The following is a 57,671-nucleotide window of genomic DNA, read 5'->3' as shown; positions in this document are numbered from 1 at the left end:
AGAAGTAGCTTTCGTAAATTTATCTTGTGATAAAACCTACGATGCTTGGCGAGTTGGTATTGAAAAACACGAAGTTACTGGAGAAAACTATTTAATTAAAGACGGAATGAAAGGGGCATTCGGAAAATCTATTAAATTAGATTGGATTCCTCGTTTTATTGTAGTTGACAAAGATGGCAAAATTGTGCTATTCAGAGCTATTGAGAAGGATTTTGATAAAATTAGAGAAACATTAGAAAAGGCAAAATAAAAAAACAATTGCAATGTCAATATTAAATTTTAATGTCCATTTTAGACATTGATTTTTGATATTGACATTGATTTTTGAACTAAAATTATGAGAAAGAACATTGTAGCGGGTAACTGGAAAATGAACAAAACATTACCACAAGCCATTGAATTAATAAACGAAATCAAAAACAACAAACCAAATAACAATGCTGAAGTTATTTTAGCAACACCGTTTCCATATTTAGTAAAAGCGGTGGAATTAGTTGCTGGTACAGATATTAAAATCGCTGCACAAAATATGCATCAAGCGGAAGGTGGCGCTTTTACAGGTGAAGTTGCCGCGTCTATGTTAACTAGCGTTGGTGTTAATACTGTAATTTTAGGGCATAGCGAAAGAAGAGCGTATTTTCATGAAAATGATGCGTTATTAGCGAATAAAGTTGACACAGCATTGGTTCATGATATGACAGTAATTTTTTGCTTTGGCGAAGAATTAAAAGACAGACAAAATAACAATCATTTTAATGTAGTAGAATACCAATTACGTGATGGTTTGTTCCATATTTCGAAAGAAAACTGGAAGAATATCGTATTGGCTTACGAGCCAGTTTGGGCAATTGGAACAGGTGAAACCGCTTCTCCAGAACAAGCGCAAGAAATGCATTTATTTGTTAGAAACTTAGTAGATAAAGTTTTCGGAAGAGAAATCGCTGAAAACGTTTCTATTTTATATGGCGGAAGTGTGAAACCAGACAACGCAAAAGAGATTTTCTCAAAACCAGATGTTGATGGCGGATTAATTGGTGGTGCAGCTTTAAACGCTACTGATTTCTTCGGAATTATTTCTGGCATTTAATGAAAAAATATTTAGTATTATTAGCTTTAGTTACTATTATTTCTTGCGATTCAGATCACAAGATTCCTGGAATTAAAATAATTTCACCTGAAGAAGGTCAGACTTTTGCTAGTGGAAACAATGTGAACATTAAGGTAAAAATTTCAGATGATGGAGATTCTATTATGAATGAAGAATTATTTGTCATCACACAATCTAATGATACTATTGTAAATATTAAAAATGGTGATTTCTGTTTCGAATATGAATTTGATGAGAACATACAAGTTCAATCAAACACTCAATATAAAATCATAGTTAAAGCCAGAGGTGGACATGGAAATTGGAATAGTAAAACAATCAATATTATTTGTAATTAAATGATTTATTAATGGAATACATCTTAATCCCAATTGTAGCACTACTCGCTTCTGTCCTAACATTTTTTTCAGGTTTCGGATTGGGAACTTTATTATTACCTGCTTTTGCATTATTTTTCCCTGTCGATGTGGCGATTGCCTTAACTGCGATTGTACATTTTTTAAACAATGCGTTTAAATTTGTATTGGTTCGAAAACATATCAATTGGAAAATAGCCTTACAATTTGGACTACCAGCTTTGCTTTTCTCTTTACTAGGAGCATTTCTATTAGATAAGATTACCAATGCAAATATTCTAGACGAATATACTTTAAACAACAAAGTTTTTCAAATTACATTAATGAAAATTATTGTTGCTTTTTTACTGATTTTCTTTGCTTTATTTGAGTTACTTCCGAAACTAAAAAACTTACAATTTCCTGAGAAATATTTACCTATTGGCGGAATTTTAAGTGGTTTTTTTGGTGGACTTTCCGGACATCAAGGTGCGTTACGAAGTGCGTTTTTAACTAAAGTTGGGTTATCTAAAGAAGCATTTATTGCCACTGGCGTAATTATCGCTTGTATGATTGATGTAAGCCGAATGTCGGTGTATTTTACAAATATTTCTAAAGTCAAAGACAGTTTAAATTGGAACTTAATTTGCATCGCAACACTTGCCGCTTTTATTGGCGTGTATTTCGGAAACAAATTGGTCAAAAAAATAACCATAAATACCATTCAGAAAATCGTAGCATTTATGATTATTTTGTTTGCGATGGCTTTAGGATTGGGGATTGTGTAAACCTATTTAACAAGCTTCCAAACTTCATCAAATAGTTTCATCAACTTTAAACCATTATTTGTTTTATCATAATTCAAAGCGTGATAACTATAATTAAATTCGTAATTGGCATTACCAAAATTAATATTGTAAATACATCCATCAAAAACATTGAAATTATTCTTTTCAATGACATCAAAATTTACATTCTCTAATTGATTTACTATATCAAAAAAACTTGATTTTGAAATAATAAAATCATAATTATTATAAGAATTAGATCTTAGATATTCTTCATCAGATAATTCTTTTCCAATATCATCAGTATACTTTGTAGAAACATAACAACTATCATTTTGAAAAGACAAAGTAACTTTTGATAAAATATGAGATTTATCAGCTCTATAAATTGGACCAGTAGTTTTCTCAAAAGAAATAGAACTTATTTTTATTTCTTTATCAATTTTATAGCTATTCTCATTTTGTGAAAAACAAAAAACGGAAAACAAAAGAAAGTAAATTAGTTTTATCATTATAGTAAAACGTGATTTCTATAAATGTATTATAATTTTTGTACATTTTATTTCCCAGCTTTCTCTTTTCTAGAAACATAATTATGTAAAAAATCACCTTTTGGTTTTCCTAAATCGAAAGAACTAAATTTCGTTAACAATCTCGTTTCTTCTCTGGCTTCGTCTTTGTCCCAATTTTCATATTCTATGCGATATATCGCTGAATACATTTCGGCACGTCCAACACCATGAAAACAATGAATAAGCACTGGATAATTCGCAGGATTGTCCATTACTTTAAAAAAAGCTTCTAAATTTTCTGGTTTTGGCACTTGATCTGAACCAATATTAAAATAATTCAACCCTTTAATTTTGGCAGCTGCTTCTTTTTCTGCAACAAGTTCTACAGGAATTTCAGGATTATTGACATCATCACCCGTTCCTGGAAAACGCAAATCGATAATACTTTTAATATTGTGTTCTTTAACAAAGTTAGCAATGTCATCTGGCGGAATTACACCACTTTTATACACTTTTCCTTCAGAAATAACTTTTAAATTATGATTTATTTTATAATCATAAAAATAACTTTTAGCCCATAGAAGTACTCCAATAAGTAAAATTGGAATTAGTATTCTTATTATTTTTTTCATCATTTCGCAGTTAATTTTTTATCAATAATTCTATTAAAATAATCCTGAATAAAAGCTTTACAAGCAATTTCCATATCATTCATTTCTTTGTTTCGTTTCCCAATTAAATTATGTAATTGCTTTTTGTCGTTTTTATCATAAAATCCAACAGCAACTTTTCCATCAAAGGCACAAATATAATTTCCTCGAACAAAGTTATATAAACCCGAGTTATGATTGATCACAAAAGGTTGAATTTGTTGTTTTTTGTCTAATAAACTTCTTCCCCAACTTCTAAAAGGCTTGTCATAACCAATCATATCCATAACTGTTGGAAAAATATCAATATGTTGTGCCAAATCGTTGTTTTCACCTTTCAATTTGTATTTTGGAGAATAAAACAAAATAGGAACTGCTAATCTGTTTGTGACTTTATCAGTATATTCTTCCGAATAATTCACCAAATTACAGTGGTCTGCCGTGATGATAAATATCGTATTTTCAAACCAAGGTTGTTTTTTTGCCGATTCGAAAAACTTTTTAAAAGCATAATCCGTATAACCAACAGGTTGGTGCATCGGATTAGTTCCTTTAGGAATTTTGTTTTTAAATTTTTCTGGAATTACATAAGGTTCGTGCGAAGTAACGGTAAAAATTGTGCTGAAAAATGGTGCTTTCTTTTTACTTATGGTTTGATTCATAAATTGCATAAAAGGTTCATCCCAAATTCCCCAAGAACCATCAAAATCTTTGTCGTTTCCATATTCTGTCATTCCATAATAATGGTCGAAACCTAAAATATTTCCATAGCCTAAAAATCCCATTGATCCATTTGGTGCACCATGAAAAAACGAAGTATCATAGCCTTTACTTTTTAAACAAGAAACTAATGATTCTATTTTTTGTTTCGCATAAGGCGATGAAGTAAACGCTTCTTTAAACGACGGAATTCCAGAAATAATAGACGACATTCCATGAATCGATTTATAACCATTTGCATATGCATTCGTGAAAATTAAACTTTCTGTAGCCAATGAATCCAAAAAAGGTGTATAACTTACATAATCTTTAATATTTGCATTTTTATTGAAAGCTCCAATATATTCTCGACCCATACTTTCGGTAATAATCAGAACAATATTTGGTGTTGACGGACTATTCGATTTGTAAAATTTTATCGGTTGAAAGTTGGAATCAACTATAGCTTGTGGAATATTGAATTCTGGTCTTTTAAATGATTTTATGCCTAAAGTTCTTAGAAAAGTAAAAGGAGAATTCAGAACTAAATCGGCTTGTTGTGCTTTTTTTACATGCTGATTGGCGTCAACTAAATTAATTGGTCGTGTACTTTTTTTGAAATCACCACGAATTCCACCAATACATAATGTTGAAATAATTAAAAACCCAAAAATTGATTTTAGTGTATATTTCACTTTGGAATGCTCCACCAAATTGTGTTTTACTTTAACTTTTTGATATAAAAATACCCATAAAGCAGAAACAGCTATGTATAATAAAAACACATGCCAATAAGTAATCAAAAATCGGAATAACATGCCTCCTTTAGATTCTTCATGTTTTAGAATGTCCCAAGCAGCAAGCGTTAAACGAGAAAAATTATATTTGTAATAAATGAAATCTACAAAATTGAAAGAGAAAAAAAGTAAATTCGAAAAGAAATACAAATAGAATAAAACCTTTTGATATTTGGGTTTGGTGTTGATAAAAAAGGGTAAAACCGATAGTACTATGAACAATCCATTTATATATAAAATTGCTGTAGTATCAAAAGCTAATCCGTGATAGGAAATTTTCAAAAATTCAGAAATGGAATCTACTTCAACAATTTCACTATTGTAAGCATAGAATAAAACTCTTGCTATAAAATAAAAGATATAAGCTAATAAAATTCTGTATAACAGAACCTTATACTCATCTAACCTGAAAATAGATTTCATACTTAAAAAATTAATTCTTGCAAAATTAACAATATTCGAAGTTTTACCGTTAAAATATTTATAAATATCTATTTTTTTTATAAATTGCAGTTTAAAACCAACTCAAATGCAAAATATTACTAGGCTTTTCGATTTCCCTTACTATCAATTAGAACACTACAATTTACCAGATGCATTAGTAACCAAATATGGTAATGAATGGGTGAAAACATCTACTCAAGAATATATAAACAAAGCCAATGCTTTATCAAGAGCTTTACTGAATTTAGGAATTCAAAAAAACGATAAAATTGCTGTTATTTCTTCAAATAACAGAACAGAATGGCATATTTCAGATATTGGAATTTTACAAACTGGTGCGCAAAACGTTCCTATTTATCCAACTATTTCATCTGAAGATTACGAATATATTTTAAACCATTCTGAAGCTAAATATTGTTTCGTTTCAGACCAAGAAGTGTACGATAAATTAAAAGCAGTACATTCAAGAATTCCATTATTAGTAGAAATTTATTCATTTAACGAAATTTCTGGTTGCAAAAAATGGAGCGATCTTTTAGAATCTGGAGCTGATACTTCAAATCAAAAAATAGTTGAAGAACGTAAAAATAATGTTTTACCAACTGATTTAGCTACGATTATTTATACTTCTGGAACAACTGGAAGACCAAAAGGTGTAATGCTTTCTCATAATAACATTGTTTCTGACGTATTGAGTTCTGATAGTAGAATGCCTCTAAGAAAAGGAAGTACTCGTGCGTTGAGTTTTTTACCAATTTGTCATATTTTCGAGAGAATGCTGACTTATGTGTATCAATATGGTGGAATTTCAATCTATTTTGCAGAAAGTATTGAAAAAATATCGGATAATTTAAAAGAAGTTCATCCACACGTAATGTCAGTTGTACCAAGGCTTTTAGAAAAAGTATACGATAAAATTTATGCTAAAGGTTCCGATTTAACTGGAATTAAAAAGAAATTATTCTTTTGGGCATTAGATTTAGGGATGGAATTTAAACCATATAATGAAAATGGTGCTTTTTATAATTTCAAACTAGGAATTGCTAGAAAATTGATTTTCTCAAAATGGCAAGAAGGTTTAGGTGGCGAATTAGAACTTTTAGTTTCAGGAAGTGCTGCTTTACAAACGCGTTTAACAAGAGTATTTACTGCAGCTGGAATTCCAGTAATGGAAGGTTATGGTTTAACAGAAACTTCTCCAGTAATTTCGGTAAATGACATGAGGAACAGAGGTTTCAAAATTGGAACTGTTGGTAAAGTTATCGATAATGTGGAAGTGAAAATTGCTGAAGATGGCGAAATTCTTTGCAAAGGTCCAAACGTAATGATGGGTTACTACAAAGATGAAGCACAAACGGCTGAAGTGATTAAAAATGGTTATTTCCACACTGGAGATATTGGAGAAATTGACTCAGAAGGCTTCTTAAAAATCACGGATCGTAAAAAAGAAATGTTCAAAACTTCAGGTGGAAAATATGTAGCACCACAAATTTTAGAAAATACATTCAAGCAATCTCGTTTTATCGAACAAATTATGGTTATTGGTGATGGTGAAAAAATGCCAGCCGCTTTCATTCAACCAGCTTTTGATTTCGTTAAAGAATGGGCAAGCAGACATAAAGTTAACATAGGAAATTCAAATCAAGAAATTTGTCAAAATCCAGAAGTTATTGCTAGAATTCAAGAAGATATTGACGAAGCAAATAAAAAATTCGGAAATTGGGAACAAGTGAAACGTTTTGAATTAACTCCAGATGTTTGGTCAATTAATGATGGTCATTTAACGCCAACTATGAAATTGAAACGTAAAATTATTAAAGAAAAATACCAATCTCTTTATGATAAAATTTATAGAGAATAAAAACATCTAAAATGAAAAAAATATTCTTCATTTCGTTAATCTTCGCTTTTTTTTCATGTAAAAAGAGCGAAGATTTTTCGTTACAAAACTATCATTCATTCGACAATAAAGAAGCCCAATATTCTGGCGGGATAAAAATGATCCCAATTAAAACGCCAAAAGGAACATTTAACGTTTGGACGAAAAGAATTGGAAACAATCCGAAAATAAAAGTCTTGCTTTTACATGGCGGACCAGGTTTAACTCACGAATTGTACGAATCTTTTGAAGGCTATTTACCAAAAGAAGGTATTGAATTTATTTACTACGACCAATTAGGTTCATATTATTCTGACCAACCGAAAGACAAATCACTTTGGACGAACGAACGTTTTGTGGAAGAAGTAGAACAAGTTCGAATTGCGCTAGGTTTAAACAAAGACAATTTTTACATTTTAGGACAATCTTGGGGCGGCATTTTAGCGATGGATTATGCTTTGAAATACCAGAAAAACCTAAAAGGATTGATTATTTCCAATATGGTTTCGAGCATTCCGTTGTATAATAAATATGCGCAAGAAGTTTTAGGTCCGCAAATGAAAAAAGAAGTGTACGATGAAATTATGCAATTGGAAAAAAATAACGATTTTGCGAATCCACGTTATACCGAATTGCTTTTTGAAAATTATTACACCGAACACATCTTACGTAAACCACAAAAAGAGTGGCCAGAATCGATTACAAGATGTTTTAAACACATTAATTCTGAAGTTTACATTTCGATGCAAGGTTATAGTGAATTTGGAATTACTGGTGATGCTTACATTAAAAATTGGGATGTTTCTAAACGTTTGAAAGAATTAACCGTTCCAACTTTAACCATCGGCTCCAAATACGACACTATGGATCCAGAACATATGAAATGGATGGCAACTCAAGTGCAAAACGGTCGCTTTTTATTTTGTAAAAACGGAAGTCATTTATCTCAATACGACGACCAAGAAACGTATTTCAAAGGTTTAATTCAGTTTTTGAAAGATGTGGATGAAAAGAAATTTAATTAATGTTCCTCGTCTTTTCCTAAAATTTTAGTATCAACTGGAATCGCTGGTTGAAACATTAGCGTTTCATTATAATACAAATTGAACCCTTTTTTGGTACGAAATTCGAAGTTTTTAAATTTGAAATTATCATCTTCGTTTTCTCTTGTAAAAATGATAGATTCTTTAGAATCAGGTAAGAAAACTTCTGCAATTAAACTGTCTTCATCCACAAAAAAGTAAGCATTTTTACTTTTTCCTAAGGTATCTTTTTCAATTGAAGTTAAACGATAACCTTCATCAAAAACACGCACACATTTTTTAGTCATATTAGACCATTTGTAACCTGCTTTTAAATCGCAACCGTTTTCGTTTTTATCGTCGTTCACTTGATTTCCTACAATTGAATCTAACATCTCTTCATCAGAGGTAGGATTTTTAAGAATATAATCGCATGAAAACAACGATAACAATGTTAAAATATATAGAATTTTCTTCATATTTTTAATTAAGAGTTTCTTGATAAATTAACGTTTCAACAGTTTCAAAATCTGTTGGTTTATCTTCATTAATGAAGTATTTTATTAAAACTTCTCCCCAAACTTTACCATCTGAAAAGTTAGCGATAATCCATCGGTGATTTAAAATTTTAATGTTATTTATTAAAAAAGGATTTTCACCAATTTGTTCATAAGAAACATATTTATTTCCTCTTTTATCAGCATTAAAAGCCATTAAATCTTCCTTTACTTTTGTTTTTAAAGCCTTTAAATTGTGTTCAAAATAATATTCTTGAGCATATTCATTATGATCTAAAGAAAATTTATCGTCATCTAATAATTTCACGATAGAATCTTGCGCTTTTTTTAATTCTTTTTTACTAATTGTTGAAACTTCTTCGCTTCTTTTTAAAATATTAGATGAGTTAACCATCTGAAAAATGTTAATTAATACTGAAAATACTAATCCGTAAAGCAATAAATTTTTCTTCATTTTGTAATTATTTAATTTCTATTTCTAAGTTATCGTAAGCTAAAAACACATTCTCTGGCAATTGTTTTTGCACTTCTTCATGTAATCCCAAAATATGACTAATGTGCGTTAAATAGGCTTTTTTTGGCTGCACCAAATTTATAAAATTTATAGCTTCTTCTATGTTAAAATGTGTATTATGTGGTTCAAATCGTAAGGCATTGATAACCAAAACATCAATATGCTTTAATTTTTCTAATTCTGAAGTGTCAATCGTTTTAACATCCGTTAAATATACAAAATCTTTTATTCGGTACCCAAAAACCTGCAAATTCCCATGCATCGCATTAATTGGAATGATTTCTTGATTTTTAATTTGTATATTTTGGTTATTTACCACTTCAAATGGCATTACCGAAGGCGCGCCTGGATATTTATTTTCTTTTTCGAAAATATAATCGAATCGTTTGGCTAAATTAGCTAAAACACGTTGATGACCATAAACTGGAATATCACCTTGTTTAAAATAAAATGGTCTAATGTCATCTAAACCTGCGGTATGATCGGCGTGTTCGTGAGTAAATAGTAAAGCATCAATATGCGAACATTTACTGGTTAGCATTTGCTGACGAAAATCGGGTCCGCAATCAATTACAACAGAAAAATCTTCCTCATGAATCCACACAGAAACACGCAATCGTTTGTCTTTATGATCTTCACTTAAACATACAAAATGACTGCTTCCAATTACTGGAATTCCTTGAGATGTGCCCGTACCTAAAAAGTAAATCTTCATATATGTAAAGCCTATTTATTATTGGTTAAACAGGGTGTCCTTTTCCTTATTTTACAATTATTTTTACAATCTGTTGCTAATTAGCTTTTGAATGCTAATATTTTTATACAAAAATAACAAATTACTCTTGTTAAAACCTATAATTTGTTAACTTTGCAATATATATTATAATTTCCCCAAAAATACATTTGAAAAAATGACGACTGAAATTACATTAAGAGGAGACAAGGCAATTGAACAAATTCCTTCTACTAAGGATAAAGCACTTCGTATTAATTTAAACGAAAATATTTACGGAACCTTTGCTGAAATTGGCGCAGGACAAGAAACTGTTAGACATTTTTTCAGAGCAGGAGCTTCTTCAGGTACTATCGCTAAAGCAATGTCGGCTTACGACAAAGATTTTAGTGATGCTATTTATGGTATTGAAGAAGATGGACGTTATGTTACGGAAAGTAGATTAAGAAAAATGCTAACTCACGAAACGCAACTTATTGAAGATAGATTAGGTCGTGATAAACATCCAAATAAAATGTTTTTTAGTTATGCGAATACAGTAGCCACTATTGACTTTGCAAAACAATTTAAAGGTCATGGTTGGGTTGGAATTAAATTTCAAGTTGAACCAGATGAGGCTTATAATGAAATTTTAATCCACATTCGTTTTAAAGAAAATGATGCGCGTTTACAACAAGAAACTTTAGGTATTTTAGGGGTTAACTTAATTTATGGTGCGTTTTACAAACATAATGATGCGAAGAAATTATTGCGTTATTTATACGACCATTTAGAAAAAGATCAGATTGAAATTGACACTGTGAATTTCTCTGGACCACGTTTTGCTGATGTTGACAACAGATTAATGAGTTTACAATTAGTAAAATATGGCTTTACAGATGCCGTAATGTTCAACCCAGAAGGAAAAAATATTTTACCAGCAGCTGTTTTATACAAAAAGAACATTTTAGCGTTACGTGGAAGTTTCCGTCCAGTAACAAAAGTAAATATGGATATGTATAAGCAATCTTACGAGATGTTTATACAAGAAAATAAAGTCAGTAAAGAAAATACGTTTGTGGTTTTTGAAATTACACTTTCTAACTTAAAAGCAGAAGGTGAAATTGACGAACGAGATTTCTTAGATAGAGCAGAATTGCTATGTTCATTAGGACAAACAGTTATGATTTCTAACTTCCAAGAATATTATAAAGTATTAGAATATTTCTCTTCATTCACCAAATCGAGAACTGGTTTAGCGATGGGTGTGAGTAATTTAGTAGATATCTTCGATGAGAAATATTATCGTCACATGTCGGGTGGTATTTTAGAAGCTTTTGGAAAACTGTTTTACAGAGACTTAAAAGTGTATTTATACCCAATGAAAGATCCTGAAACGGGTGAAATCATTAATTCAGAAAACTTAAAAGTACATCCAAGAATGAAAGAATTGTACAAATTCTTTAAATACAACGGAAAAGTTACTGATATAGAAAACTACGATGAAAAAACATTAGATATTTTCTCTAGAAAAATCTTAAAAATGATTGCAAAAGGCGAACCAGGTTGGGAAGAAATGCTACCTGATGGAACGGCTGAAATTATTAAGAAAGACAAATTATTCGGATATCTAAAAGAAAAAGAATTAGCGAAGTCATAAATTTTTATTATTTTTATAAGATTAATCTTTAAAAATAAAAAGTTTATGAAAATTGCAACCATTATTGTACGAGTACTTTTAGGAGCTATGATGTTATTTGCTTCTATTTCTTATTTTTTTGATTTAGCAGGTGAACAACCTAAGCCGACAGGAGATTTAGCAACTTTGATGGCTGGTTTTATGGCGTCAAAATATATTTTTCCAGTTGCGAAAACTATAGAATTACTAGCAGGTCTAATGTTAGTTAGTGGCAAATTCGTCAAATTAGGAACTATTATTTTATTACCTATTAGTATTAATATTTTTCTAATCCATACGGTTGTTACAGGAACAGATATTCCAATTGCAGCTGCTATTTTACTAGCAAATGTATTTTTAATTTACGCAAATTGGGACAGTTACAAAGAAATTGTAAAACCATAAATATACAAACCAAAAAAATCCTGAGTTCATCAGGATTTTTTTATTTATAACTTCTTCACTACATAAGTGACAATTCCCCAAATGATAAAATCATTTTCTTGGGTGACTTCAATAGGTTCAAACAAAGAATTTTCGGGCAATAACAACAAACTGTTTTCTTGTACTTTTATTCGTTTTACGGTAAATTCTCCATCAATAAAACAAACGGCAATTTTACCATCTTCTGGTTCTATACTTTTATCGATAACTAAAATATCACCATCATCAATTCCAGCGCCAATCATCGAGTTACCATTCGCTTTAGCGTAAAAAGTAGCCGTCTGATTTTTCACCACAATTTGATCGATACTAATTCTGGAACCATCAAAATCGGCAGCTGGAGAAGGAAATCCGGCTTTTATACCACTAGAAATATAAGGCATTTCTAAATTACCATCTACATTTGGAATAAAAAACGATAAGCTATTTTTCTCTAGCATTTTACTTCTAATAATTCTGTTATATCTGTTGTATATTTTTTGGACAAAAAATTCTGTTTCATTTTCCAAGTCCTTTGTAAATCTTGGTTTCCGAGTCGAATTTTTCTTTCACCCGTTTTCATTCTAATATCATCCATCACTTTCATTAATTTTTCATGTTTCGGATTTTCTTCCACAAATAAATTAAATTGCTTTTGATCTTGAGGAATAATCTCTGAAATAATAATTCCAGCTTTTGTATAAGTCTGACCAGCTTCAAAAAGCTTTTCTACCATTTTTACAGCGGTTGTACTTAACGTGATGCTCGATTGTGTGGCGAAAGGAATACTTTCATACTTCGTAAAATTATAACGCTCATTTCCTGCTTTATATTGGTCTTTTCTAAGATAAAGCACAATTGCATTGCAACACGATTTTTGTAATCGTAATTTTTCCGCAGCTACGGATGCAAAAGTTGAAACACGTTCTTTTAACTCATTTAAACTCGTAATGGGTTTTTCGAAAGTTCTCGTTATCGTAATATTTTTTTTAGCTTCAGGTTGATGTTCTAACTCTAATACCGATTGTCCTAATAATTCGGCACGAAGTCGTTTTCCAATCACGCCCATGGTTCGTATTATGAAATCTACATTATGAGGTTTTGTAAAATCGTAAGCCGTAACTATTCCGAAAGCTTTCATTTTTTTTACTAATTGGTACCCAATTCCCCAAACGTCACCAATTTTCGTCCATTTTAAGGCTTTGATTCGTTTTTCATCGGTATCAATAACATAAACTCCGCCTGTTCTGTCTTGGAATTTTTTAGCAATTTTATTCGCGACTTTACTCAATGCTTTCGTTTCAGCAAAACCAATACAAACTGGCAAGCCAACCCATTTTTGTACGCGTTGTTTCATTTGCAAGCCACAAGCTTCAAAATTAGTCGTATTGGTGTTTTTAAAATTAAGAAAAGCTTCGTCGATACTATAATTTTCGATATCTGGCGTAAAATCGGCTAATACGTCCATTACACGCTTGCTTAAATCGCCATACAAAGCATAATTGGAAGAAAAAACAGCAATTTGATGTTCCATAATTTCGTTTCTAATTTTAAATTCAGGTACGCCCATAGCAATTCCGAGCGCTTTTGCTTCATCACTTCTTGAAATCACACAACCATCGTTATTGGATAAAACGACAACTGGTTTTTTCTTGAATTGAGGTTGAAAAACACGCTCACAAGACACATAAAAATTATTACAATCGACCAATGCAAACATATCGTAAAGGTACGATTTTGACACTGAATATAGATTGGAAATTTATTAACAATCGAAACATTTTGAAACAAAAAAAATCCCAAACTCCAGTTAAGGAATTTGGGATTTTATATTTTAAATCTATCTGATTATACGTGTAATGCTCTGTTTCCAGTTGCTGCTAATGCCGCTTCTTTGATGGCTTCAGCAAAAGTTGGATGTGCGTGAGACATTCTTGAAATATCTTCAGCAGATGCTCTAAATTCCATTGCTGTAACAGCTTCTGCAATTAAATCGGCGCAACGTGCACCAATCATGTGAACACCTAAAACTTCGTCAGTTTTCGCATCAGCTAAGATTTTTACAAATCCGTCTGTGTCGCCACCAGCACGAGCTCTTCCTAATGCTTTGAAAGGGAAACTTCCTGCTTTAAATTCAATTCCTTCTGCTTTTAATTGCTCTTCTGTTTTACCAACAGCAGCAACTTCAGGCCAAGTATACACTACACCAGGAATTAAATTGTAATCGATATGCGGTTTTTGTCCAGCTAAAATTTCAGCAACCATAACACCTTCTTCTTCCGCTTTGTGTGCTAACATCGCTCCACGAACCACGTCACCAATAGCATAAATATTTGAAGCTGAAGTTTGTAAATGATCGTTCACTTCAATCTGACCTCTTTCTGTAACTTTAACACCAGCTTTATCAGCATTCAAGGCATCTGTATAAGGACGACGCCCCACAGAAACTAAAGAATAATCACCTTCTAAAGTGATGATTTCTCCTTTAGCGTTTTCAGCTTTAACAGTTACCACATCTCCTGCTCTATCAACCGATTGAACTTTGTGAGACGTGTAAAACTTCATACCTTGTTTTTTCAATACTTTAGTCAATTCTTTAGATAAAGAAGCATCCATTCCTGGAATAATTCTATCCATGAATTCCACTACAGAAACTTGCGCTCCTAAACGTAAATAAACTTGACCTAATTCAATACCGATAACTCCACCACCAATAATTACTAAGTGTTTAGGAACTTCTTTTAATTTTAAAGCTTCCGTTGATGTAATAATTCTGTCTTTATCTAATTTGATAAAAGGTAAAGAAGATGGTTTAGAACCTGTAGCGATAATAATATTTTTAGATTCAATCACTTCTGACGAACCATCATTTTTAGTTATTTTAACTGAAGTAGCACTTTCAAATGAACCTACACCTTCAAAAACTGTAACTTTATTTTTATCCATTAAGTATTTTACTCCACCAGAAGTTTGATCTACAACTGCTTGTTTACGAGCAATCATTTTTTCTAAATTCACTTTTACATCACCTGAAACTTCAATTCCGTGATCTGCAAAATGTTGTAATTCTTCATAATGATGAGAAGAAGCTAATAATGCTTTTGATGGAATACAACCTACGTTAAGGCAAGTTCCACCAAGAGTTGAGTATTTTTCAATAATTGCTGTTTTAAATCCTAATTGTGCGCAACGAATAGCTGCAACATATCCTCCAGGTCCAGAACCAATAATGGTTACATCAAATTGACTCATAAATATTTATTTTTATAAAATGATTGTTGTATTATTTTCGAGTACAAAAGTAAAGTTTTTAAATAAATATGTACTGATATTTATTTAAAAACTTCAATAAATTTAATTGATTACAAAAGAAGTTGAATTTTTAACCTCACCAATCATAAAAGTACTGTGTGTACTACCAATATGTTGCAGTGTTGTTAACTTTGTAACCATGAATTCTCTGTATTCTTCCATGTCTTTTACGCAGATTTTCAGAATATAATCGTAATCACCACTTACGTGAAAACATTCTAAAACTTCGTTTAGTGTAACGACTTCTTTTTCGAATTCAGAAATTAAATCTTTAGAGTGTTTAATTAGTTTGATATGACAAAATACCACAAATCCTTTATCGATTTTAGTTTTGTCCAAAATTGTAGCATACTTGCTTATAATTCCTTCTCGTTCTAGTTTTTTTATCCTTTCATAAACCGCAGTGACAGAAAGATTTAGTTTACCAGAAAGCTCTTTAGTAGTTTTTTTAGAATCAATTTGCATTAATTCTAACAGTTTTTTGTCTGTTGCATCCATTTTAGTTGTGTTGTTGTGTGTGTTGTTAGTGACGCAAATATATCATTTTTTTTTAAATTTTATTTCAAAGCTTAGATTAAAAATCATTAAAATGCGTTTTTTTTAGTTTTTTAATCTAAAAAACAATATATCTATTGAAATATTAATTTTTTATAATCAATTTTGATGAATAAAAAATTAAAACAACACTAACACACAAACATTATGAACAACTTTAATCCAGCAGACAAAATCCAAGATTTACAATATTTTGGTGAATTTGGAGGCGTAAATCCTTCAATTTCTGATTCTTCAACTTACACGTTTCTTTCAGCGAAAACAATGTTTGACACTTTTGAAGGTAACGCAGAAGGATGTTATTTATATTCTCGTCATTCTTCTCCAAGTAATTTATATTTAGACAAAGCTTTGGCAGCAATGGAAGGAACGGAAACTGCAAATGTTTCTGCTTCAGGAATGGGAGCTATTACACCAACTATTTTACAACTTTGTGGACAAGGTGACCACGTAGTTTCTAGTAGAACCATTTATGGTGGAACGTATGCGTTTTTAAAGAATTTTGCTCCAAGATTTGGTGTAGCAACAACTTTTGTTGACATCACAAAACTTGATCTTGTAGAAGCTGCAATAACTCCAAATACTAAAGTTTTATATTGTGAAACAGTTAGTAATCCATTGTTAGAAGTGGCAGATATTGCTTCTTTGGCTAAAATTGCTAAAAAACACAACATTAAATTAGTCGTAGATAACACTTTTTCACCTTTATCGGTTTCTCCAGCAAAATTGGGTGCTGATATCGTAATTCATTCTCTTACAAAGTACATTAACGGAAGTTCTGATACAGTTGGTGGTGTAACTTGTGCGAGTCAAGAATTTATTAACGATTTGAAAAACGTAAATTCTGGTGCAAGTATGTTATTAGGACCAACAATGGACAGTTTACGTTCAGCATCAGTGATGAAAAACCTAAGAACATTACACATTAGAATGAAACAACACAGTCATAATGCAATGTATTTGGCTAATAAATTTGAAGCTGACGGAATCAAAACAGTTTATCCAGGTTTAGCAAGTCATCCAAGTCATGAAGTGTATAAAAACATGATTAATCCAGAATATGGTTTTGGAGGAATGATGACAATTGACGTTGGAAGTTTAGATAAAGCCAATGCTTTAATGGAATTAATGCAAGAAAGAAATTTAGGGTATTTAGCCGTAAGTTTAGGTTTCTACAAAACGTTATTTAGTGCACCTGGAACTTCAACTTCTTCTGAAATTCCTTTAGAAGAACAAGCAGAAATGGGTTTAACAGATGGTTTAATTCGTTTCTCAATTGGTTTAGATAACGATATTGAAAGAACATACCAAAGTATGAATGCTTGTATGAAAGAATTAGGTATCTTACAATTAGAAAATGCATAACATCAAATAGAAATGCATAACAAAAAAATCCGTCTCGATAAATTGGGACGGATTTTTTTTGTAAGTTTGGTAAAAATTTACTTACAATGAAAAAATACATCTTTCTTTTAATTCTTGTAACGTCTTTTTTAAATGGACAAAACATTACGTTTTCGGATGTGAATTTTAAAAATGCTTTAATTAATACAAATTGTGTTGATATTGATAACAACGGAACTGGTGAATCAGATGCAGATACTGACAATGATAATGAAATTCAGTTATCTGAAGCACTTGCAGTAACACGACTTTTGGTTTTTGGACAGAATATTAGTAATTTAAGTGGAATTGAAAACTTTACTAATCTTCAAAAATTAGATTGTACTAATAATAATTTAACCTTTATAAATTTTCAAAACAATAATATTATCACAACTTTATTTTGCGATAATAATCAGATTACCAATTTAGTTTTGAATAACCTACCAAATCTTACCAATTTTAGCTGTTCTTCAAACCTTATACAAAGCTTAGATTTAAGCACAACTGGTTTTGTTCAAGGTAATTTTGGAAATAATCCTAATTTACAATTAATCAATTTAAAAAACAATGTTTTAAATATGTGTATTGTTTTTCCATTTACAGGAAGTGATTATACATGTGTTATGTTTTTAGGTTGCCCAGCATTACAATTGGTTTGTTTAGACGATAATGAAAATATGGGCTATTTTTCAGGACCTCCTCAACAAAATGTACAATTTAGCACGAGTTCAAACTGCACTTTAAGTTCAGAAAGCTTTAGTAATAATCAAGTTACTTTATTTCCAAATCCGGTAAAAAACGAATTGAATTTTTCATTTGAAAAGACAGTTTCTATTAAAGAAATCAATATCTACAACACTTTAGGGCAATTGGTAAAACAATTTAATAAACCTCAAAACTCCATTCATTTATCTGATTTAAATACTGGTTATTATCATATAGAATTTATTTCCGAAGAAGGAAAACTCACCAAAAAATTCATAAAAGAATAATATCAAAATCCGATTTAGAAATGAGTCGGATTTTTTTGTAACAATTTATTAGATTTGCCAACTAATACAAATTAAATAATTTATAAATGAAAAAATATATTTTAAGTTTTCTTTTGGTCGGAAGTATGTCTTTCGCACAAAAATTAACTATTGAAGAAACTGTAACTGGTCCAAGAAAATATGCACCAACTTCATTATTGGCACAACAATGGAGAAAAGATTCTAAATCGATTACGTATTTAAGTGCAGATTTTTCTAATTTATTAGAGAAAAGCGCAGCAACAGGTTGGAAAGAAACTACACTTTCTACAAAAGCAGAATTTGAAGCCGCTTTAAAAGCAAAATTCCCAACAGAAGAATTCACTTTAAGAACATTTCCTTTTGCATTTGAATGGAAAACTTCAAATACTTTTGAAACGGAAGTCGCTTCAAAAACAAATAATTATAAAGTTGTTTACAATGTAACTACAAAACAGATTTCTTCTGCAATTACCTATTCAAACGAAGGTACTCAAGCTAAATTCGCTTCAAATAATAATGTAGCTTGGTTAAAAGATAACAACATCAGAATTACATCAAACAATAAAACTATCGAAGTTACAAACGACGAAAACAAAGCGATTGTAAATGGTTCAGACTATGTACACCGCCAAGAATTTGGTATCGATAGAGGAATGTGGTGGAATGCTTCAGGAATGCAATTAGCGTATTACAGAAAAGATGAAACTATGGTTGGTAATTATCCAATTATCAACTGGAACGAACGCGAAGCTGTAAACAACGACATCAAATATCCAATGGCTGGAATGACAAGTGAGAATGTTACTTTGGTGGTCTATGATGTAGCAACTGGTAAAAAAGTAACAATTCAAACTGGTGAACCAAAAGAACAATATTTAACAATGGTTTCTTGGGAACCAACTGGAAAATATATTTTTATCGGAATCTTAAATAGAGATCAAAATCATTTAAAATTCAATAAATATGATGCTTCAACTGGAGCTTTAGTAAAAACTTTATTTGAAGAAAAAGCAACAACTTGGGTAGAACCGCAACACGCTTTGACTTTCGTTCCAAACAATCCAAATCAATTTATTTATCAAACAGATTTTAATGGTTACAACCAAATGTATTTATACAATACTGATGGAAAATTGATTAAAAACTTAGGTTTTAAAGATGTGGTTGTGACAAATTTATTAGGTTTCGATGCTTCGAATTCTAAAATCAACTACATCGGAACAACTAATAATGGTTTAGACAGACAATTGTTTCAAGTAGATTTAAAATCAGGAAATACTTTTCAATTAACTTCTATTTCTGGAACGCATAATGCTTCTGTTTCTTCAGACGGAACAATGGTTTTAGACCAATATAGCAACGCAACAACGCCAAATGAAATTTCGATTTTAAACATCAAAACGAAAATGGCAAACACCACTTTAGTGAAAGCGGAAAACCCATTCACTGGAAAAATTGATTTACCAAGAATTGAAATGGTAACCTTAACTTCTCCTGATGGTAAAACACCTTTAAATGGAAGATTAATTTATCCTGCTAATTTTGATGCGACTAAAAAATATCCAGTAATGGTTTATGTTTACGGAGGTTCGCACGCACAATTAGTAACTAACAAATGGTTAGGTGGCGCTGGTTATTTCGACATTTATATGGCACAACAAGGTTATGTAGTATTTACTTTAGATAACAGAGGAAGTGAAGCTCGTGGAAAAAAATTCTGTGAAGTAACACATAGAAATTTAGGTGTAAACGAAATGGCAGACCAAATGAAAGGTGTGGAATTCTTAAAATCAAAATCATTCGTAGACGCAAATAAAATCGGAGTTTTCGGATGGAGTTTTGGAGGATTTATGACAACTTCATTAATGACTTCTCAACCTGATACGTTTAAAGTTGGTGTTGCTGGCGGACCAGTAATCGATTGGAAATATTATGAAATCATGTACGGAGAACGTTATATGGACACGCCACAAGACAATCCAGAAGGTTATGCAAAAACATCTTTATTAGACAAAGTAAAAAACTTAAAAGGAAGATTATTAATCATTCACGGAGCGCAAGATCCTGTAGTAGTACAACAACACAGTATGAATTTCATTGAAGCTTCTATTAAAGCTGGAAAACAAGTAGATTATTTCTTATATCCAAACCACGAACACAATGTTGGCGGAAGAGACAGAATTCACATGTATGCAAAAATTGCTGATTATTTTGATGTGCATTTGAAGAAATAATGAGTCAATTCGACAATTAGTCGATTAGTCAATAAAAAAATCCGTCCCGATTATTTCGAGACGGATTTTTTATTTAATAAAATTTCCCATCCACATAATACCAATTATCTTGAAAATTGATAAAAGTTGATTTTTCGTGGTGAATTTGTGGTTTTTTGTCTTCATCTAAATAATAGGCTTTAAATTCTACCGTATTTTCAGAGAAATTTATAATTTCTAATTTTTGCCAAGTGTTCAATTTCGCCCAAGCTAAAATATCTGATTTATTGGTGTATTTTTTCTGAGAAACGTGTGTTGTATTGTACAAATATTCCGCATTTTGCAAACAATAAGCTGTAAACCTAGAACGCATTAGTTTTTCTGCAGTTGGTACTACTACTCCATCATAAATGTATGGAGAACAGCAATGTTCCAAATTTAATTCACTGCCACACGGACAAGGTTTAGTCTTTATCATTTTGAATTTTAAGTAATAAATGTTTCAATAAAACTTGGTATTTTCCCAACTCAATTAAATGCTCATCCAACGTAACGGAATCAATTAAATCTTCCACTTCATCACTCACTTCATGCAAATAAACATTGGCGTTTACCCAATCTTTTTTGGCAATAAAGTCGATAATAGTTTGAACTTTTGGTTTTAAATTTACTATTTGTTCTGTAAACATATCTTTTTTCTAAAATTAGCCTTTCAATAAATTAATACTAACTGTGGCATAATTGGTATTAGGAAACTTTTTAAAATATAAGGGTTCTGGAAACAAACCAACTTCGGCAGCTACTTTATGCAAAACATCAATTTCTACAATATATTGGTCCGAAAATCCATGTGTTGCGTCATAAGCTGTTGCAGCTGTATTTCCTAAATTATTTGCTGTTATTTCTGGCGGAATCGTGTGTAATTCTATAATTAACAATCCAAATTTATGCACATAAGCCGACCATTTTTGTAAATGTTCAAATAAGTTATCTTCAACTTCGTTGTTTTTAATCCAAACGCCTCGGTGTGCAAAAGCGCCGCTTGATGTGCTAATTCTATCTTTAGAAATCGTTTTTGGTGTTTCCCAAATTCGGTTATGATCTAAAAATGTTCGCACATTCAATAAATCTTTCAAATCGATATTATAATTTTCTTCTAAATCGGATGCTAATAATTCTGGATTTCCAATATCACCCCAAATTACTTTTGCCCAAATATCTGCTTTTATCAAATTCGCTCTCGTCACCTTCAATGCGGCTTGATTATAATCGGCTCCGACCAAAAACAATGGATATTCATCCAACATTTTCCCACGAATCGTTTGACGTTCAATCACTTCAAAAATGTGTTGTAAAAACGCTCCATTTCCGCAACCCATATCTAAAATTCCTTTAGGTTGTTCATTTATAGGTTTGTTAAATAATTCGATTATAATTTCATCAATAACTTTGAAATAAGTCGTGTGTGCGCCACCACTTCCCCAAACATTCATTTCTCTATTGACATGAATTTCATCTTCATTTATGCCAGTTTCTCTCAATAATTTCGGATTTCCGAACAATAACGCATCAATATTTTTAAACATTGGTAAATAAGAAACTGTTACACCATAAGCTGAAGCTCGTTTGGCAAACCATAATCCTAATTCTGTAAATTGATAGTTGTCTTTTTTACGAGTAAACCAACCTAAATGCGTAAAGAAATCTAATATAATTTTAAAAACTTCTGGATGTTTATGAAATTCTTCTGGACTAAACGATGTTTCCATAAAATACTTATGAAACATTCCGGTCATTCCTAAACTTACAATAATTGGTCCAACCAAATAGCCCTCAATATGTGCGAGAACTTGCTCTTGAATGGCTCTTTCATCATCATTTTCAGAAAGTTGAATATGACAATTGTTCTTATACCATTCAAACAACATGTTTAAATCTTGATACGATTCGTTCTGAATTTGTACCGAAGTAAACCAATCTTTCTCTTTTAAAACATCTATAACTTCTTCGTAAACTGGCGCTAATGAAAAGAAAAGTACCGATTTTGAATTGGTTGTAACTACAACCGAATTATTGGCATTGTCTAATTTATATTCTAACAAACCTTGAGATGCTAAAACACGCAAAGCAACGTTTAGGTATCCTTCGTTGGCTTTAAATTCTGAAGATAATTTTGATAGAGAAACTTCTTTATTTTCGAGCAGAAATTGTAATATCCCTTTTTGATGAAGCGCATAAACAACTGGCGCAGTCACCAATCCATCTAAATGTTGAAAAATTCTTTGCCTAAAATTTGAAGTTGTCGTCATACAAAAACTGATTTACTCAAATATAGCAAAATTTATTTATGATTTACGATTTTTAATTTGGGAATTGGGATTTGTTACCTAGATGCCTGATCTAATGAATACCTACTAAAATAATAACACGTAAATCCAAAATCTCAAATCGTAAATTAATTATCTTTTTTCAAAGATTGCTTGTATTGCTCTAAAATAGAAGCTTTTTTAGCAGCAGACGTTTGTTTTGTCTTTTGAATTTTCTTCATGTGATTATCCAATTGCTTCTTATGCTTGTCTTTATTTACGGAGTTATTTCTTCCCATCTTTTAATATTTTACGCAAATTTACGAAACTTTCGTTGGTATTACTCAATTCTGTTAGCATTTTACGTCTAATTTCTTCAAAATCATCAAAAACTAAGTATTTTGCCCAAGAATTATTTTGCAAAACTTCTTTAATCTCTTTAATTCTTTTTGCCGTTTCTGAAGCGCTTCTTAAAACTTGATTCGTATAATTTGGATTGTTTTTGTGATTGAAATTCACTTCATTTTTAGATTCATTTATTTCAATATAAAACAATTTTTCAGTTTCGTTATTCGAATAAAAATCGGTCCAACGTGCAAATCCGATAATTTCTGTTTGATTTTTATATTCCGAATTCACGATTAATCGCCAACGACAATTAGCTGCTCTTCCCCAATGATTGGATTTTCTATACACGCCAATTTCTGTGAAATAATATTCGCTACCCGAATTGCTTTTGTAACCCAATTTCAAATCGGACAAAACTGAAGCATCCACTTGTTGAAACAAGCAAAAAGTATGTTTGTGAAAATTGTTCTTATGATAAACATTCATTTTGCAAAGATAATCATCTATTTTGCTTTCGGAGAAGATTTTATTAATCCTAAAAAAATTAATACATTTGCAGCCAATTAAAACCAAAATCTGAATTTTTCAGTATAACAATTACAAAATATAAAAATGAAACAAGTAGTAGTATTATTTTCTGCATTAATTTTAATTTCTTGCAACAAGTACAAGGTTGAAGGAACAACAACTGGTGTAGCTAACGGAACAGATGTATTTTTAGTAACTTCAGATTCAACTGGAACTCCAAAACCAAAAGACACTGTTAAAGTAACAGATGGGAAATTTGAGTTTGAAGGTAAAAGTGACATGCCAGAAATTGCATATATTGCTTTTGACAAAACTCCAAATGGAAATGTTGGATTTGTTTTAGAAAAAGGAACTATTGCTGTTAATTTCGATGTTAAAAATCTTGACAAAAATGCTATTAGTGGAACTAAAAACAATGATTTATACCAATCTTACAATAATGCAAATTTAGATATTCATAAAAAGGTTAAAGCAATTTATGATGCGAATGGTGAGTTCATGAAAAAAAATCCAGAAACTGAAGAGGAAAAAGTAAAAGCTCAAGGTATCATGGCTGAATTTCAAAAAATTCAATTAGAAATGGACAAAAGATCAAAAGATTTTGTTGCTAAAAACCCAAATACTTTTGTTTCTTTATTATTAGTTGAAAATTTGTTTTACAATTACAAAATGGATGCTTCAAAAGTAAAAGTCTTTTATGACGGATTAGATTCTGACTTAAAAGAAACTTTAAGCGGAAAAAGTGTAAAGAAATTTTTAGACACTCAATTACCAATTGAAAACGCAAAGAATAAAAAAAAAAAGTAGATAACACTACCAAAGCGGCTGATTTTTCTGCTAAAACACCAGAAGGAAAAATAGTTTCTTTAAAAGAATCACTAGGAAAAGTTACAATTATTGATTTTTGGGCATCTTGGTGTGGACCATGTAGACAAGAAAATCCAAATGTAGTAGCGTTATATAACGAATTACATAATAAAGGTTTAAACATCATTGGTGTTTCTTTAGATGATGATGCTACAAAATGGAAAGCTGCCATTGCAAAAGATAAATTAACTTGGACTCAAGTTTCTAATTTAAAAGGTTGGAAAGATCCAATTGCAGCAACATATCAAGTAGAAGAAATTCCTTCTACGTTTATATTAGATGCACAAGGAAATATTGTAGCAAGAAACCTTAGAGGTGAAGAATTAAAAGCTAAAGTAAAAGAATTATTAGGTGTAAAATAACACATCAAACCATAAAAATCAATCCCATTTTGTATATTATTACAAAATGGGATTTTTTTATACTTTTAGTTTTCAGAAAGTTATAAAATAATTTAAATATTCCTTTAAAATAAGTTTGCAACTATAAAAAACAATTATATATTTGCAATCGAATTATGGCCACGGGGAGATACTCAAGCGGCCAACGAGGGCAGACTGTAAATCTGCTGTGAAAACTTCGCAGGTTCGAATCCTGCTCTCCCCACAAAAAAACCACTTCAATTGAAGTGGTTTTTTTTTATTAAAATAAAACTTCGTAGGTTATCCCGAAACTTCGGGACTGCTCTCCCCACAAAATATTACAAAAAGAAAAAGCTCCCAAGTTTACTTGAGAGCTTTTTTGTTTTATATCTAAGAGAGTTTTACTCCAAACTAAAACTAACATTAACCGTACAAATGATTTCAATTTCACCAAGCGCTAAAGTTTCTCTTGGTGCAGCAGCAGCTTCATCAGAAGCCCAAGCCCCTTTAGCCATAAGCATTGGTTGTGGATAGTGTGTATAAGAATTTTCAGAAATCAAGATGGCTTTACCCACTTTTTGTCCAGGTAAAACAGAAACATAATCATCTGCTTTTTTCTTAGCGTTTAAAATGGCTTTCTTTCTAGCTTCCGTTTCGTAAGTTTCCATTTTAGAAGACTTAAACTCTACTCCGTTAATTACATTTATTCCTGTTTCCATAACGTCCATCATAAACGCATCGTACTTAGAAATATCTTTTAAAGTAACCGAAATCGTTTGATTCGCTTGGTATGAATATTTCTTTTTTTCGTAATCGTAATTTTTATATAAACTCATTTGAGCCGTTTGATAATCTGAAGTTGGAATATTAAACTTTTTGATATACTTAATTACTTTTTCAATAGTTACATCATTAAGCGTTTTGACTTCTTTAGCATCTTTTCCATTGTTTTGCACTCCTAATTGAATCACAGCAATGTCTGGCGTTACTTTAATTTTTCCTTCACCAGAAATAGAGATTTGTGGCACTAATTTGTGTTGTTCTTGACTCATAACATTCATTGTTGTAATTAATGTTAGTAATAAAATTAACTTTTTCATATTGATTTATTTATTTTTAATTTCTTATTCAAATAGTATGCCATTATATCTTTTTCATTTTGACTAAATAGGTCAAAACTGCAATTGGAACTAATAAAATTCCTATAAATATCAATCGAGTTTCAAATAAACTTGGTCGAATCAACAAAGTAAAAACCAATCCTCCAATTGCACCACCTAAATGTGCCGTATGACCAATATTATCATATTTTCCTTTCATTCCGTAAATAGAATAAGCCAAATATAAAAACGCAAAAATATAGCCTGGAATAGGCAAAGCACCAAACAGCAAAATCGAATTTTGTGGATACAATAAAATCGCACAATAAATGATTCCCATAACAGCTCCAGAAGCTCCAATTGCCGAATAATAAGGTTCTTCTTTATGAATATAATAGGTTAACAAACTTCCAATTGCCATACTTCCGAAGTAAATTACTAGAAAATTCGTAGTGCTAAATTCCTGTGTTAAAAAAGTTGCAAAACTCCAAAAACTAAACATATTAAAAGCGAAATGAAACCAATCCGCATGCAAAAAACCTGAAGTTATCATACGATATTGTTCTCCTGCTTTAATGCTTGAAATATTAAACTTAAACTTGTCGAAAAATTCTAAATTGGATAAACCTGTAAAAGTAACTATAGCAGTAATTGCTACGATAATTGTTGTAATAGAATACATATAAAAAATTTAATAAATATAAAGGTAAGATAATTATTGAAATTCGTATGAAAAATCTCATCTGTTAACCAAAATTTAAATTGTTTTCAGAAGAAATAACAAAACATTATATTTGCAAAAAAAGATTCATGCAATTAGTACTATATATATTGATTTATCCTATAATTTGGTTCATTTCAATACTTCCATTTCCCGTTTTATATCTTTTATCAGATGTTGTCTATTTTTTAGTTTATAGAGTCATTAAATACAGAAAAAGAGTAGTTAGAGCAAATATTGCTTTAGCACTTCCTCATTTATCTGAAAAAGAAAGAAATATAATTGAGAAAAAATTCTATTCTCATATGTGCGATATGTTTCTAGAAATGGCTAAAACACTCTCTATTTCTCGTAAAGAAATTGAAAAAAGATACGTTTTCAAAAACATGGAAGTCTATTACGAATTAGAAAAAAAAGAGAAAAGTATTGCTTTATTATGTGCTCATTACGCCAGTTATGAATGGGCAGTTTCAATGAATTTCCACATTAACTATATTGGTTATGGTGTTTATAAAAAATTAGCCAATCCGTATTTTGACAAATTAGTACGAAAAATTCGTTCTAAATTCCAAAGTCAGCTAATTGATAGTAAAGAAACGATTCCAACCATGGCTAAAAACTTCAGAAGTAAAACATTTAGTATCTATGGTTTAGTGAGTGATCAATCGCCAAAATTAAGCGCTACACATCATTGGCAAAAATTTATGGGAGTTGAAGTTCCTGTTCATACTGGAGGTGAAATGCTAGCTAAAAAATACGACATGAATGTGATTTTCTTAAAAACGAAGAAAATTAAACGTGGGTATTATGAAGCTAGTTTTGAAGTGCTTTGTGATGGAAATGCAAAAGATATCCCGAATTATGAAATCACTGATAATTTCTTAAAATTAGTTGAACAACAAATTTATGAAGCTCCCGAATTTTACTTGTGGACGCATAAACGTTGGAAACACAAGAGATAAAAATCATGAAATTACTAAATAAGATCGTTCTTTATACTTTAATTGCTCTATGTATATTAATGATTATGGGACTTCTAAATTTCGGTCACGGTTTAGGTAATATTTTATATTTCCCTCCAATTATCTTATTTACAATAACTCATATTCTTTTAACCAGAAGACTAATCAAAAGAAACAATAACACCTATTGGTTTCTATTAATCTTTATATTTGGCCTTATTTGTATGTTAATTATCTACAAGGCGACTTATGGAAGAGGCGGAGAGTTTTCTTGGAACGGAGATATTTTCTTTATTAAATAACTTTAATCTTTTACCATTTCAACTTCTGGTAAAAAATAAGGCACAAAAAAAATTCGTTATTGACTATTTCAAGTTAATAACGAATTTTTATTTTTATTAAAGAATGCCGAAATTATAAAAACCAACCTTTCACCATTTCTACTTCTGGCTTAGTATCGTCTTTATGATTGAAATCATTTTTAGCAGGATTGTACACATAATCTTCTTGCCAAGTGGTAAAGTTCTCCGCTAAATCAATAATCGCATCACAAACCAATTGAATTTCTTCTGAAGTCGTTGTTGGATGAATCGACATACGAATCCAACCTGGTTTATTTGTTAAATCACCTTCGTTAATACTACAAGTAATAGAATTAGAAGTTTCTTGATTTACATTTAACAAATAATGCCCATAAGTTCCAGCGCAACTGCAACCACCACGAACTTGAATTCCGAATTTATCATTCAATAATTTCACTCCTAAATTAAAGTGTAAATCAGTAATATAAAACGAAATTACGCCTAACCTATTGGTATGTTGTTCCGCTAAAATATTGATATTTTCAATTGGTGATAATCTTTCAAAAATATAATCTACCAATTCGTGTTCTCTTTCTAAAATGTTTTTCACACCCATTTTCTCTTTCAACTGAACAGAAAGTGCTGCTTTAATAACTTGTAAGAAACCTGGCGTTCCACCATCTTCTCTATCTTCAATATTGTCGATATATTGGTGTTCACCCCAAGGATTTGTCCAACTTACGGTTCCACCACCTGGGCAATCTGGAACATTATTTTTATATAATTCTTTATTAAAAACCATCACACCACAAGTTCCAGGTCCACCTAAAAATTTGTGTGGAGAAAAGAAAATCGCATCTAAATACGCGTCTTTATCTTCTGGATGCATATCAATTTCTACATATGGGCCAGAACAAGCGAAATCTACAAAACATACTCCATTATTTTGGTGCATAATTTTGGCAACTTCATGATATGGTGTTCTAATTCCAGTTACGTTTGAACAAGAAGTAATAGAAGCAATTTTAAAACTTCTATCTTTATATTGATTGACTAAATCTGTGAATTTATCTAAGCAAAATAAACCTTCGTCATTTGCTGGAATCACCACAACATCTGCAATTGTTTCCAACCAAGACGTTTGATTAGAATGATGTTCCATGTGCGAAATAAAAACGATTGGCTTAATTTCTTTTGGAATCGTTGTGTATTCTTTTAAATTTTCGGCAATACGTAATCCTAAAATACGTTGCAATTTATTCACCACGCCAGTCATACCCGTTCCGTCAGTAATTAAAACGTCGTTATCATTAGCATTTACGTGATTTTTTATAATATGACGCGCTTCGTGATACGCCATTGTCATTGCTGTTCCAGTAATAGAAGTTTCAGTATGTGTATTAGCAACAAAAGGCCCAAAAGAATTCATTAGTTTTTCTTCAATTGGACGATATAATCTTCCACTTGCTGTCCAATCGGTATAAACAATATTTTTTTCTCCAAAAGGCGAGACAAAAGATTGATTAATTCCAATAATATTTTCTCTAAACTGTTGAAAATAAGTTTCTAATTTAGTTTTAGCTAGTGTTGTTGCGTTCATTACTTGATATTTTACCTCCAAAATTACGTCTTTTTTTATTCAGTTAAAAAAAAACCGTTAAAATTCTAATAAATAATAGATACACAATAGGTTATCTAAATTTCATTTTAATATATTTGTCAAAATCCCATTGTTAAAAAAATTATAATTAAAATGATTCCTTTTCAAATCAAAGCTACATGTGCTTTATTTAGTGTTAATTCCGAGACTATTTATTACTTTTTACTCTATTTTTTCATTCCTTTAATTGTTCTATTTGTTGTTCTAATTATCTTCTCATTATTATATTCTAGATATTCTGGAGATAAAAATGACGATATTAAAGAAAATATTGAAAATGAGATCAATTCATTTTTAACGGAACTTATTTTTTCTGATTACAAGCCTAAGGAAATTAAAAATAAGATTAATGAATTTAAATTGAAACACCCATTAAATAATAATTTAAGAAAGTATATTTTAGATAAAATTATACATATTAAAGAAAATTTAAACGAAACCAACGAACATACAATTTTATTGATTTACAAGTATTTCGGTTTTGATGAGATTTCAAATAAATTAATTCGCAACAGAAAATGGTCTTCTAAATCGGAAGCCTTTCATCATTATCAAAATATTGGATATAAGATTAAAACGGGTCATCTAAAACAGTTTTTAGATAGTAAAAATACCGCTTTACGTTCCAATGCCATCATTGCACTAATTTCCTTATCGGATAAAAAATTTGATGTTTTAGACAACTACAAATACAACATTTCAAAATCTGATGAAGTTAAAATTTTAGATATTATCTATCGAAAAAAATCAAACATTCCGAAAAACATTAGCAATTGGTTAAACAGTAAAAACGACTCCATTGTAATCATTGCCATTAAACTAATTGTTAGATTTAGACAACAAGAAAACCTTTCATTAGCGCAAATTTCAATCTTATTAAAATCGGAAAATCCAACTGTTAGAAAAGAAGTTATTCTAGCTATTAGAGAGCTAGTTATGTTTGAAGCAAATGAGATTATCATGGCTCATTTCAAAGTCGAAACCAACTTAAGGAATAAAATTTCTGTTATAAAAACATTGAATATCATCGGTACAACGGAAAATATTAACATTTTGTCGGTATTGTTAAAACAAGAAGAAAATTTAGAATTAGATTTGAAACTGGAAATTGTAAACTTCATAAATAAAATGGATGCTTCTTTTTTCAATAATTTCAAATTCAGCAAAGAAGAAAAGAATACAGAATTACAAAAAATGATTGCTCATTCAAACTGCCCCTATTTAAATTGATCACTTTAGAACGCATAATTAACAGCTCCGAATTTTTCTTCGGCTGCTATTCCATATTTTATATTTTAGTGTATATCATATTGGCCATTTCATCATTTTATGAAATAAAAAAGTACTATATCAACAAGTATTTTCTTCATAAAGATGTGATTATCAAATCAAATAATGCACTTGGAGTTTCAATAGTTGCACCTGCATTTAATGAAGGTTTGACTATTATTTCGAATGTAAAATCCCTACTTTCTCAAGAATATCCAAAGTTTGAAGTTGTTATTATTAATGATGGCAGCACAGATGATACGCTTGAAAAACTAATTTCCGAATTTGATCTTGTAAAAGTCGACTTTTTTTACATTGAAAAAATCAAAACTGAACCCGTAAAAGGACATTATCGTTCTACAAATCCTATTTACAATAAACTTTTAGTTGTTGACAAAGTAAACGGAAAAAGTAAAGCTGATGCCTCAAATGCAGGAATCAATTCTACAAAATATTCGCTGTTTATTTGTACCGATGTAGATTGTATTTTAAGAAGAGATACAATCGCCATGTTAGTGAAACCATTTCTGGAAAGTGATAAAAAAGTGATTGCTGCTGGTGCGGCATTACGAATTTCAAATTCTTGTACTTTTAAAGAAGGAATGCTTTATGAATCGCATTATCCAAATAATTTTTTCGCAAGATTTCAAGAACTTGAATACATTCGTTCTTTTATTTTTGGAAGAATGGCTTGGAGTAAATTAAACGGTTTACTTTTAGTTTCAGGTGGTTTGGGAATTTTTGATAAAGACACGGTTAATGCAGTTGGCGGATATTGGAATAAATCTTTAGGTGAAGATTTAGAATTAATCACTCGAATGCGAATGTACATGCATGAACAGAAAAAAGACTTCGAAATAAAATACATTCCAGAATCTTTATGTTGGACACAAGTTCCCGATGATAAAAAAGTATTTATACGTCAACGTGTTCGCTGGGCAAGAGGTTTAATTCAAACACTAGTTTTACATAGAAAATTATTCTTTAATCCGAAATACAAAAAAACAGGATTAATTGTTTTTCCATATTATGTTTTTTGCGAATTAATTGTACCTGTTTTAGAAGCAATTGGACTTGTCGTTTTGCTGTTAAATATTTACTTCTTTGGCATAAATATTCCTTTCTTACTTGCAGTTAGTTTCGCCGTATATAGTTTCTATGTTTTAATTACGCTAAGTTCTATCTTTTTAGATCAAATGATTCACAAACAATATTCCAATTTAAAAGAAGTGATCCAACTAATTTTAATGGTATTTATTGAACCAATAATCTATCATCCTTTAAATGTTTATGCTTCATTAAAAGGATACACACACTTCTTATTACAAAAAGAAAAAAAATGGGGAGAAATGTCACGTAAAGGATTTAAAACCGCTAACTAATGAGTATGAAACTTAAATTTTTATTATTTTTTGTAGGCGTTTGCAACTCTGTTTTTGCTCAAAAAATCAACACAGATAGTTTATTGGTAGTGACAAACAATATTATAAAATCTGATACAAAAGAGTATTTTAAAGCTAAAAAAATAGCACATCAATGTTTAAAAGTAGCGCCAGATTATTTAGATTTTCATATGGCTTTAGGAAGAATTCATAAAAATGAACAAAACATTGACAGTGCTAAATATTACTTTCAACACGTTATTGATGCCAATCCAAAATACAAAGAAGCATTTGTGTTTTTGAGTAAGACTGAATTAGATGGGAAGAATAACGAAGCAGCTTTAGCAACTATCAACAAAGGAATTGCGATTTATCCTGAAGAAAAAGAGTTTTACTTAGTAAAACTTCAAATTATAAATAGCGAAGAAAATCCTAAAAAAAGTTTGGAATATTTGGAGTTTTTAACTGCGAAATATCCAGAAAATGTAATGTTTACTAACCAACTTCGAGAAGTAAAAAGTAACATGAAATCAAATAGAATTGGTGCGAATTATAGTTATACTTCATTCAGTCGAGACAACTACGGGCCGTGGCATTTGAGCAGTGTAAATTACATGAAACAATTCAACAAAGCTTCAATTGGCGGAAGAATTAGTTATATCGATAGAAGAATCAACGGCGCTAGTGCTAATTTCGGTTATTTTTATGAAATAGAATCGTATTTTAAAACTACGAAAAAAAGCTATTCATTTGCAAATATAGGCTTTAGCGAAGGAAAAGTGTTTCCAGAATTCCGATTTTTATACTCTTATTATTTAACGCTAGGAAAAGGGTTTGAAACAGAAATTGGTTACCGATACAACCAACAACAAGACATAAAATTAAGCTCTGGAATATTGGCTTTAGGGAAATATTTCAAAAACAATTGGATCAATTTCAGAACTTCATTCTTAATAAATGAACCAAAATTATATCCTTCGTTTTCATCCACTTTCAGACATTATTACAACACAAAATACGACTATTTTTCATTTAACTTAGGTTACGGAACTTCTCCCGATGAAAGACAAACGCTAACACAGTTTCAAGATAGAGTTGCTTTAACTTCTTTCCGATTTGGTGCAGGTTACAGTAAACTTTTCGCGAAAAAATACATAATTGGAGTAAATTCAAGCTTCAACAATCAAGAATATTATCCAGAAAAATTTCAAAACGAATACAACATTTCCATTGATTTGACATACTTATTTTAAAATCAAACAACCCCCTACTAAATGAATAACAAAATATTAATTATTGAAGATGATAAGATCATCAAAAACATAATCGAATTCTTATTGAAAAAAGAAGGTTATGAAATTGAATTTGCTGAAGATGGTTTAATTGGTTTGGAAAAAATCAATTCTTTTCTACCCGATTTAATTATTACCGACATTATGCTTCCGTACAAATCAGGCTTAGAAATTACTTCGTACTCTAAAGCTAATTTTCCTGACGTTCCTGTTATTATTATTTCATCTTTAGGAAAAGAAGACTTAACGGTTATTGAAGCCTTTAAATTAGGTGCTGATGATTTAATTGCAAAACCATTTAATCCAGTAGAATTAGTATTAAGAGTAAAACGCTTTTTTCTGATTGCTAAATAGAACAATTAGAATTAAAACAAAACTCTAAATAATTCTTAAAACTATAGCAATCATTGAAATAGTTGAAAATTTATAAGTACTTTTGATAGACAATTTTACAACTATGTCTATTCAATTTCTACATAAATTCACCACTAATTTACCTTCAGATACTATTGAAGAAAATTACACACGTCAAGTTCCGAAAGCCGCATTCTCATTCGTAACACCAAAAATTCCGAGTCAACCAAAACTGATTCATATTTCTAAAGAAGTACAGAATTTAATAGGTTTTTCAGATGAATTCGTACAATCAGAAACCTTTTTAAAATTAGTCTCTGGAGCAGAAATTGTTTCCAATGCAAAACCTTTCGCCATGAATTATGCCGGACATCAATTTGGAAATTGGGCTGGACAATTAGGCGATGGAAGAGCCATCGTTTTAGGAGAAATTGAAAACAACAATCAAATTTTTACCTTACAATTAAAAGGCGCTGGCGCTACACCCTATTCACGTCGTGCCGATGGTTTAGCGGTTTTGCGTTCTTCTATTCGTGAACATTTATGTAGCGAAGCGATGTTTAATTTAGGCGTTCCCACTACCCGATCTTTATCTCTAGTTTCAACTGGTGACGAAGTCTTACGAGATGTGATGTACAACGGAAATCCAGCCATGGAAAAAGGTGCGATTGTATGCCGAATAGCACCAAGTTTTATTCGTTTTGGAAGTTTCGAATTGTTTTCGTCTCAAAATGATATTGAGAATTTAAAGTTACTAGCTGATTATACGATTTCGAATTATTATACTGAAATTCAACTTGAAGGAAAAGAAAAATATATCGAATTCTTTAACTCTGTTGCCGAAAAAACACGAGAAATGATTGTGCATTGGCAACGTGTAGGTTTTGTTCATGGTGTAATGAATACCGATAACATGAGCATTCACGGGATTACAATTGATTACGGACCTTACGGTTGGCTAGAAGATTACAATCCGAATTGGACTCCAAATACCACAGATGCAGAAGGCAAAAGATACCGTTTTGGAAACCAAGCCAATATTGCATTGTGGAACTTATACCAATTGGCAAATGCCTTATATCCGTTAGTGGAAGAAGCTGAACCTTTAGAAACGATTCTAAATAATTTCGCAAAAAAATACGACGAAGACTTTTCGGAAATGATGTTGAAAAAACTCGGAATTACCTCTAAAAATGAAGAAAACGATAAGTTAATTCAGCAATTACTCTACAATTTAGAACAAACCGAAACCGATTTTACGATATTTTTCAGAAATTTGAATCAAATCAATAAAGAAGATTCCGTTGAAGATTGTGTTTCGAAAATCAACTTTTCTTTTTATAAATCTGAAGAAGTCACTGGAATTATTTTAGAAACTTGGCATTTTTGGTTTGCTCAATATTTGACGATTTTAAAAGAAGAAACAACTTCAGATGATGAACGAAAATTGCAATTAAACTCAGTAAATCCGAAATACGTTCTACGAAATTATATGGCGCAAATGGCGATTGAATTAGCCGAAAAAGAAAATTATTCTTTAATTGACGAATTGTATACTCTACTTTTAAATCCGTACGATGAACAACCCGATTTTGAAAAATGGTTCGCCAAAAGACCCGATTGGGCGCGACAAAAAATTGGAAGTTCGATGTTGAGTTGTAGTTCTTAGTTTAGATATTTTAGATTTTTAGAAATTAGAAAGGATGATTAAAAATGATTTTAAAACCATAGACGAATACATTGCTATTCAACCAGCAGAAATTGCTGTGCTTTTTGAAAAAGTTCGAGCAACCATCAAAAAAGTAGCTCCCGAAGCCACGGAAACAATTAGTTATGCAATTCCGACATTCAAACTTCATGGTAATTTGGTACATTTTGCTAACTTTAAAAATCACATTGGATTTTATCCTGGTGCTTCTGGTGTGGAACATTTTAAAGACGAATTAACCAACTATAACTTTTCAAAAGGAACAATTCAATTCCAATTGTCTGAACCGATTCCGTACGATTTAATTGAAAAAATTACTAAATTTAGAGTCGAAGAAAACCTAAAACTATCTATTATAAAAAATAAGAAGAAATGATAACAGTTAGCACAGTAATCAAAAACAAGACATTAGCCCAAGTTTGGGACTATTTTACCAATCCGAAACACGTAATGAATTGGAATCACGCTGGCGAAGATTGGCATTGTCCGAAAGCAGAAAACAATTTAGAAGTAGGAAAATCTTTTACCTACACAATGGCAGCTAAAAACGGTGAAATGAGCTTCGATTTTAGCGGAATTTATACCGAAATAGAAGAATTTGCAAAAATAAGCTACATTTTAGCAGATGATAGAAAAATATTCGTCACATTCCAAGAAACTGAAGAAGGTATCGAATTGATTGAAAAATTTGATCCTGAAAAAGTAAATTCAGAAGAAATGCAACAAACTGGTTGGCAAATGATTTTGGATAATTTCAAAAAATATATTGAATCAAATTAAAATGACAACACTACAATTTACAGTAGATATCAACGCACCAGCTTCAAAGGTTTGGAACGTTTTATGGGATGATGTCACTTACAGAAAATGGACAACCGCTTTTTGTGAAGGTTCATACGCAGTGAGCAACTGGAATGAAGGCGATTCCGTACATTTTTTAGATCCAAATGGAAATGGAATGTATAGCGTAATTGAGAAGAAAATTGATAATGAATTGATGTCGTTCAGACACATTGGAAACATTATGGATTTGAAAGAAATGCCTTTAGATGAAGAAACCAAATTATGGTCAAATTCTAAAGAAATTTACGAATTAAAAGAAGCAAACAACCAAACGAAACTAACCGTAAAAGTGGACACTTTAGAGAATTATGTTGGGTTTTTCAATGACCATATGCCAAAAGCCATTGAATTGGTGAAAAACTTAAGCGAAAACTAATTTCTTAAAACATATAAGTCATATAAGTTTCTATTTATTTTAAAAACTTATATGACTTATATGTTAAATTAAAAAGTGCTTACTCTTTTCTATATTTTTTAGTCTCTTCAAAAACATGCTCTAAAATTTTAGCATCTTCTTCCGAAAATTCTACATTTCTTCTCGCCATTACAATTTTAGCCGTATCAAAAGCTTTTTTGGTTACATATGTTGTAAATCCAGAAGCGCCACCCCAACTGAAACTTGGAACGAAATTTCTTGGAAATCCAGCGCCAAAAATGTTGGTACTAACTCCAACTACTGTTCCCGTGTTAAACATCGTGTTGATACCACATTTACTGTGATCTCCCATCATTAAACCACAAAATTGTAAGCCCGTTTTAGCGAAATTTTCCGTTTCGTAGCTCCACAATTTCACTTCTTCGTAGTTGTTTTTCAGGTTACTATTGTTACTATCTGCACCAATATTACACCATTCTCCTAAAACGGCATTTCCTAAAAATCCATCATGCCCTTTATTTGAATAGCCAAATAAAACCGAATTGTTCACTTCACCACCAATTACTGAATGTGGTCCAACCGTAGTTGCGCCATATACTTTAGTTGCCAGTTTCACTCTTCCCGATTCGCACAAAGCAAAAGGTCCACGAATCACAGAACCTTCCATGATTTCAGCATTTTTACCAATGTAAATCGGTCCTGTTGCTGCGTTTAAGGTTACGAATTCTAATTTAGCACCTTCTTCTATAAAAATATTTTCTGGAGCAATTACGTTAACCGATTTAGGAATCGGTTGCGAATATCTATCTTCTGTTAGCAATTCGAAATCTTCACGAATAGCAACGTCATTTTTTTGGAAAATATCCCAAGTGTTTTCTATTTTTATACATTCGTTAGTAAACTCAATCACTTCAAAAGAATCGAAATCGACTTCTTCACCTTCTTTAGCATAAAACGCTACGACTTCTTCTTCTTGAAAAATCGCCTGATTTAACTCTAAATTCTTAATCATTTCTACCAAAATTTCCGTTGGTAAAAACGACGCGTTAATCATCACGTTGTTTTCCATTTCCACCATGGGCCATTTGTCTGACAAATATTCTTCGGTGATTGTCGTAGTGGTAGAACCCAAATGTTTTTCCCATTTTTCGCGAATGGTTAAAATCCCAACACGAATATCGGCAACAGGTCTGGTGAAAGTAAATGGCAACAAAGCGTTACGATGCGGGCCATCAAAAAGTATATAGTTCATTTTGTGAATTTCAAAGTTGAATGGTAAAAGTAAAATAATTAAATTGACGATGCAAAAAAAATCCTTCCCTTTAGCGCATAAAAAAACCCCGAATAAATTCGAGGTTTTGTATGATAGATAAATTTGATATTATTTTTTATCGAATTTAGCGTATTTAGTTTTGAATTTATCAATACGACCTGCAGTATCAATAAGTTTAGATTTACCTGTGTAAAAAGGGTGAGAAGTTCTAGAAATCTCCATTTTGAAAACTGGATACTCAACACCTTCGTGAGTGATAGTTTCTTTAGTTTCAACAGTTGATTTTGTGATGAATACGTCATCGTTAGACATGTCTTTAAAAGCGACTAATCTGTAATTTTCTGGGTGAATTCCTTTTCTCATTTTGTAAATCTTTAAATGTATGATTATAATTTGTTTCGCGGCTTTTTACAATAAAAAGGTGTAAACGCCTTATAACCTTTTGTTAATTTTGTTTTTATTTCAGGGTGCAAATATAGGTATTTATATTAAACCTACAAACTTTTTTAAAAAGAAAAATAAAGGCACAAAACTATATGCTTTTGGTTTGCCACAAAGACACAAATTCGCTAAGTTTAATTTTACTTTTGTATGTATTTTTTAAAAAAATAATCTTTAAATAGATTATTGACTTGCCATAAATCTAAAAGCTGAATGTATTTCTCTAAAGTAACTTTATTTATGCTTTTATTATTACATTTTTCAAGCATGTATTTGGGAGCGTGATAATAATACGTGTTTTGTTTTCCGTTTTGTATAAATGTCATAGAACAACCAGAAGCATCATTTATTAAACAAGGTCTTTCTTTTTCGTTTGTTATGTTCTTAAAATCAGATTGGGTAAAATTTAGAAATTCTGCAGTTTGATTAGAGTTTAAAGCTAAAAAAAGTAATTTTTCATTTTCTAAACTTAATTCCGTTTTATCTATTGTTGTTATTAATTTTTTATTTTTTTTCAAATATGATTTAGGTGTACTTACTATATAAGCATTTATTTTCTTCTCGCTTTTAAAAAAAAAGTAGAAATAAGTATCATGAGCAAATGAACCACCTGTACTTTTGATTATTACACAAATTTCGTCTTTATCTATTTTTTCATTTACTAACGTATCTTCAATTACCGCATCTCTTAACTGAAGTTTAGGTAAGTTTTGACAAAATACCAAATTTGAAAATAGTATAAATAAAAGTAATATGGCTTTTTTCATGGGTTTTAAAATTATCGACTAAAATACATAAAAAAATCAAAATCTTCGCGCCTTAGCGTCTTCGTGGCAAATTATTGCGCCTTATATAAAAAATACGTAATTTTGCAACCGATTTGCGTGAGTGATAAGAGTGGAAATCCTTTTTTAATTGTCGCCTGAGGTGTCACACTGAGCCTGTCGAAGTGCTCTCGAAGGCACAAATAAAAAAGATTGTAACGGATAGCACGACCTGAAAGGGCACGCCCAAAGAAAACGATTATGTCTGATAGAAAAAAAGTAGCTTTTTATACACTAGGTTGTAAACTGAATTTTTCAGAAACTTCTACTATTGCCAGAAACTTCAATGACGAAGGTTTTGACAGAGTGGATTTTGAAGAAGTAGCCGATATTTACGTGATTAACACGTGTTCGGTAACGGAAAATGCCGATAGACAGTTTAAACAAGTGGTGAAAAAAGCAATGAAACTAAACGACAAAGCTTTTGTTGCTGCTGTGGGTTGTTATGCCCAACTGAAACCAGAAGAATTAGCCGCAGTTGATGGAGTAGATTTGGTTTTAGGTGCTACAGAAAAATTTAAAATCACCGATTACATCAACGACCTATCGAAAAACGATATGGGAGAAGTGCACAGTTGCGAAATTGAAGAAGCCGATTTTTATGTGGGCAGTTATTCTATTGGCGACAGAACGCGTGCTTTCCTAAAAGTACAAGATGGTTGCGATTATAAATGTACGTATTGTACAATTCCGTTAGCGCGTGGGATTTCGAGAAGTGATGCTTTGGAAAATGTGTTGAAAAACGCCAAAGAAATTTCAGAGCAAAACATTAAAGAAATTGTGTTAACTGGTGTAAACATCGGGGATTACGGTAAAGGTGAATTTGGAAATAAAAAACACGAACATACTTTCTTAGAATTAGTACAAGAATTAGACAAAGTTGATGGTATTGAAAGATTAAGAATTTCAAGCATTGAGCCTAATTTACTAAAAAACGAAACGATAGAATTCGTGAGTAAAAGCCGCACGTTTGTTCCGCATTTTCATATTCCATTACAAAGTGGTAGCAATGAAATTTTAGGAAAAATGAAGCGTCGTTACCAACGTGAAATTTATACGGAACGCGTAAATAAAATTAAAGAAGTAATGCCACACGCTTGTATTGGTGTGGATGTAATTGTAGGATTTCCTGGTGAAACCGACGAACACTTTTTAGAAACGTACAATTATTTAAATGAAATGAACATTTCTTATTTACACGTGTTTACGTATAGTGAGCGCGACAATACGGAAGCCGCAAATATGCCAGGCGCAGTGCCAGGTAATGTGCGAAGTAAACGTAGTAAAATGTTACGTGGCCTTTCTGTGAAAAAACGCAGAGCGTATTATGAAAGTCAAATTGGCACGACTCGTACGGTTTTGTTTGAAAACGAAAACAAAGAAGGTTACATTACTGGTTTTACCGAAAACTACGTAAAAGTAAAAACGCCTTGGAACCCAGAATTAGCCAACACTTTACACGAAATTACACTAACTAAAATTGACGATGATGGTTTGGTACGCATGGAATTTGTAAACGTACCTGCATAATAAAATTGTTGATAACTGATATAGAAAGACTGCTTTTAGCGGTCTTTTTTTGTGGGATTTTTTGTATGTTTGGGAAAATAGATAATAGTTTATTAAATTTTTTATAAATAAGTATTAAACTTAAAATTAAATAAAAAAATGACAGAAATAGCAACAGGTTTAATAGTCGCTGCTGGCGGTTCAATTTTAAATTTTGCATCAACAAAAATTTATAACAGTATAACAGGAAGTTCAAAAAATTTTATTTGGACTAATAAAAATATAAATCTTAAAAATTTTAAAATTTCTGATGAGTTTGATGAATTAAAAAAAAGAACAAGAATTATAGTAATTGATGATGAAAATAGTTTTCCAACAAAATTATTTAAGGATGAAGGATATACAATTGACAAATGGGACATTGTAAAAGATTATAGTAAGTTGGAAAATGGTTTTTTTGATATAATAGTTCTAGATATAAAAGGTGTAGCATTACATATTTCTGAGGATGATGGTCTAGGCGTATTAATAAGTTTAAAAAAGAATAATCCTGCGCAAATAATAATTTCTTATTCTCAACATAGCTTTGATTTAAGTAAAATTGAATTTTTTCAACTTGCAGACGAGAATATTGCTAAACCAAGTGATTTTTTAAAGATTAAGAATATTTTAGATAATTTAATTACCACTCAATTTAAACCTGACAGATATATAAGTGCTTTAGATCAGTTACTTTTAAAAAACAACATTAGCGATAGTAACATAAAAAAAATAAAAGCAGAAATCGCTAAAGCAATTAAACGAAAAAAAGCTCCTGATTGGAATAAATCCTTAGAATTCATACAAAATAGAACAGACCTAGCAAAACAAATTAAAAGCCTTAGTGAAACAATTATAAAATTTTTTAAATAAAATGGATAAAGAACTTATAAAAGCCTTATCAAAATATCCTTTTATTATTGAAAATGATTTTATCGATTCAATTGAGTTAAAACAAAACAAAACTTGTGTTGAAAAATGCAATGAAAAAGATTGTTTAAAATTAACAGAAAGTAATAATAATTTGGAAGAATATATTTGTTCAAAGGGTTATAATAATATTTTATCTATAGTAGGAGAAATAAAATTCATCATTAATGGCTTAATTTTTCAAGATAATAAATCAGTTCCAAATGGAAGGAAAGATGTTAGAAAAGAATGGCAAATAAATCGAAATGAAGTTGTTTTGTTTTCAAAAAAAATTCAAGAGATAGAATTATATTTAGAAAAAAGAATTAATGAAACTACTGAGAAAAACTTCTCAATGTTTCACGATTTTAAAACATCAATGTCAATTTTTTATACTTGTACACAAGATATAATTAATAATTTGGAAGGAAATACTTTTACTGAAAAATTAGAAAATAGTGATAAATCCTATAAAGATCTATATAATTCTCTAGATTTGATTACTTCGCAATTAGGAATGGTTGACGTAATTTTAAACCCAAACAGCATACAATTTGGAAAAAAGAAACCAATAAACTTATATAAACTTTTTGATAAAATTAAAGCTTTATTTGAACACTTATCAACTAAAAAGAGAGATGTAAATATAAAATTAAGCTCAGAAATTAGAGTTGATGATTGTTATTGTTATGAATCAATTGAGTTTATCCCATTAATACTATTAGATAATGCATTAAAATACTCTGTAAGTGGCTCAGACATTGATATTAAATTTGAACAACACTATGGCGTATTAAAAGTAATTGTTAAAAATATTGGCCCTTTAGTCAATGACCAAAATAAAGAAAATATTTTTGAAAAATTCTTCAGAGATGAATCAGGAAAAAAATTCTCAAAAGAAGGAATGGGAATGGGATTATGGATTGCAAATCAAATCTTAGAAGCTCATAATTGCAAACTAGAATATCATAAGAACCCAAGAGAAAATGGACCTATTGGACTAAATATATTTGAATTCGAATTACCAATTAGTAAAAACTAATATAGTAAACTGCTACTAAAGCGCTAAACCACTTAACGTTAGTGACAAAGCTATCGAAAAACAACCAAAAACAGAATTAATAATAAGATAATAACATTTCAAAATGGGAATAGAAATTATTGCAGGACTAATAGCTACTTTACTAGGTGGAATTCTACCAATTTTAAGAACAATTGCAAAAGAATTTCTTGAAAGTTCAATTAAAAAAGGACAAATTGGTAAAACACAAGAATTTATTGCGAAATTATTTGACATAGAAATTAATGAACAGAAATCTTATAAGCAAAGGCTTGAAGATACTTTATCTGTTTTAAAAAATGCCTTTGTAGAAGTTGATAAGGCAACTGTAGAATTTTCTGAATTAATGAAAGAAAAAGAAAAAAATATTGATGCAATAGAAAAAAGACTTGCTGAACTTTCTAACGAAGAAATAAATCTCAAAACCAAAGTTGAAACATTGCAAAAAGTTCCATTAGAAGCTTTAACACATTTTGAAGCAATTCTAAACAAAGGAGACAAAAGAAGCGCATTGAGGGATTACCTACTTTTTATTTCAGGAATTATTGCATCAGTAATTGTAACATTAATTTTAAAGTATTACTTTCATATTTAAAAAGACAAATGCTCTTGATAGCTCGGATTTGCACACGAACTAACTCGCTGCGCAAAGTCTCCCGACTTTGAGCCTCAAAAAAAGCAAATAAAATAAGTTCAAAGTCAGGAAACTTTGCACAGCACCAAGAAATATAAAACCAACATTTTTAATATGAATAATAGCAACAGACTATTAGAATTAGAAAACCAACTTAAATCCAAAAAAGAAGAGTTATTTAAAATGAAAAATTCAAAATTAAAGTTATTTTTATTTTTGGTTGTTTTCACATTTATACTACCATTTATCCCATTAAAAAAGGGTACTCTTATTGAACAATATGGATATTGGGGAGGTGTTTTATTTGCATGTGTAATTACTTTTGGTATTGTTCCTGTAGTTTGTTTTGGTGTTATTGAAAGCTCCCAACAAAAAATAAATGAACTAGAGAGAAAAATTGAACAAGAAAAGCTTGTTCAAGAACTTTTTAAAGATAAAAAAGATTAAATAAATAAAAAACCTGCTGCGCAAAGTCTCCCGACTTTGAGCCAGCTACGCAAAGTCTCCCGACTTTGAGCCATTAAAAAAAGCAAATAAAATAAGTTCAAAGTCAGGAGACTTTGCACAGCAAAAAAACAAACAATATAAATCAAAAACCAAAAACAAAAACATGGGAATATTTTCATCATTACTAGGTAACGCAGGAGCCGTTAGCCAAGAAGATTTAGTAAAAAAATACGGTCAATTATTAACCGATTCAGAAGAAATAGAATTAGGTTTCAAGTTAATTCGTGATACGTTTATTTTTACCAACAAACGTCTAATTTTAGTCGATGTGCAAGGTCTTACTGGAAGTAAAACGGAATATAAATCGATAAGCTATAAAAGCATCTCACGTTTCAGCATAGAAACCGCTGGAACATTTGACTTAGAAGCCGAATTGAAAATTTGGGTTTCTAGTGAAACGCAACCAAGCATTAAAAAACAATTTAACAAATCGGTAAATGTGTAGTTTTGGCGCATCACGTTTTGAAATAGGACAAGCTGAACAAAGTCTCTACAGACCTGACAGGTTTCAAAAACCTGTCAGGTCTAATCACAAAAAAACTCCCAATGTAAATTGGGAGTTTTTTTATTTACAAAGAAATACTTTCAACTTTGTTTGTGCTTTTCACATATTACTTTAGACTTTTGACAACTTTGTTTGGACTTTTTACAACTTTGTATGTAGTTTTAGCATATTACTATGGACTTTTAGCAACTTCATTTGCAGTTTTAGCAACATTGTTTCTAGTTTTAGCAGTTTCATTTCCAGTTTTAGCAGTTTCATTTCCGAAACTAACAACCGTATTTCCAGTTTGAACAACTTCATTTCCAGTTTGAACAACTTTGTTTCCAGTTTTAACTACTTTGTTTCCAGTTTTAGCAACTTTGTTTCCAGTTTTAGCAGTTTCATTTCCAGTTTTAGCAACTTTGTTTCTAGTTTTAGCAGTTTCATTTCCGAAATTAGCAACTTCATTTCCGCAATTAACAAACGTATTTCCAGAATTAACAACTTTATTTCCTATATTAGCATCACATTAAAGTTATACTTGCTACTATAAGAAGCAAAAAAAAACTCCCAATTCACATTGGGAGTTTCTGTTTTTATAAAGTACTTATAAAGGAATATTACCGTGTTTTCTTGGCGGTGATAAAACCTGTTTGTTTTCTAACATGCTGTACGCTTTTATTAATTTCTTACGAGTGTCTTTTGGTAAAATCACCTCATCAATAAAACCACGTTGCGCTGCCGTGTATGGGTTCGCGAATAAATCCGCATATTCTTGTTCTTTTTCTAATAATTTAGCTGCAGGGTCAGCGGCTTCACTAATTTCTTTCTTAAAGATAATTTCCGAAGCACCTTTTGCTCCCATTACAGCAATTTCTGCACTTGGCCAAGCAAAATTCATATCCGCACCAATGTGTTTCGAGTTCATTACATCATAAGCACCACCATAAGCTTTACGAGTAATCACCGTAATTCTTGGAACTGTCGCTTCACTAAAGGCATATAATAATTTCGCACCGTGAGTAATAATCCCGTTCCACTCTTGGTCAGTTCCTGGTAAAAATCCTGGAACGTCTTCTAACACCAATAAAGGAATATTGAAACAATCGCAAAAACGTACAAATCTTGCCGCTTTTATCGAACTGTTTACATCTAAACAACCTGCTAAAAACATCGGTTGATTGGCCACAATACCAATACTTCTTCCACCCAAACGTGCAAAACCAACAATAATATTCTCAGCAAAGTTTTTATGAATTTCAAAGAAAGAATCTTCATCAATAATTCCTTTAATAACTTCGTGCATATCGTACGGCTTATTCGCAGAATCTGGTACGATATTACTCAATTGTTCTCTAATTTCGTCTTTCAATTCAAAAGGAATCGCAGGTGCTGTTTCTCTATTATTCTGAGGAACATAACTCAACAAACGTTTGATATCTTCCAAACATTCAATTCCATTTTCAGACGTAATATGCGCTACTCCAGATTTCGTTGAATGCGTACTCGCACCACCTAATTCTTCTGAAGTCACTTCTTCATTCGTAACTGTTTTTACTACGTTCGGACCAGTTACAAACATATAACTGTTGTTTTCCACCATCATAGTAAAGTCGGTCATTGCTGGAGAATAAACCGCTCCACCAGCACATGGTCCCATAATCGCAGAAATTTGCGGAATCACTCCAGATGCCTGAACGTTTCTGTAGAAAATATCAGCATAACCACCTAATGAACGCACACCTTCTTGAATACGAGCACCACCAGAATCGTTTAAACCAATCATTGGAACACCATTTTTCAAAGCCATATCCATCACTTTACAGATTTTCTCTGCATGAGTTTCAGATAATGAACCACCAAAAACAGTGAAATCTTGTGCGAAAATATAAATCGCTCTTCCGTTGATTGTTCCGTAACCAGTTACTACTCCATCTCCGTAATATTGCTCTTTCTCCATCCCGAAATCTGTCGTACGATGTGTAACCAACATACCAATTTCTTCAAAAGAACCTTCGTCTAATAAGTATTCCACTCTTTCTCTTGCCGTTAATTTCTTTTTAGCATGATGCGAAGCGATACGTTTTTCACCACCGCCTAATTTGGCTAAGGCAATTTTATCTTCTAATATTTTTATTTTGTCTTGCATATATTTTTTAGCTTTTAGCGTTCAGCAATTACTTTTGCCTTTTGCCTTTTTACTTGACTCTTTTCCCTTATCCCTTTTGCCTTTTCCCTAATTCGGGATTCTTACAATCTCTTTATCCTCTAAATATCTTTTCAAAGCTACTAAAGCCGCAACTTCTGCTTCTTTATCGAACTTGGCTTTTAGTTTGTTACTGTCGTAATATTTCTTCACGAAATTCGTATCGAAATCTCCTGAACGGAACGCTTCATGCTCCATTACAAATGTTCCGAATGGTAACGTTGTACTAATTCCTTCAATATGATAATTAGCAATCGCTTTAATCATCAATTCGATAGATTCTTCACGTGTTTTACCGTACGTAATTAACTTCGCTAACATCGGATCGTAATAAATTGGCACATCCATTCCTTGTTCGAAACCATTATCAACACGGATGCCCTCACCTACCGGGATTTGGTACACATCTAAATGCCCAACACTTGGTAAGAAATCGTTTAACGTATCTTCAGCGTACACACGTAATTCCATCGCGTGCCCTTTAATTTGTAAATCGTCTTGAGTAATCGTTAATTTTTCACCACGAGCGACACGAATTTGCATTTCTACTAAGTCTAAACCTGTAATCATTTCCGTTACCGGATGTTCTACTTGTAAACGCGTATTCATTTCTAAAAAGTAGAAATTCTTGTTTTCGTCTAATAAAAACTCAACTGTTCCAGCTCCTAAATAATCACAAGATTGCGCCACTTTTACAGCAGCTTCACCCATTGCTTTTCTAATTTCTGGAGTTAAAACAGAAGAAGGTGCTTCTTCCACTACTTTTTGATGACGACGTTGAATACTACATTCTCTTTCGAATAAATACAAGATATTTCCATGACTATCCGCCATAATTTGTATTTCGATATGACGAGGAGAACCCACATATTTTTCAATAAAAACAGAACCATCTCCAAAAGCATTTGTTGCTTCAGAAATTGCTCTGTCCATTTGTGATTCAAATTCTGCTTCGTTTTCTACGATACGCATTCCTTTTCCACCACCACCAGCAGATGCTTTAATTAAGATAGGAAATCCGATTTCTGACGCTACTTTTTTCGCTAAAGCGATATCTGTAATTGCTTCATCTAAACCAGGAACCATAGGGATATTGAAAGCTTTCACTGCTTCTTTCGCAGCTAATTTACTTCCCATTACTTTCATCGCCTTAGATTTCGGTCCGATGAACGTAATGTTATTTTTTTCGGCTAGTTCTGCGAAATCTGAATTTTCACTCAAAAATCCATAACCCGGATGGATTCCATCCACGCCTAGTTGTTTACAAACTTCTATAATTTTATCACCTAATAAATACGATTGATTCGATGGCGCTTCACCAATACAAACGGCTTCATCGGCAAATTTTACGTGTGGCGAATTTCTATCTACTGTAGAATATACAGCAACCGTTTTAATTCCCATTTTTTTGGCGGTTTGCATTACTCGAATAGCAATCTCACCTCTATTTGCAACTAATATTTTTTTCATCTTATTCAAACTCGATTAACAATTGTCCTTTTTCTACGGCGTTGCTTTTTTCAACGGCAATAGACTTAATTTTTCCACTACGAGGCGACACTAACGTGTTTTCCATTTTCATAGCTTCCAAAATTAATAAAGGTTCATTTTCGGTAACTTCTTGTCCAACTGCAACGCAAACTTCAAGGATTAATCCTGGCATTGGCGCTTTAATTTCGTTGACTACTTTGTTCGCACCCACAGAAATTCCCATAGATTCAATTAATAAATCTAATTCGTTGGCAATACTCACATCGTAAGTATTTCCATTAACTTTTACGCTATACTTTCTTGAATTGAAATCGGCAGTGACAACTTCTGCCTGAAAAGGTGTGTTTTCGTTTAGAATATGAAAATGATTTTCTTCTACACTTACAGCATCTAAAGCAGTTACGCTATTTTCAGTAAAGTTAAAAACTTGATTTTCGTTTACTGAAATTTTATAAGGTTTACTCATAATTACATAAAATTTGAGCGTAAAAATAAGCAAAAGAAAACGTTTAAGTAAATTTTATTTACAAGAAATTGCAAAAATGATATAGTTTAAATATTACTTATTAAAGTATTTTTTAACCAATTCGTACAATTTCTCTTTTTCTAAAGGTTTAGAAATAAAATCGTTGAATCCGAGTTCTTTAATTTTATCCACTTCTTCAGGAAATGAATAAGAAGTTTGAGCAATTATTGGGATTTCTTTATTGAATTCTCTAATTTTTTGAAAAGCGCCATAACCATCTAAATTCGGCATTTTAATATCCATAAAAACCAAATCAATTTCGTTATGGGTTCTACAAATTTCAACCGCTTCTAATCCGTCTACTGCTCTAATCACTTTAAAATTAAAGATCTTCAATAGTTTTTCGATAAGTTTAAAATTAATATTATCGTCTTCTGCTACTAAAACAACTTCTTCGTTTCCTAAAGTGTAATTCTCAATTGAGTTTACTTTTTTCACCTCAGCATTATCATTTGTAGCATATTGCAAAGGTATGGTAAACCTAAATGTAGAACCCAAACCTTCTTTTGTTTCTACAGAAATGGTTCCGCCAAGCATTTCCACATATGATTTAGAAATGGCCAATCCTAAACCTAAACCTTCATTTGCAGAAATCTTTTTCGCATTGATTTTATTGAAACGTTTAAAAATTTTCTCTTTAAATTCTTCAGGCATTCCAATTCCAGAATCTTTCACTTCAAAAATAATTAGATTTTTTACAGGATCAATTTCGTAATCTAAAATCACAAAACCTTCATCTGTGAATTTTAAGGCATTATTCAATAAGTTAACTAAAATTTGATTCAGTTTTACAGCATCGGTAACAATATTTCTCTTAGGTTTTTCGCTTGGTTCTTGTAATTTAACAACAACATTACTGTTTTTATTAGAGAAACTTGCCGATTCATAAGCAGCTTTTAATAGTTTTTCCAGACTTACATTACTGTAATTTGGTTTAATTAAATCGGAATCAATTTTCGACATTTCAATTAAATCATCTACAATACTTAGCAAACTTCTGCTATTATATTGTATAATTCTAACGTATTCGTGTTTTTCAAACTCTGTTGTTTTCTCATCTAATAGCAAATCAGAAAAACCAACAATGGCATTCATTGGCGTTCTAATTTCGTGAGACAAATTCATCAAAAACGCCGATTTTAGTTTATCGCTTTCTTCTGCTTTTATTTTAGATGCAATCAGTTCCGTTTTTTGGTTTAAATTTTCTTCAAAGAGTTTACCCATATGACGGAATTCACCTTTAATCTTTTTTAATTTTTCGATGGCTACCGTATCTCCTTTTAAAATTCTTTTAATTAATTCCAAAGGCACTTGCGCCCATTTATTTGCATAAAAAAAGAAAATTCCCCACGATAAAATTATGGCCATTGCCATAATACATAAAATACTTTTCGTAATATAAAAATCGATATCGTAAGATCTTTTGAAATACAATTTGGCCACTTCCCTCTTATTGATATCAAGTAATGGAATGGTTGTAAAAACAGTTTTTAAAGCTCGTTCCTTACCCGTATAAAACTTTATTTTAGAACTGCAGATTTCTTCAATATTTGCGAAATAATCTCTATCTAAAAGTCGCGCCATGAAAAAATATCCAGACGGTTTTGTTTTATTTTTGAATGGATCGTTTGATGGATGAATAGATGCTCCGTAAATTTCTACAATTCCTTCTGGAATTCTTATATAAAATTTCTCGAATTTTTTCTCTTTGATAAGACTAAAAACTTCCTTTGGGATAAAGTCTTTCGTTTTAATTTTTAAAGTGGAGACTTTGGTAATAAATTCTCCATCTGCAGAATAAGCGGATAAATGTTCTACATCATACGTATCAATTAATATCGCAATTGATGTATTAAACCATTTTAAATCTTTTGTTTGAGTAAATTTTACAAATTCATCCCAATAAGTGGCATCATTTACAACAGCTGAATAAGATTCTGAATTTAATTTTAGAAGAGAATTGATTTCATTTTGATATAATTCTTTGCTGTTCTTAAAAATTTCTTTTTCTTGAACTCGCATATAGAAATAAAGGAAAACTACAATTAGTAATAATCCAAAAGAAACTACAGATAACAGAGTTACCACCTTTAAATAAGTTGAATTTCTGAGGTTGCGTACTATTATATTCATAGATGAATTTCTCTATATTTCTTTAAATATATAAAAAAATCAACAAAAAACATAATTTAATGTAAAAATAACAACAAAATAACGATAAAACAACACAATAAAACGCTATTACGCAAAAATGTTACAGAATTAACAATCCTGTATCGCGCAAAGTTTTTATAGGTTTACTAAACCAAAACAATTCAAAATCTTCAAAATGCGTTTCAAAATCTTGTTTTATGTTTTTTAATGCCTCACTTTTATTAGAAACAGATTGAAGTACTGAAATTAACCATTCTGCTTTGTCTCTTTCTAAGGTTATTTCTACAGAATCCGATTTCATATGAAACATAAGTTTAGACATTTCCCAGCTATTTCCTTTTTTAGATTTAGTAAAATGTTCTACAATCGGTTGGTTTCCAATCCAAATAATTTTCGCAGTTGGTTTTAGTGAAAAATTATCTGAATCTAGAATAGCGTTTTCAATAAAATTATGCTGAATCTTCGTTTTTGGAATCTTAAATTCGAACCAATCTTGTAAATCGTAATCGAAACAAATACCGTGCATATAATTGAACAACGATTTTTTTAATCCGAAGCTAAACTTATCGTGATTGATTCCGGTTTTGTCTGTAAATTGAATATCGTTATTGGCAAATGTAATGTCGTTTTGTTGTGGAATTACTCCAAATTCTTCTGGATTTAAGCCTACAGGAGAATGTGCTGTCATAGCAAATTGATGCCAAAATCCGGATTGAATCACACCTAATTCGAATAATTGTCGAACCATCTCTAAACTATCAATCGTTTCCTGAATTGTTTGAGTTGGATAACCGTACATCAAATATGCGTGAACCATAATTCCAGATTCCGTAAAATGATGTGTGACTTTCGCCACTTGTTCTACCGTTACGCCTTTATCTATTAATTTCAATAATCTATCTGAAGCAACTTCTAACCCACCAGAAACGGCTATACAACCAGAAGCTTTTAGTAATAAACACAAATCTTGTGTAAAGCTTTTTTCAAAACGAATGTTTGTCCACCAAGTAACAACCAACTTACGATTTAAGATTTCTAAAGCCACTTCACGCATTAAAGCTGGTGGCGCGGCTTCATCTACAAAATGAAATCCGGTTTCACCAGTTTGAGCAATCATTTCTTCCATTCTGTCGACTAAAGTCTTAGCTGCAATGGGTTCGTAAATTTTAATATAATCTAACGAGATATCGCAAAACGTACATTTTCCCCAATAGCAACCGTGCGCCATGGTTAGTTTATTCCAACGTCCATCGCTCCACAAACTGTGCATTGGATTGGCGATTTCAATAACAGAAATATATTTATCTAAAAGTAAATCCGAATAGTCTGGTGTTCCAACTTCCGATTGCTTGTAATCGTGTTTTGTGGTGTTGTTTTTATAAACGACTTCATTGTTTTCTAGAAGAAATGTTCTTTTGAATTGGACTTCAACACGCTCAGTCTGACAAACTGCTTCAAATAATAATTCTACTGGCAATTCTCCATCGTCGAGTGTAATAAAATCTAAAAACTCAAAAACTCTGGTGTCTTTTAAGCTACGTAATTCGGTATTTGGAAAACCGCCACCCATAGAAATTTTGATTTCTGGGAAATTGGCTTTTATAAATTGAGCGGAACGAAAAGCACTATATAAATTTCCAGGAAAAGGCACAGAAATTAAAACCAGTTTCGGTTGTACTTCTTTTATTCTTTCTTCTAAAATTTTAAGCGTGATTTTATCGATATAGGTTGTTTCATTTTGTAATTCGGCATACATTTCGTCAAACGAATTCGCACTTCTACCTAATCGTTCTGCGTAGCGACTAAATCCGAAATTTTCATCGACACATTCTACAATAAAATCGGATAAATCCTCTAAATATAACGTGGCTAAATGTTTCGCTTTGTCTTGCATTCCCATGTTTCCAAAAGCCCATTCCATATCGTCTAATTGATTGAAACGAAAAGCTTCTGGCAAGAAATTTCCACTACAAATTTGTCGTGCTAACGTTGGATTATTTCCTTGTAGAAAAGCGATTACCGCATCTATTGTATTGATGTAATCAGCTCTTAAACTATAAATGCGTTGTAAGTTTTCAGTTGTAAGTTCAGATTGTTCAACGGAATCGAAAATTTGTTGTAAACCAGTTTTGGAAAATAATTCTAAAATCACTTCTATCCCCAAATCCATTTGAAAAGCAGAAATACTTTTCGTATTTAGAAACCCTTTGATATAAGCCGTTGCAGGATAAGGCGTATTCAATTGCGTAAAAGGTGGCGTGATAAGGAGCAAGTTTTTCAAAAGAAAATGTTTTGACAAAGATAAAAATTAATTATTGATAGCGAAAAATGATTATTTTTGTAGAAAGTAAATAAAAAACTATGCCAACAGATTGTATTACGTATCAAAAATCGGGTTATTTCTCTAAACTAATTGTAGATTATTTAGATGAAAAACCTGAAATACAGTCTTTATATCATCGTTTTCCAGCCTTAGAAAATTTTGCCGCTCAAATTGATGAAAAAGCAATAAACTATAGTTTAGAAAACCGACAAATTTTAGCTGAAGCCTTAAAAAATCAAAACGCAAACTTTCCCATTTCAGAATTGACTCAAGCTAATATTGAACTTCTGAAATCAGAGAAAACCTTTACTATAACTACTGGTCATCAACTGAATTTATTCACTGGTCCCGCATATTTTATTTACAAAATTGCTTCAGTAATTAATTTATGTAAGCAATTAAAAGAAAAATATTCGGAGTATAATTTCGTGCCCGTTTATTGGATGGCGACTGAAGATCACGATTTTGAAGAAATTAATCATTTCAATTTTAAAGATAAAAAAATTACTTGGAAAAAAGATAGTTTAGGACCAGTAGGCCGATTATCGACCGAAGGATTAGATAAAATTTATAAAGCTTTTTCAGATACAATTGGTGTTGGTTCAACCGCCGAATACTTGAAAGAATTATTCCAAAAATCTTATTTAGAACATTCTAATTTAGCGGATGCGACTCGTTTTTTAGCCAATGAATTGTTTTCAGAAGAAGGTTTAATTATTATTGATGGTGACGATTCGAATTTGAAAACACTTTTCACACCTTATATTAAAGACGAATTACTTCATCAGAATTCATTTGAAGAAGTTTCAAAAACCATTCAGCACTTAAAAGATTATGCTGTTCAAGTTAATCCAAGAGAAATTAATCTGTTTTATATTGAAGATCATTTACGCGAACGAATTGTTTTTGAAAACAACCTATATAAAGTCAACAACACGAAAATTGCATTTTCTGAATCAGAAATTTTAGAAGTACTTAAAAATTCGCCAGAAAAATTTAGTCCAAATGTAATTTTACGACCGTTATATCAAGAAGTAATTTTACCCAACTTGGCCTATATTGGTGGTGCTGGTGAAATTGCGTATTGGTTAGAATTGAAAAGTAATTTCAATGCACAAAAGGTTACTTTTCCAATGTTAATCGTACGAAATTCATTTGTAGTTGTCACTGAAAAACAACTAGACAAAATTGACAAACTAGAAATTACTTGGGCTGACTTGTTTTTACCTCAACAGGAATTATTCAATAAGAAAACAAAAGAATTCTCCAACTTTAAAATTGATTTTTCAGAACAGAAAGAAACGTTAAAAAAACAATTTTCCGAATTATTGAAAATTGCAGAGCAAACGGACAAATCTTTTCTAGGTGCTGTTAAAGCTCAAGAAGCAAAACAAACGAAAGGCTTAGAAAATCTGGAAAAACGCTTACTAAAAGCGGAAAAAAGAGTTCATGCCGATAAATTGGAACGAATTTTTGATATTCAAAATCAATTGTTTACAAATGGAAGTTTACAAGAACGAAAAAGCAATTTCAGTGAGTTTTATTCAAAAGAATTCATAAATAACATTATTTTATTGTCAAATCCATTAAAAACACATTTTAAAATCGTCAAAATTTAAAGTATTCGCAATTTTATCCCTCAAAAAAGCGCTTCAGTTTTCAAATAAACTGCATTTCATCGATTTTAATTAAAATTCATCTGTTTTTTGTTGTTTTATTTGTGTCTAATTCTATATTTGTACCAGAAAAATGACCCAAATTTAACATTTAACTTAAAAAACATGAAAAATATAACAATTTCATTAACTGCAATCCTACTAATTTCAATTACATTATTATCATTTACTACACTTCCTTTTTCTATGGTTAAAGTAGAAGGTGGAAACTTTTTCATGGGATCAGATGATTTAGATGGAACAGCAGAAGTTGATGAACAAAAAAAGCATGAAGTCACTTTAAACTCTTTTGAAATCAGCAAATTTGAAGTTACCGTTTGGGAATGGAAACAATTCGTAAAAGCGAAAAAGCTTAAAATGCCTAAAGCTCCAAAATGGGGTTGGAAAGATAAATTACCAATGAACAATATTACTTGGGAAGAAGCTATTTCATATTGCAACTGGTTAAGTAAAAAAGAAGGTTTAACACCTGTTTATACAATGAATGGTCCATTTTACGCTTGTAATTTTGCAGCAAATGGATACAGATTACCAACTGAAGCAGAATGGGAATATGCAGCAAAAGGTGGAAAATTAACTAAAGGATACAAATATTCTGGAAGTAATACTTTAGACGAAATTGCTTGGCACAAAGGAAATAGTAATGGTACGCCACATGTTGTTGGAAGTAAATTACAAAATGAATTAGGTTTATACGATATGACTGGAAACGTTTGGGAATGGTGTTGGGATTGGTATAACAAAGATTACTACAAAATTGAAAATGGTAAAAACCCAAAAGGACCAGAAAGTGGAGAAAAAAAATGTGTAAGAGGTGGTTCTTGGGATAGTCAGCCAAATTATGCTAGACCAGCAAACAGAATTTCTACTGCTCCAGAGAAAACACATGAATTTTATGGTTTCCGTTTAGTAAAAACAGTTGTTCAATAATTTTCAATAAACCGCTTTGCAATAAAGAATTAAATACTACCTTTGCAAAAAATTTAAGAAAAATGGCTACAAATAGAACATTTACAATGATTAAGCCTGATGGAGTTGAAAACGGACACATCGGTGGAATTTTAAACATGATTACTGAAGGTGGTTTCAGAATCGTTTCAATGAAATTAACACAATTAACTGTTGCTGACGCACAGAAATTTTATGCAGTTCACTCTGAAAGACCTTTCTTCGGTGAATTAGTAGAATTCATGACTCGTGGACCAATCGTTGCTGCTATCTTAGAAAAAGATAACGCTGTAGAAGATTTCAGAGCTTTAATTGGTGCTACAAACCCTGCAGATGCTGCTGAAGGAACTATCCGTAAAAAATATGCTACTTCTATTGGAGAAAATGCTGTTCACGGTTCAGATTCTGATGAAAATGCTGCTATTGAAGGTGCATTCCACTTTGCTGGAAGAGAGCAATTCTAATAAAAAACATTCAGTGTTCCCTATTTAGTGAGCAGTTGATATAAATATAAAAAGGCGACTTGAAATTTCAAGTCGCCTTTTTCTGTTTTATAATTCTCTAATCTTTTTACTTCTGCCTTATCCCTTTTCACTTTTGCCTTTTTCTACCTAAAAACAATCTCTTTAATCAATTCTTTTCCAAGTTCTTCATTCAGCATTTTTATAATCTTCGATTTTCCGTATTCTAATTCTTGTTTCACTACCGAAGAATTCAATTGCACATACAAAGTTTGTCTTCTCAATTCAATTTGTTCCGTGTAATTTTTAAAAGCCGGACCCATCATTTTAAACCAAGTCTCTTTTACGTTTATAATATCCAAACCAGCTTCGAGTTTATTTTTATTCATAAACTCTTTCATTACATCTCCAATAGAAAAATCATCATTAAATCTCTTCATCTTATTTTCTTTTATCGTAAGGTACGAATTTCTTAAAGTGATATACAATTTTAGCTTCGTTTTCTAAAACAAATTCTTTATCAGAAACAGAAACAATCTTTTCTTCCCATTTCGTAAATTTCGATTTTGTTTTCATATAATAGCAATCCGCACTATCCACAACTTTGATATTGTCTTGCAAAACACCTTTTATAAAACTCCCGTCTAATTGTGGTGCTACTTTTTGTCTCGTTCCTTTATTATCTTTCAACACAATGTAATCAAGAAATTCATTAACTTTATATTCTTTCTTGTCACCATCAGGAAACTCCACTTTTTCAATTTCCCAATACCCATTCAGTTTTACAATATCTTCTTTGTTAGGTTTTGAAGTACAAGAAATTAAGCTAATCGTAAGTAATACTAAGTAAAAATAGTTTTTCATTGGAAGTAATAATTTGAAATTCAAAGATACAAATCCGTTTCAAATTAAAATAAAAAAAAGAGACTCTCTTTCGAAAATCTCTTTTGTCGGGGTGGTAGGATTCGAACCTGCGGCCTTCCCGTCAAAACGGGACGCGATTACTGTTCATAAAACCCAACGGAAATTAAATATCGTTTAGCTCCGTAAGCTTTTATCTTTTTCTCTAAAATTATAGCATCACTCCTATTTGGCAAACTAAATGAAGTAATTAACTCCCAAGGAATTCCATTTTTAGTTGACAAAGAATAACCAGAATTATGACGACGCAACCTATCTTCCATATTATTTGTCTGACCAATATAATATTTTCCTTTCTATAAACTGTAGAGAATATAAACGTAAAACATAAAATTAAAGAAATAAAA

Annotated in this window: 62 protein-coding genes, 1 tRNA gene and 1 pseudogene (1 of these 64 running past the window's edge); 35 read left to right on the top strand and 29 right to left on the bottom strand. The window is 31.1% G+C overall.

Annotated features, from left to right (window positions below; all coding sequences use genetic code 11):
- The 4 genes from BMX42_RS08035 to BMX42_RS08020 form a co-directional block, all read left to right on the top strand.
- On the top strand, positions 1-250 hold the 3' end of the coding sequence (locus BMX42_RS08035) for a TlpA family protein disulfide reductase (protein WP_091311969.1). 260 nt of this gene lie to the left of the window's left edge; only the last 250 of its 510 coding nucleotides appear in the window; the start codon falls outside the window, past its left edge; it ends in the stop codon at positions 248-250.
- Positions 251-337: 87 nt separating this feature from the next.
- Positions 338-1,087 (top strand): triose-phosphate isomerase, encoded by a 750-nt coding sequence (gene tpiA, locus BMX42_RS08030; protein WP_091311965.1) that lies wholly within the window; start codon positions 338-340, stop codon positions 1,085-1,087.
- Positions 1,087-1,446: an Ig-like domain-containing protein gene (locus BMX42_RS08025; protein WP_091311961.1), complete on the top strand. Its 360-nt coding sequence runs from the start codon at positions 1,087-1,089 to the stop codon at positions 1,444-1,446. Before tpiA ends, BMX42_RS08025 begins: the two co-directional genes overlap by 1 nt.
- 11 nt (positions 1,447-1,457) lie before the next feature.
- Positions 1,458-2,231, top strand: a complete 774-nt coding sequence (locus BMX42_RS08020; RefSeq protein ID WP_091311957.1) for a sulfite exporter TauE/SafE family protein — start codon at positions 1,458-1,460, stop codon at positions 2,229-2,231.
- A gap of 2 nt (positions 2,232-2,233) precedes the next feature.
- On the opposite strand, the gene BMX42_RS08015 is transcribed toward BMX42_RS08020, so the two are convergent.
- From BMX42_RS08015 to BMX42_RS08005, 3 genes are read right to left on the bottom strand one after another with little or no spacing between them, the layout of a single operon-like run.
- Complete coding sequence (locus tag BMX42_RS08015) at positions 2,234-2,743, bottom strand: hypothetical protein (protein ID WP_091311953.1); 510 nt, start codon at positions 2,741-2,743, stop codon at positions 2,234-2,236.
- Positions 2,744-2,790: 47 nt separating this feature from the next.
- Complete coding sequence (locus tag BMX42_RS08010) at positions 2,791-3,375, bottom strand: dual specificity protein phosphatase family protein (protein WP_177169147.1); 585 nt, start codon at positions 3,373-3,375, stop codon at positions 2,791-2,793.
- The gene (locus BMX42_RS08005; RefSeq protein WP_091311945.1) at positions 3,375-5,312 is read right to left on the bottom strand and encodes an LTA synthase family protein; all 1,938 of its coding nucleotides are present in this window, start codon (positions 5,310-5,312) and stop codon (positions 3,375-3,377) included. The genes BMX42_RS08010 and BMX42_RS08005 overlap by 1 nt, the downstream gene beginning before the upstream one ends.
- A 106-nt stretch (positions 5,313-5,418) precedes the next feature.
- Between BMX42_RS08005 and BMX42_RS08000 the strand changes: the two genes are divergently transcribed.
- Positions 5,419-7,194: an AMP-dependent synthetase/ligase gene (locus BMX42_RS08000; RefSeq protein ID WP_091311942.1), complete on the top strand. Its 1,776-nt coding sequence runs from the start codon at positions 5,419-5,421 to the stop codon at positions 7,192-7,194.
- Between the two features lie 11 nt (positions 7,195-7,205).
- Positions 7,206-8,237, top strand: a complete 1,032-nt coding sequence (locus BMX42_RS07995; RefSeq protein ID WP_091311937.1) for a proline iminopeptidase-family hydrolase — start codon at positions 7,206-7,208, stop codon at positions 8,235-8,237.
- Here the strand turns inward: BMX42_RS07995 and BMX42_RS07990 are convergent.
- Genes BMX42_RS07990 through BMX42_RS07980 form a run of 3 tightly spaced genes read right to left on the bottom strand, consistent with a single transcriptional unit; the run spans position 8,234 to position 9,981 of the window.
- Complete coding sequence (locus BMX42_RS07990; RefSeq protein WP_091311933.1) at positions 8,234-8,713, bottom strand: hypothetical protein; 480 nt, start codon at positions 8,711-8,713, stop codon at positions 8,234-8,236. The two genes, BMX42_RS07995 and BMX42_RS07990, sit on opposite strands and share 4 nt — an antisense overlap.
- 4 nt (positions 8,714-8,717) lie before the next feature.
- Complete coding sequence (locus tag BMX42_RS07985; protein WP_091311929.1) at positions 8,718-9,206, bottom strand: hypothetical protein; 489 nt, start codon at positions 9,204-9,206, stop codon at positions 8,718-8,720.
- Positions 9,207-9,213: 7 nt separating this feature from the next.
- Positions 9,214-9,981 carry an MBL fold metallo-hydrolase gene (locus tag BMX42_RS07980; protein ID WP_091311925.1) on the bottom strand — a complete coding sequence of 256 codons (768 nt, stop codon included), beginning with the start codon at positions 9,979-9,981 and terminating at the stop codon, positions 9,214-9,216.
- A gap of 196 nt (positions 9,982-10,177) precedes the next feature.
- On the opposite strand from BMX42_RS07980, the gene BMX42_RS07975 reads away from it, so the two are divergent.
- Together BMX42_RS07975 and BMX42_RS07970 are read left to right on the top strand one after the other, a co-directional pair.
- Positions 10,178-11,638, top strand: coding sequence for a nicotinate-nucleotide adenylyltransferase (locus BMX42_RS07975; protein ID WP_091311923.1), 1,461 nt, complete (start codon positions 10,178-10,180; stop codon positions 11,636-11,638).
- A gap of 45 nt (positions 11,639-11,683) precedes the next feature.
- Positions 11,684-12,061, top strand: coding sequence for a DoxX family membrane protein (locus BMX42_RS07970; RefSeq protein ID WP_091311920.1), 378 nt, complete (start codon positions 11,684-11,686; stop codon positions 12,059-12,061).
- 44 nt (positions 12,062-12,105) lie between these two features.
- Here BMX42_RS07970 and BMX42_RS07965 read toward each other — a convergent pair whose 3' ends face one another.
- The 4 genes from BMX42_RS07965 to BMX42_RS07950 form a co-directional block, all read right to left on the bottom strand.
- Entirely contained in the window at positions 12,106-12,540 is a 435-nt protein-coding gene (locus BMX42_RS07965; protein ID WP_091312652.1) for a LexA family protein, read from the bottom strand.
- On the bottom strand, positions 12,534-13,799 hold the full coding sequence (locus BMX42_RS07960; RefSeq protein WP_091311917.1) for a Y-family DNA polymerase: 1,266 nt from the start codon (positions 13,797-13,799) through the stop codon (positions 12,534-12,536). The genes BMX42_RS07965 and BMX42_RS07960 overlap by 7 nt, the downstream gene beginning before the upstream one ends.
- 128 nt (positions 13,800-13,927) lie before the next feature.
- The gene (lpdA, locus tag BMX42_RS07955) at positions 13,928-15,331 is read right to left on the bottom strand and encodes a dihydrolipoyl dehydrogenase (protein WP_091311914.1); all 1,404 of its coding nucleotides are present in this window, start codon (positions 15,329-15,331) and stop codon (positions 13,928-13,930) included.
- 102 nt (positions 15,332-15,433) lie between these two features.
- Positions 15,434-15,889: an Lrp/AsnC family transcriptional regulator gene (locus BMX42_RS07950; protein ID WP_091311911.1), complete on the bottom strand. Its 456-nt coding sequence runs from the start codon at positions 15,887-15,889 to the stop codon at positions 15,434-15,436.
- 204 nt (positions 15,890-16,093) lie between these two features.
- On the opposite strand from BMX42_RS07950, the gene BMX42_RS07945 reads away from it, so the two are divergent.
- The 3 genes from BMX42_RS07945 (at position 16,094) to BMX42_RS07935 (ending at position 20,579) form a co-directional block, all read left to right on the top strand.
- On the top strand, positions 16,094-17,311 hold the full coding sequence (locus BMX42_RS07945; protein ID WP_091311908.1) for an aminotransferase class I/II-fold pyridoxal phosphate-dependent enzyme: 1,218 nt from the start codon (positions 16,094-16,096) through the stop codon (positions 17,309-17,311).
- A gap of 86 nt (positions 17,312-17,397) precedes the next feature.
- The gene (locus tag BMX42_RS07940) at positions 17,398-18,324 is read left to right on the top strand and encodes a T9SS type A sorting domain-containing protein (RefSeq protein ID WP_091311906.1); all 927 of its coding nucleotides are present in this window, start codon (positions 17,398-17,400) and stop codon (positions 18,322-18,324) included.
- Positions 18,325-18,410: 86 nt separating this feature from the next.
- Complete coding sequence (locus tag BMX42_RS07935) at positions 18,411-20,579, top strand: S9 family peptidase (RefSeq protein WP_091311905.1); 2,169 nt, start codon at positions 18,411-18,413, stop codon at positions 20,577-20,579.
- A 73-nt stretch (positions 20,580-20,652) separates the two neighbouring features.
- Here the strand turns inward: BMX42_RS07935 and BMX42_RS07930 are convergent, their stop codons facing one another.
- The 5 genes from BMX42_RS07930 to BMX42_RS07915 form a co-directional block, all read right to left on the bottom strand.
- The gene (locus BMX42_RS07930; RefSeq protein ID WP_091311904.1) at positions 20,653-21,036 is read right to left on the bottom strand and encodes a YchJ family protein; all 384 of its coding nucleotides are present in this window, start codon (positions 21,034-21,036) and stop codon (positions 20,653-20,655) included.
- Positions 21,023-21,247: a hypothetical protein gene (locus BMX42_RS07925; protein ID WP_091311894.1), complete on the bottom strand. Its 225-nt coding sequence runs from the start codon at positions 21,245-21,247 to the stop codon at positions 21,023-21,025. The genes BMX42_RS07930 and BMX42_RS07925 overlap by 14 nt, the downstream gene beginning before the upstream one ends.
- A gap of 15 nt (positions 21,248-21,262) precedes the next feature.
- Positions 21,263-22,867, bottom strand: coding sequence for a class I SAM-dependent methyltransferase (locus tag BMX42_RS07920; protein WP_091311891.1), 1,605 nt, complete (start codon positions 22,865-22,867; stop codon positions 21,263-21,265).
- Between the two features lie 146 nt (positions 22,868-23,013).
- Positions 23,014-23,163 carry a hypothetical protein gene (locus BMX42_RS14530; RefSeq protein ID WP_177169146.1) on the bottom strand — a complete coding sequence of 50 codons (150 nt, stop codon included), beginning with the start codon at positions 23,161-23,163 and terminating at the stop codon, positions 23,014-23,016.
- On the bottom strand, positions 23,150-23,698 hold the full coding sequence (locus tag BMX42_RS07915; protein ID WP_091311889.1) for a hypothetical protein: 549 nt from the start codon (positions 23,696-23,698) through the stop codon (positions 23,150-23,152). The genes BMX42_RS14530 and BMX42_RS07915 overlap by 14 nt, the downstream gene beginning before the upstream one ends.
- A 126-nt stretch (positions 23,699-23,824) precedes the next feature.
- Between BMX42_RS07915 and BMX42_RS07910 the strand changes: the two genes are divergently transcribed.
- The 3 genes and pseudogenes from BMX42_RS07910 to BMX42_RS07900 all read left to right on the top strand — a co-directional run bounded on the left by BMX42_RS07910 (position 23,825) and on the right by BMX42_RS07900 (position 25,213).
- Positions 23,825-24,547 carry a DUF4369 domain-containing protein gene (locus BMX42_RS07910; protein ID WP_091311887.1) on the top strand — a complete coding sequence of 241 codons (723 nt, stop codon included), beginning with the start codon at positions 23,825-23,827 and terminating at the stop codon, positions 24,545-24,547.
- A gap of 20 nt (positions 24,548-24,567) precedes the next feature.
- Positions 24,568-24,969, top strand: a pseudogene (locus BMX42_RS07905) (peroxiredoxin family protein); the annotation flags it as partial.
- Positions 24,970-25,132: 163 nt separating this feature from the next.
- Positions 25,133-25,213 (top strand) — tRNA-Tyr (locus BMX42_RS07900).
- 157 nt (positions 25,214-25,370) lie between these two features.
- Here BMX42_RS07900 and BMX42_RS07895 read toward each other — a convergent pair.
- The gene (locus tag BMX42_RS07895) at positions 25,371-26,069 is read right to left on the bottom strand and encodes an SIMPL domain-containing protein (RefSeq protein WP_091311884.1); all 699 of its coding nucleotides are present in this window, start codon (positions 26,067-26,069) and stop codon (positions 25,371-25,373) included.
- A gap of 43 nt (positions 26,070-26,112) precedes the next feature.
- Positions 26,113-26,751, bottom strand: coding sequence for a rhomboid family intramembrane serine protease (locus BMX42_RS07890; protein WP_091311881.1), 639 nt, complete (start codon positions 26,749-26,751; stop codon positions 26,113-26,115).
- A gap of 128 nt (positions 26,752-26,879) precedes the next feature.
- On the opposite strand from BMX42_RS07890, the gene BMX42_RS07885 reads away from it, so the two are divergent.
- Both BMX42_RS07885 and BMX42_RS14465 read left to right on the top strand, forming a co-directional pair.
- Positions 26,880-27,752 (top strand): lysophospholipid acyltransferase family protein, encoded by an 873-nt coding sequence (locus BMX42_RS07885; protein WP_091311878.1) that lies wholly within the window; start codon positions 26,880-26,882, stop codon positions 27,750-27,752.
- A 5-nt stretch (positions 27,753-27,757) separates the two neighbouring features.
- Positions 27,758-28,054 (top strand): hypothetical protein, encoded by a 297-nt coding sequence (locus BMX42_RS14465; protein ID WP_143055618.1) that lies wholly within the window; start codon positions 27,758-27,760, stop codon positions 28,052-28,054.
- Positions 28,055-28,166: 112 nt separating this feature from the next.
- Here the strand turns inward: BMX42_RS14465 and BMX42_RS07880 are convergent, their stop codons facing one another.
- A complete protein-coding gene (locus tag BMX42_RS07880) occupies positions 28,167-29,654 on the bottom strand; it encodes an aminotransferase class V-fold PLP-dependent enzyme (protein ID WP_091311875.1) in 1,488 nt (495 codons plus the stop codon).
- Between the two features lie 153 nt (positions 29,655-29,807).
- Between BMX42_RS07880 and BMX42_RS07875 the strand changes: the two genes are divergently transcribed.
- From BMX42_RS07875 to BMX42_RS07840, 8 genes are all read left to right on the top strand, one after another.
- Positions 29,808-30,944: a HEAT repeat domain-containing protein gene (locus BMX42_RS07875; RefSeq protein ID WP_091311872.1), complete on the top strand. Its 1,137-nt coding sequence runs from the start codon at positions 29,808-29,810 to the stop codon at positions 30,942-30,944.
- A gap of 146 nt (positions 30,945-31,090) precedes the next feature.
- Positions 31,091-32,365, top strand: coding sequence for a glycosyltransferase family 2 protein (locus tag BMX42_RS07870; protein WP_245748276.1), 1,275 nt, complete (start codon positions 31,091-31,093; stop codon positions 32,363-32,365).
- A gap of 5 nt (positions 32,366-32,370) precedes the next feature.
- Positions 32,371-33,618 (top strand): YaiO family outer membrane beta-barrel protein, encoded by a 1,248-nt coding sequence (locus tag BMX42_RS07865; RefSeq protein ID WP_218141443.1) that lies wholly within the window; start codon positions 32,371-32,373, stop codon positions 33,616-33,618.
- 21 nt (positions 33,619-33,639) lie between these two features.
- Complete coding sequence (locus BMX42_RS07860; protein WP_091311866.1) at positions 33,640-34,011, top strand: response regulator transcription factor; 372 nt, start codon at positions 33,640-33,642, stop codon at positions 34,009-34,011.
- 103 nt (positions 34,012-34,114) lie between these two features.
- Complete coding sequence (locus BMX42_RS07855; protein ID WP_091311864.1) at positions 34,115-35,680, top strand: protein adenylyltransferase SelO; 1,566 nt, start codon at positions 34,115-34,117, stop codon at positions 35,678-35,680.
- Positions 35,681-35,714: 34 nt separating this feature from the next.
- Positions 35,715-36,095 carry an iron chaperone gene (locus BMX42_RS07850; RefSeq protein WP_091311861.1) on the top strand — a complete coding sequence of 127 codons (381 nt, stop codon included), beginning with the start codon at positions 35,715-35,717 and terminating at the stop codon, positions 36,093-36,095.
- Positions 36,092-36,499: an SRPBCC domain-containing protein gene (locus BMX42_RS07845; RefSeq protein WP_091311858.1), complete on the top strand. Its 408-nt coding sequence runs from the start codon at positions 36,092-36,094 to the stop codon at positions 36,497-36,499. Before BMX42_RS07850 ends, BMX42_RS07845 begins: the two co-directional genes overlap by 4 nt.
- Position 36,500: 1 nt before the next feature.
- Positions 36,501-36,938: an SRPBCC family protein gene (locus tag BMX42_RS07840; protein ID WP_091312643.1), complete on the top strand. Its 438-nt coding sequence runs from the start codon at positions 36,501-36,503 to the stop codon at positions 36,936-36,938.
- A gap of 79 nt (positions 36,939-37,017) precedes the next feature.
- Here BMX42_RS07840 and BMX42_RS07835 read toward each other — a convergent pair whose 3' ends face one another.
- The 3 genes from BMX42_RS07835 to BMX42_RS07825 form a co-directional block, all read right to left on the bottom strand.
- Entirely contained in the window at positions 37,018-38,190 is a 1,173-nt protein-coding gene (locus BMX42_RS07835; RefSeq protein WP_091311854.1) for a GlmU family protein, read from the bottom strand.
- 129 nt (positions 38,191-38,319) lie between these two features.
- Positions 38,320-38,574 (bottom strand): type B 50S ribosomal protein L31, encoded by a 255-nt coding sequence (locus tag BMX42_RS07830; RefSeq protein ID WP_091311849.1) that lies wholly within the window; start codon positions 38,572-38,574, stop codon positions 38,320-38,322.
- A gap of 218 nt (positions 38,575-38,792) precedes the next feature.
- A complete protein-coding gene (locus BMX42_RS07825; RefSeq protein WP_091311844.1) occupies positions 38,793-39,419 on the bottom strand; it encodes a hypothetical protein in 627 nt (208 codons plus the stop codon).
- A gap of 258 nt (positions 39,420-39,677) precedes the next feature.
- Between BMX42_RS07825 and mtaB the strand changes: the two genes are divergently transcribed.
- The 8 genes from mtaB (at position 39,678) to BMX42_RS07790 (ending at position 45,151) form a co-directional block, all read left to right on the top strand.
- Positions 39,678-41,006: a tRNA (N(6)-L-threonylcarbamoyladenosine(37)-C(2))-methylthiotransferase MtaB gene (mtaB, locus tag BMX42_RS07820; RefSeq protein WP_091311841.1), complete on the top strand. Its 1,329-nt coding sequence runs from the start codon at positions 39,678-39,680 to the stop codon at positions 41,004-41,006.
- Positions 41,007-41,144: 138 nt separating this feature from the next.
- The gene (locus BMX42_RS07815) at positions 41,145-41,897 is read left to right on the top strand and encodes a DNA-binding transcriptional response regulator (RefSeq protein WP_091311837.1); all 753 of its coding nucleotides are present in this window, start codon (positions 41,145-41,147) and stop codon (positions 41,895-41,897) included.
- Between the two features lies 1 nt (position 41,898).
- Positions 41,899-42,975, top strand: coding sequence for a sensor histidine kinase (locus BMX42_RS07810; RefSeq protein WP_091311833.1), 1,077 nt, complete (start codon positions 41,899-41,901; stop codon positions 42,973-42,975).
- Between the two features lie 103 nt (positions 42,976-43,078).
- Entirely contained in the window at positions 43,079-43,588 is a 510-nt protein-coding gene (locus tag BMX42_RS07805; protein ID WP_091311829.1) for a hypothetical protein, read from the top strand.
- A gap of 153 nt (positions 43,589-43,741) precedes the next feature.
- Entirely contained in the window at positions 43,742-44,074 is a 333-nt protein-coding gene (locus BMX42_RS07800; protein ID WP_091311825.1) for a hypothetical protein, read from the top strand.
- A gap of 163 nt (positions 44,075-44,237) precedes the next feature.
- Positions 44,238-44,579: a PH domain-containing protein gene (locus tag BMX42_RS07795; RefSeq protein WP_177169145.1), complete on the top strand. Its 342-nt coding sequence runs from the start codon at positions 44,238-44,240 to the stop codon at positions 44,577-44,579.
- A gap of 179 nt (positions 44,580-44,758) precedes the next feature.
- On the top strand, positions 44,759-44,929 hold the full coding sequence (locus BMX42_RS14525; protein ID WP_177169144.1) for a hypothetical protein: 171 nt from the start codon (positions 44,759-44,761) through the stop codon (positions 44,927-44,929).
- Positions 44,930-44,956: 27 nt separating this feature from the next.
- Positions 44,957-45,151: a hypothetical protein gene (locus BMX42_RS07790; RefSeq protein ID WP_091311822.1), complete on the top strand. Its 195-nt coding sequence runs from the start codon at positions 44,957-44,959 to the stop codon at positions 45,149-45,151.
- 74 nt (positions 45,152-45,225) lie between these two features.
- On the opposite strand, the gene BMX42_RS07785 is transcribed toward BMX42_RS07790, so the two are convergent.
- The 5 genes from BMX42_RS07785 to BMX42_RS07765 all read right to left on the bottom strand — a co-directional run bounded on the left by BMX42_RS07785 (position 45,226) and on the right by BMX42_RS07765 (position 53,276).
- Positions 45,226-46,767 (bottom strand): acyl-CoA carboxylase subunit beta, encoded by a 1,542-nt coding sequence (locus BMX42_RS07785; RefSeq protein ID WP_091311819.1) that lies wholly within the window; start codon positions 46,765-46,767, stop codon positions 45,226-45,228.
- A gap of 87 nt (positions 46,768-46,854) precedes the next feature.
- Positions 46,855-48,294, bottom strand: a complete 1,440-nt coding sequence (accC, locus tag BMX42_RS07780) for an acetyl-CoA carboxylase biotin carboxylase subunit (RefSeq protein WP_091311816.1) — start codon at positions 48,292-48,294, stop codon at positions 46,855-46,857.
- A gap of 1 nt (position 48,295) precedes the next feature.
- Positions 48,296-48,781, bottom strand: coding sequence for a biotin/lipoyl-containing protein (locus tag BMX42_RS07775; RefSeq protein WP_091311812.1), 486 nt, complete (start codon positions 48,779-48,781; stop codon positions 48,296-48,298).
- Between the two features lie 93 nt (positions 48,782-48,874).
- Positions 48,875-50,974, bottom strand: coding sequence for an ATP-binding protein (locus BMX42_RS07770; protein WP_091311808.1), 2,100 nt, complete (start codon positions 50,972-50,974; stop codon positions 48,875-48,877).
- Between the two features lie 121 nt (positions 50,975-51,095).
- Complete coding sequence (locus BMX42_RS07765) at positions 51,096-53,276, bottom strand: B12-binding domain-containing radical SAM protein (protein ID WP_091312641.1); 2,181 nt, start codon at positions 53,274-53,276, stop codon at positions 51,096-51,098.
- An 80-nt stretch (positions 53,277-53,356) separates the two neighbouring features.
- On the opposite strand from BMX42_RS07765, the gene bshC reads away from it, so the two are divergent.
- The 3 genes from bshC (at position 53,357) to BMX42_RS07750 (ending at position 56,406) form a co-directional block, all read left to right on the top strand.
- On the top strand, positions 53,357-54,937 hold the full coding sequence (gene bshC / locus BMX42_RS07760) for a bacillithiol biosynthesis cysteine-adding enzyme BshC (protein ID WP_091311805.1): 1,581 nt from the start codon (positions 53,357-53,359) through the stop codon (positions 54,935-54,937).
- A gap of 162 nt (positions 54,938-55,099) precedes the next feature.
- Positions 55,100-55,924, top strand: a complete 825-nt coding sequence (locus BMX42_RS07755) for a formylglycine-generating enzyme family protein (protein WP_143055617.1) — start codon at positions 55,100-55,102, stop codon at positions 55,922-55,924.
- A gap of 62 nt (positions 55,925-55,986) precedes the next feature.
- Positions 55,987-56,406, top strand: coding sequence for a nucleoside-diphosphate kinase (locus tag BMX42_RS07750; protein ID WP_091311799.1), 420 nt, complete (start codon positions 55,987-55,989; stop codon positions 56,404-56,406).
- A 143-nt stretch (positions 56,407-56,549) separates the two neighbouring features.
- Here the strand turns inward: BMX42_RS07750 and BMX42_RS07745 are convergent, their stop codons facing one another.
- From BMX42_RS07745 to BMX42_RS07735, 3 genes are all read right to left on the bottom strand, one after another.
- A complete protein-coding gene (locus BMX42_RS07745; protein ID WP_091311795.1) occupies positions 56,550-56,843 on the bottom strand; it encodes a DciA family protein in 294 nt (97 codons plus the stop codon).
- Position 56,844: 1 nt separating this feature from the next.
- Entirely contained in the window at positions 56,845-57,267 is a 423-nt protein-coding gene (locus BMX42_RS07740) for a hypothetical protein (RefSeq protein ID WP_091311792.1), read from the bottom strand.
- Positions 57,268-57,404: 137 nt separating this feature from the next.
- Positions 57,405-57,605, bottom strand: coding sequence for a GIY-YIG nuclease family protein (locus tag BMX42_RS07735; protein ID WP_262487629.1), 201 nt, complete (start codon positions 57,603-57,605; stop codon positions 57,405-57,407).
- Between the last annotated feature and the right edge of the window lie 66 nt (positions 57,606-57,671).

It is taken from the genome of Flavobacterium terrigena (genome assembly GCF_900108955.1).
Lineage (GTDB): Bacteria > Bacteroidota > Bacteroidia > Flavobacteriales > Flavobacteriaceae > Flavobacterium > Flavobacterium terrigena.
Note: the sequence above shows the minus strand (reverse complement) of the source record. Positions and strands in the feature narration are given on the sequence as shown.

Excerpts from the sequence above, each read along its gene's own strand:
- tpiA (WP_091311965.1), top strand. The coding sequence starts at position 338 with ATGAGAAAGAACATTGTAGCGGGTAACTGGAAAATGAACAAAACATTA.
- BMX42_RS08025 (WP_091311961.1), top strand. The coding sequence starts at position 1,087 with ATGAAAAAATATTTAGTATTATTAGCTTTAGTTACTATTATTTCTTGC.
- BMX42_RS08020 (WP_091311957.1), top strand. The coding sequence starts at position 1,458 with ATGGAATACATCTTAATCCCAATTGTAGCACTACTCGCTTCTGTCCTA.
- BMX42_RS08015 (WP_091311953.1), bottom strand. The coding sequence starts at position 2,743 with ATGATAAAACTAATTTACTTTCTTTTGTTTTCCGTTTTTTGTTTTTCA.
- BMX42_RS08010 (WP_177169147.1), bottom strand. The coding sequence starts at position 3,375 with ATGAAAAAAATAATAAGAATACTAATTCCAATTTTACTTATTGGAGTA.
- BMX42_RS08005 (WP_091311945.1), bottom strand. The coding sequence starts at position 5,312 with ATGAAATCTATTTTCAGGTTAGATGAGTATAAGGTTCTGTTATACAGA.
- BMX42_RS08000 (WP_091311942.1), top strand. The coding sequence starts at position 5,419 with ATGCAAAATATTACTAGGCTTTTCGATTTCCCTTACTATCAATTAGAA.
- BMX42_RS07995 (WP_091311937.1), top strand. The coding sequence starts at position 7,206 with ATGAAAAAAATATTCTTCATTTCGTTAATCTTCGCTTTTTTTTCATGT.
- BMX42_RS07990 (WP_091311933.1), bottom strand. The coding sequence starts at position 8,713 with ATGAAGAAAATTCTATATATTTTAACATTGTTATCGTTGTTTTCATGC.
- BMX42_RS07985 (WP_091311929.1), bottom strand. The coding sequence starts at position 9,206 with ATGAAGAAAAATTTATTGCTTTACGGATTAGTATTTTCAGTATTAATT.
- BMX42_RS07980 (WP_091311925.1), bottom strand. The coding sequence starts at position 9,981 with ATGAAGATTTACTTTTTAGGTACGGGCACATCTCAAGGAATTCCAGTA.
- BMX42_RS07975 (WP_091311923.1), top strand. The coding sequence starts at position 10,178 with ATGACGACTGAAATTACATTAAGAGGAGACAAGGCAATTGAACAAATT.
- BMX42_RS07970 (WP_091311920.1), top strand. The coding sequence starts at position 11,684 with ATGAAAATTGCAACCATTATTGTACGAGTACTTTTAGGAGCTATGATG.
- BMX42_RS07965 (WP_091312652.1), bottom strand. The coding sequence starts at position 12,540 with ATGCTAGAGAAAAATAGCTTATCGTTTTTTATTCCAAATGTAGATGGT.
- BMX42_RS07960 (WP_091311917.1), bottom strand. The coding sequence starts at position 13,799 with ATGTTTGCATTGGTCGATTGTAATAATTTTTATGTGTCTTGTGAGCGT.
- lpdA (WP_091311914.1), bottom strand. The coding sequence starts at position 15,331 with ATGAGTCAATTTGATGTAACCATTATTGGTTCTGGACCTGGAGGATAT.
- BMX42_RS07950 (WP_091311911.1), bottom strand. The coding sequence starts at position 15,889 with ATGGATGCAACAGACAAAAAACTGTTAGAATTAATGCAAATTGATTCT.
- BMX42_RS07945 (WP_091311908.1), top strand. The coding sequence starts at position 16,094 with ATGAACAACTTTAATCCAGCAGACAAAATCCAAGATTTACAATATTTT.
- BMX42_RS07940 (WP_091311906.1), top strand. The coding sequence starts at position 17,398 with ATGAAAAAATACATCTTTCTTTTAATTCTTGTAACGTCTTTTTTAAAT.
- BMX42_RS07935 (WP_091311905.1), top strand. The coding sequence starts at position 18,411 with ATGAAAAAATATATTTTAAGTTTTCTTTTGGTCGGAAGTATGTCTTTC.
- BMX42_RS07930 (WP_091311904.1), bottom strand. The coding sequence starts at position 21,036 with ATGATAAAGACTAAACCTTGTCCGTGTGGCAGTGAATTAAATTTGGAA.
- BMX42_RS07925 (WP_091311894.1), bottom strand. The coding sequence starts at position 21,247 with ATGTTTACAGAACAAATAGTAAATTTAAAACCAAAAGTTCAAACTATT.
- BMX42_RS07920 (WP_091311891.1), bottom strand. The coding sequence starts at position 22,867 with ATGACGACAACTTCAAATTTTAGGCAAAGAATTTTTCAACATTTAGAT.
- BMX42_RS14530 (WP_177169146.1), bottom strand. The coding sequence starts at position 23,163 with ATGGGAAGAAATAACTCCGTAAATAAAGACAAGCATAAGAAGCAATTG.
- BMX42_RS07915 (WP_091311889.1), bottom strand. The coding sequence starts at position 23,698 with ATGAATGTTTATCATAAGAACAATTTTCACAAACATACTTTTTGCTTG.
- BMX42_RS07910 (WP_091311887.1), top strand. The coding sequence starts at position 23,825 with ATGAAACAAGTAGTAGTATTATTTTCTGCATTAATTTTAATTTCTTGC.
- BMX42_RS07895 (WP_091311884.1), bottom strand. The coding sequence starts at position 26,069 with ATGAAAAAGTTAATTTTATTACTAACATTAATTACAACAATGAATGTT.
- BMX42_RS07890 (WP_091311881.1), bottom strand. The coding sequence starts at position 26,751 with ATGTATTCTATTACAACAATTATCGTAGCAATTACTGCTATAGTTACT.
- BMX42_RS07885 (WP_091311878.1), top strand. The coding sequence starts at position 26,880 with ATGCAATTAGTACTATATATATTGATTTATCCTATAATTTGGTTCATT.
- BMX42_RS14465 (WP_143055618.1), top strand. The coding sequence starts at position 27,758 with ATGAAATTACTAAATAAGATCGTTCTTTATACTTTAATTGCTCTATGT.
- BMX42_RS07880 (WP_091311875.1), bottom strand. The coding sequence starts at position 29,654 with ATGAACGCAACAACACTAGCTAAAACTAAATTAGAAACTTATTTTCAA.
- BMX42_RS07875 (WP_091311872.1), top strand. The coding sequence starts at position 29,808 with ATGATTCCTTTTCAAATCAAAGCTACATGTGCTTTATTTAGTGTTAAT.
- BMX42_RS07865 (WP_218141443.1), top strand. The coding sequence starts at position 32,371 with ATGAAACTTAAATTTTTATTATTTTTTGTAGGCGTTTGCAACTCTGTT.
- BMX42_RS07860 (WP_091311866.1), top strand. The coding sequence starts at position 33,640 with ATGAATAACAAAATATTAATTATTGAAGATGATAAGATCATCAAAAAC.
- BMX42_RS07855 (WP_091311864.1), top strand. The coding sequence starts at position 34,115 with ATGTCTATTCAATTTCTACATAAATTCACCACTAATTTACCTTCAGAT.
- BMX42_RS07850 (WP_091311861.1), top strand. The coding sequence starts at position 35,715 with ATGATTAAAAATGATTTTAAAACCATAGACGAATACATTGCTATTCAA.
- BMX42_RS07845 (WP_091311858.1), top strand. The coding sequence starts at position 36,092 with ATGATAACAGTTAGCACAGTAATCAAAAACAAGACATTAGCCCAAGTT.
- BMX42_RS07840 (WP_091312643.1), top strand. The coding sequence starts at position 36,501 with ATGACAACACTACAATTTACAGTAGATATCAACGCACCAGCTTCAAAG.
- BMX42_RS07835 (WP_091311854.1), bottom strand. The coding sequence starts at position 38,190 with ATGAACTATATACTTTTTGATGGCCCGCATCGTAACGCTTTGTTGCCA.
- BMX42_RS07830 (WP_091311849.1), bottom strand. The coding sequence starts at position 38,574 with ATGAGAAAAGGAATTCACCCAGAAAATTACAGATTAGTCGCTTTTAAA.
- BMX42_RS07825 (WP_091311844.1), bottom strand. The coding sequence starts at position 39,419 with ATGAAAAAAGCCATATTACTTTTATTTATACTATTTTCAAATTTGGTA.
- mtaB (WP_091311841.1), top strand. The coding sequence starts at position 39,678 with ATGTCTGATAGAAAAAAAGTAGCTTTTTATACACTAGGTTGTAAACTG.
- BMX42_RS07815 (WP_091311837.1), top strand. The coding sequence starts at position 41,145 with ATGACAGAAATAGCAACAGGTTTAATAGTCGCTGCTGGCGGTTCAATT.
- BMX42_RS07810 (WP_091311833.1), top strand. The coding sequence starts at position 41,899 with ATGGATAAAGAACTTATAAAAGCCTTATCAAAATATCCTTTTATTATT.
- BMX42_RS07805 (WP_091311829.1), top strand. The coding sequence starts at position 43,079 with ATGGGAATAGAAATTATTGCAGGACTAATAGCTACTTTACTAGGTGGA.
- BMX42_RS07800 (WP_091311825.1), top strand. The coding sequence starts at position 43,742 with ATGAATAATAGCAACAGACTATTAGAATTAGAAAACCAACTTAAATCC.
- BMX42_RS07795 (WP_177169145.1), top strand. The coding sequence starts at position 44,238 with ATGGGAATATTTTCATCATTACTAGGTAACGCAGGAGCCGTTAGCCAA.
- BMX42_RS07785 (WP_091311819.1), bottom strand. The coding sequence starts at position 46,767 with ATGCAAGACAAAATAAAAATATTAGAAGATAAAATTGCCTTAGCCAAA.
- accC (WP_091311816.1), bottom strand. The coding sequence starts at position 48,294 with ATGAAAAAAATATTAGTTGCAAATAGAGGTGAGATTGCTATTCGAGTA.
- BMX42_RS07775 (WP_091311812.1), bottom strand. The coding sequence starts at position 48,781 with ATGAGTAAACCTTATAAAATTTCAGTAAACGAAAATCAAGTTTTTAAC.
- BMX42_RS07770 (WP_091311808.1), bottom strand. The coding sequence starts at position 50,974 with ATGAATATAATAGTACGCAACCTCAGAAATTCAACTTATTTAAAGGTG.
- bshC (WP_091311805.1), top strand. The coding sequence starts at position 53,357 with ATGCCAACAGATTGTATTACGTATCAAAAATCGGGTTATTTCTCTAAA.
- BMX42_RS07755 (WP_143055617.1), top strand. The coding sequence starts at position 55,100 with ATGAAAAATATAACAATTTCATTAACTGCAATCCTACTAATTTCAATT.
- BMX42_RS07750 (WP_091311799.1), top strand. The coding sequence starts at position 55,987 with ATGGCTACAAATAGAACATTTACAATGATTAAGCCTGATGGAGTTGAA.
- BMX42_RS07745 (WP_091311795.1), bottom strand. The coding sequence starts at position 56,843 with ATGAAGAGATTTAATGATGATTTTTCTATTGGAGATGTAATGAAAGAG.
- BMX42_RS07740 (WP_091311792.1), bottom strand. The coding sequence starts at position 57,267 with ATGAAAAACTATTTTTACTTAGTATTACTTACGATTAGCTTAATTTCT.